At 60.5% G+C, this 57671-nt stretch carries 53 protein-coding genes, 2 tRNA genes and 1 riboswitch; of the genes, 20 read left to right on the top strand and 35 right to left on the bottom strand.

Annotated elements, in window-relative coordinates; genetic code table 11:
* Positions 1-65: 65 nt before the first annotated feature.
* Positions 66-155, bottom strand: a tRNA-Ser gene (locus V5B39_RS04720).
* A gap of 328 nt (positions 156-483) precedes the next feature.
* On the opposite strand from V5B39_RS04720, the gene V5B39_RS04715 reads away from it, so the two are divergent.
* Positions 484-909, top strand: a complete 426-nt coding sequence (locus tag V5B39_RS04715) for an FxLYD domain-containing protein (protein ID WP_332341770.1) — start codon at positions 484-486, stop codon at positions 907-909.
* A gap of 50 nt (positions 910-959) precedes the next feature.
* Here V5B39_RS04715 and V5B39_RS04710 read toward each other — a convergent pair whose 3' ends face one another.
* From V5B39_RS04710 to V5B39_RS04675, 8 genes are all read right to left on the bottom strand, one after another.
* Positions 960-1763, bottom strand: a complete 804-nt coding sequence (locus V5B39_RS04710) for an energy transducer TonB (protein ID WP_332341769.1) — start codon at positions 1761-1763, stop codon at positions 960-962.
* A gap of 27 nt (positions 1764-1790) precedes the next feature.
* The gene (locus V5B39_RS04705; protein ID WP_332341768.1) at positions 1791-8450 is read right to left on the bottom strand and encodes a PilC/PilY family type IV pilus protein; all 6660 of its coding nucleotides are present in this window, start codon (positions 8448-8450) and stop codon (positions 1791-1793) included.
* A 190-nt stretch (positions 8451-8640) separates the two neighbouring features.
* Positions 8641-9168: a pilus assembly PilX family protein gene (locus V5B39_RS04700; protein WP_332341767.1), complete on the bottom strand. Its 528-nt coding sequence runs from the start codon at positions 9166-9168 to the stop codon at positions 8641-8643.
* Positions 9169-9224: 56 nt separating this feature from the next.
* The gene (locus tag V5B39_RS04695; protein WP_332341766.1) at positions 9225-10337 is read right to left on the bottom strand and encodes a PilW family protein; all 1113 of its coding nucleotides are present in this window, start codon (positions 10335-10337) and stop codon (positions 9225-9227) included.
* Entirely contained in the window at positions 10327-10845 is a 519-nt protein-coding gene (locus V5B39_RS04690; RefSeq protein WP_332341765.1) for a hypothetical protein, read from the bottom strand. Before V5B39_RS04690 ends, V5B39_RS04695 begins: the two co-directional genes overlap by 11 nt.
* Positions 10836-11315, bottom strand: a complete 480-nt coding sequence (locus tag V5B39_RS04685) for a prepilin-type N-terminal cleavage/methylation domain-containing protein (RefSeq protein WP_332341764.1) — start codon at positions 11313-11315, stop codon at positions 10836-10838. The genes V5B39_RS04690 and V5B39_RS04685 overlap by 10 nt, the downstream gene beginning before the upstream one ends.
* A gap of 3 nt (positions 11316-11318) precedes the next feature.
* Positions 11319-11747, bottom strand: coding sequence for a type IV pilin protein (locus V5B39_RS04680; RefSeq protein WP_332341763.1), 429 nt, complete (start codon positions 11745-11747; stop codon positions 11319-11321).
* A complete protein-coding gene (locus V5B39_RS04675) occupies positions 11744-12022 on the bottom strand; it encodes a hypothetical protein (RefSeq protein WP_332341762.1) in 279 nt (92 codons plus the stop codon). Before V5B39_RS04675 ends, V5B39_RS04680 begins: the two co-directional genes overlap by 4 nt.
* Before the next feature lie 175 nt (positions 12023-12197).
* Positions 12198-12289, bottom strand: a riboswitch (cyclic di-GMP riboswitch).
* 280 nt (positions 12290-12569) lie between these two features.
* Between V5B39_RS04675 and V5B39_RS04670 the strand changes: the two genes are divergently transcribed.
* From V5B39_RS04670 to V5B39_RS04655, 4 genes are all read left to right on the top strand, one after another.
* Complete coding sequence (locus tag V5B39_RS04670) at positions 12570-13967, top strand: toll/interleukin-1 receptor domain-containing protein (protein WP_332341761.1); 1398 nt, start codon at positions 12570-12572, stop codon at positions 13965-13967.
* Positions 13960-15996 (top strand): hypothetical protein, encoded by a 2037-nt coding sequence (locus V5B39_RS04665; protein WP_332341760.1) that lies wholly within the window; start codon positions 13960-13962, stop codon positions 15994-15996. The genes V5B39_RS04670 and V5B39_RS04665 overlap by 8 nt, the downstream gene beginning before the upstream one ends.
* A gap of 130 nt (positions 15997-16126) precedes the next feature.
* Entirely contained in the window at positions 16127-17698 is a 1572-nt protein-coding gene (locus V5B39_RS04660) for a diguanylate cyclase (protein ID WP_332341759.1), read from the top strand.
* A gap of 25 nt (positions 17699-17723) precedes the next feature.
* Positions 17724-19052, top strand: a complete 1329-nt coding sequence (locus tag V5B39_RS04655) for a reprolysin-like metallopeptidase (protein WP_332341758.1) — start codon at positions 17724-17726, stop codon at positions 19050-19052.
* 16 nt (positions 19053-19068) lie between these two features.
* Here V5B39_RS04655 and V5B39_RS04650 read toward each other — a convergent pair whose 3' ends face one another.
* Genes V5B39_RS04650 through V5B39_RS04640 form a run of 3 tightly spaced genes read right to left on the bottom strand, consistent with a single transcriptional unit; the run spans position 19069 to position 22319 of the window.
* On the bottom strand, positions 19069-20520 hold the full coding sequence (locus tag V5B39_RS04650; RefSeq protein ID WP_332341757.1) for a bifunctional 2-methylcitrate dehydratase/aconitate hydratase: 1452 nt from the start codon (positions 20518-20520) through the stop codon (positions 19069-19071).
* Positions 20521-20562: 42 nt separating this feature from the next.
* Positions 20563-21711, bottom strand: a complete 1149-nt coding sequence (gene prpC / locus V5B39_RS04645; RefSeq protein ID WP_332341756.1) for a bifunctional 2-methylcitrate synthase/citrate synthase — start codon at positions 21709-21711, stop codon at positions 20563-20565.
* Positions 21712-21767: 56 nt separating this feature from the next.
* Entirely contained in the window at positions 21768-22319 is a 552-nt protein-coding gene (locus tag V5B39_RS04640; protein WP_332341755.1) for a septal ring lytic transglycosylase RlpA family protein, read from the bottom strand.
* Between the two features lie 199 nt (positions 22320-22518).
* On the opposite strand from V5B39_RS04640, the gene V5B39_RS04635 reads away from it, so the two are divergent.
* Positions 22519-23070, top strand: coding sequence for a YqaA family protein (locus V5B39_RS04635; RefSeq protein WP_332341754.1), 552 nt, complete (start codon positions 22519-22521; stop codon positions 23068-23070).
* 17 nt (positions 23071-23087) lie between these two features.
* Here V5B39_RS04635 and lipA read toward each other — a convergent pair whose 3' ends face one another.
* The 4 genes from lipA to V5B39_RS04615 form a co-directional block, all read right to left on the bottom strand.
* Positions 23088-24080, bottom strand: coding sequence for a lipoyl synthase (gene lipA, locus V5B39_RS04630; protein ID WP_332341753.1), 993 nt, complete (start codon positions 24078-24080; stop codon positions 23088-23090).
* On the bottom strand, positions 24077-24697 hold the full coding sequence (gene lipB / locus V5B39_RS04625) for a lipoyl(octanoyl) transferase LipB (RefSeq protein WP_332341815.1): 621 nt from the start codon (positions 24695-24697) through the stop codon (positions 24077-24079). The genes lipA and lipB overlap by 4 nt, the downstream gene beginning before the upstream one ends.
* Positions 24698-24756: 59 nt before the next feature.
* A complete protein-coding gene (locus tag V5B39_RS04620; RefSeq protein WP_332341752.1) occupies positions 24757-25026 on the bottom strand; it encodes an HP0495 family protein in 270 nt (89 codons plus the stop codon).
* 68 nt (positions 25027-25094) lie between these two features.
* Complete coding sequence (locus V5B39_RS04615; protein WP_332341751.1) at positions 25095-26228, bottom strand: D-alanyl-D-alanine carboxypeptidase family protein; 1134 nt, start codon at positions 26226-26228, stop codon at positions 25095-25097.
* A gap of 197 nt (positions 26229-26425) precedes the next feature.
* On the opposite strand from V5B39_RS04615, the gene V5B39_RS04610 reads away from it, so the two are divergent.
* Complete coding sequence (locus V5B39_RS04610; protein ID WP_332341750.1) at positions 26426-27340, top strand: GAF domain-containing protein; 915 nt, start codon at positions 26426-26428, stop codon at positions 27338-27340.
* On the opposite strand, the gene V5B39_RS04605 is transcribed toward V5B39_RS04610, so the two are convergent.
* The 6 genes from V5B39_RS04605 to V5B39_RS04580 all read right to left on the bottom strand — a co-directional run bounded on the left by V5B39_RS04605 (position 27341) and on the right by V5B39_RS04580 (position 34057).
* Complete coding sequence (locus V5B39_RS04605; RefSeq protein WP_332341749.1) at positions 27341-28411, bottom strand: septal ring lytic transglycosylase RlpA family protein; 1071 nt, start codon at positions 28409-28411, stop codon at positions 27341-27343.
* Positions 28408-29514: a rod shape-determining protein RodA gene (gene rodA, locus V5B39_RS04600; RefSeq protein ID WP_332341748.1), complete on the bottom strand. Its 1107-nt coding sequence runs from the start codon at positions 29512-29514 to the stop codon at positions 28408-28410. The genes V5B39_RS04605 and rodA overlap by 4 nt, the downstream gene beginning before the upstream one ends.
* Positions 29515-29517: 3 nt before the next feature.
* Positions 29518-31392, bottom strand: coding sequence for a penicillin-binding protein 2 (gene mrdA / locus V5B39_RS04595; protein WP_332341747.1), 1875 nt, complete (start codon positions 31390-31392; stop codon positions 29518-29520).
* Between the two features lie 104 nt (positions 31393-31496).
* A complete protein-coding gene (mreD, locus tag V5B39_RS04590; protein ID WP_332341746.1) occupies positions 31497-32021 on the bottom strand; it encodes a rod shape-determining protein MreD in 525 nt (174 codons plus the stop codon).
* Positions 32022-32026: 5 nt separating this feature from the next.
* A complete protein-coding gene (gene mreC, locus V5B39_RS04585; protein ID WP_332341745.1) occupies positions 32027-32959 on the bottom strand; it encodes a rod shape-determining protein MreC in 933 nt (310 codons plus the stop codon).
* Positions 32960-33013: 54 nt separating this feature from the next.
* Complete coding sequence (locus tag V5B39_RS04580; RefSeq protein WP_332341744.1) at positions 33014-34057, bottom strand: rod shape-determining protein; 1044 nt, start codon at positions 34055-34057, stop codon at positions 33014-33016.
* A 102-nt stretch (positions 34058-34159) separates the two neighbouring features.
* On the opposite strand from V5B39_RS04580, the gene gatC reads away from it, so the two are divergent.
* The 3 genes from gatC (at position 34160) to gatB (ending at position 37468) form a co-directional block, all read left to right on the top strand.
* Positions 34160-34456 carry an Asp-tRNA(Asn)/Glu-tRNA(Gln) amidotransferase subunit GatC gene (gene gatC / locus V5B39_RS04575; protein ID WP_332341743.1) on the top strand — a complete coding sequence of 99 codons (297 nt, stop codon included), beginning with the start codon at positions 34160-34162 and terminating at the stop codon, positions 34454-34456.
* Positions 34453-35922 carry an Asp-tRNA(Asn)/Glu-tRNA(Gln) amidotransferase subunit GatA gene (gene gatA, locus V5B39_RS04570; protein ID WP_332341742.1) on the top strand — a complete coding sequence of 490 codons (1470 nt, stop codon included), beginning with the start codon at positions 34453-34455 and terminating at the stop codon, positions 35920-35922. Before gatC ends, gatA begins: the two co-directional genes overlap by 4 nt.
* Before the next feature lie 94 nt (positions 35923-36016).
* Positions 36017-37468, top strand: a complete 1452-nt coding sequence (gene gatB, locus V5B39_RS04565) for an Asp-tRNA(Asn)/Glu-tRNA(Gln) amidotransferase subunit GatB (protein ID WP_332341741.1) — start codon at positions 36017-36019, stop codon at positions 37466-37468.
* A gap of 138 nt (positions 37469-37606) precedes the next feature.
* On the opposite strand, the gene V5B39_RS04560 is transcribed toward gatB, so the two are convergent.
* The gene (locus V5B39_RS04560) at positions 37607-38230 is read right to left on the bottom strand and encodes a hypothetical protein (protein ID WP_332341740.1); all 624 of its coding nucleotides are present in this window, start codon (positions 38228-38230) and stop codon (positions 37607-37609) included.
* Positions 38214-38861, bottom strand: a complete 648-nt coding sequence (pyrE, locus tag V5B39_RS04555) for an orotate phosphoribosyltransferase (protein WP_332341739.1) — start codon at positions 38859-38861, stop codon at positions 38214-38216. Before pyrE ends, V5B39_RS04560 begins: the two co-directional genes overlap by 17 nt.
* Positions 38862-38903: 42 nt before the next feature.
* On the opposite strand from pyrE, the gene V5B39_RS04550 reads away from it, so the two are divergent.
* The 4 genes from V5B39_RS04550 to V5B39_RS04535 all read left to right on the top strand — a co-directional run bounded on the left by V5B39_RS04550 (position 38904) and on the right by V5B39_RS04535 (position 40897).
* Positions 38904-39686 (top strand): exodeoxyribonuclease III, encoded by a 783-nt coding sequence (locus V5B39_RS04550; protein ID WP_332341738.1) that lies wholly within the window; start codon positions 38904-38906, stop codon positions 39684-39686.
* Positions 39687-39856: 170 nt separating this feature from the next.
* Positions 39857-40177 (top strand): DUF883 family protein, encoded by a 321-nt coding sequence (locus V5B39_RS04545; RefSeq protein WP_034945290.1) that lies wholly within the window; start codon positions 39857-39859, stop codon positions 40175-40177.
* Positions 40178-40200: 23 nt separating this feature from the next.
* Entirely contained in the window at positions 40201-40611 is a 411-nt protein-coding gene (locus V5B39_RS04540) for a phage holin family protein (protein ID WP_332341737.1), read from the top strand.
* Complete coding sequence (locus V5B39_RS04535) at positions 40592-40897, top strand: YqjK family protein (RefSeq protein WP_332341736.1); 306 nt, start codon at positions 40592-40594, stop codon at positions 40895-40897. Before V5B39_RS04540 ends, V5B39_RS04535 begins: the two co-directional genes overlap by 20 nt.
* An 88-nt stretch (positions 40898-40985) precedes the next feature.
* On the opposite strand, the gene V5B39_RS04530 is transcribed toward V5B39_RS04535, so the two are convergent.
* The 7 genes from V5B39_RS04530 to V5B39_RS04500 form a co-directional block, all read right to left on the bottom strand.
* On the bottom strand, positions 40986-41717 hold the full coding sequence (locus tag V5B39_RS04530) for a uracil-DNA glycosylase family protein (protein ID WP_332341735.1): 732 nt from the start codon (positions 41715-41717) through the stop codon (positions 40986-40988).
* Positions 41684-42943, bottom strand: a complete 1260-nt coding sequence (locus tag V5B39_RS04525) for an AmpG family muropeptide MFS transporter (protein ID WP_332341734.1) — start codon at positions 42941-42943, stop codon at positions 41684-41686. The genes V5B39_RS04530 and V5B39_RS04525 overlap by 34 nt, the downstream gene beginning before the upstream one ends.
* The gene (gene metW / locus V5B39_RS04520) at positions 42943-43566 is read right to left on the bottom strand and encodes a methionine biosynthesis protein MetW (protein ID WP_332341733.1); all 624 of its coding nucleotides are present in this window, start codon (positions 43564-43566) and stop codon (positions 42943-42945) included. The genes V5B39_RS04525 and metW overlap by 1 nt, the downstream gene beginning before the upstream one ends.
* The gene (gene metX / locus V5B39_RS04515) at positions 43563-44690 is read right to left on the bottom strand and encodes a homoserine O-succinyltransferase MetX (RefSeq protein WP_332341732.1); all 1128 of its coding nucleotides are present in this window, start codon (positions 44688-44690) and stop codon (positions 43563-43565) included. The genes metW and metX overlap by 4 nt, the downstream gene beginning before the upstream one ends.
* Positions 44691-44845: 155 nt before the next feature.
* Complete coding sequence (gene ptsP, locus V5B39_RS04510; protein WP_332341731.1) at positions 44846-46594, bottom strand: phosphoenolpyruvate--protein phosphotransferase; 1749 nt, start codon at positions 46592-46594, stop codon at positions 44846-44848.
* Positions 46595-46601: 7 nt separating this feature from the next.
* Positions 46602-46871 (bottom strand): HPr family phosphocarrier protein, encoded by a 270-nt coding sequence (locus tag V5B39_RS04505; RefSeq protein WP_332341730.1) that lies wholly within the window; start codon positions 46869-46871, stop codon positions 46602-46604.
* A gap of 17 nt (positions 46872-46888) precedes the next feature.
* Positions 46889-47281 carry a PTS sugar transporter subunit IIA gene (locus V5B39_RS04500; protein WP_034921075.1) on the bottom strand — a complete coding sequence of 131 codons (393 nt, stop codon included), beginning with the start codon at positions 47279-47281 and terminating at the stop codon, positions 46889-46891.
* A gap of 126 nt (positions 47282-47407) precedes the next feature.
* Here V5B39_RS04500 and V5B39_RS04495 point away from each other — a divergent pair, with 126 nt between their 5' ends.
* From V5B39_RS04495 to V5B39_RS04485, 3 genes are read left to right on the top strand one after another with little or no spacing between them, the layout of a single operon-like run.
* On the top strand, positions 47408-47929 hold the full coding sequence (locus V5B39_RS04495; protein WP_434735650.1) for a shikimate kinase: 522 nt from the start codon (positions 47408-47410) through the stop codon (positions 47927-47929).
* Positions 47926-49008, top strand: a complete 1083-nt coding sequence (gene aroB, locus V5B39_RS04490) for a 3-dehydroquinate synthase (protein ID WP_332341729.1) — start codon at positions 47926-47928, stop codon at positions 49006-49008. Before V5B39_RS04495 ends, aroB begins: the two co-directional genes overlap by 4 nt.
* Positions 49001-50125, top strand: a complete 1125-nt coding sequence (locus V5B39_RS04485; RefSeq protein ID WP_332341728.1) for a deoxyguanosinetriphosphate triphosphohydrolase — start codon at positions 49001-49003, stop codon at positions 50123-50125. Before aroB ends, V5B39_RS04485 begins: the two co-directional genes overlap by 8 nt.
* A 42-nt stretch (positions 50126-50167) precedes the next feature.
* Here the strand turns inward: V5B39_RS04485 and V5B39_RS04480 are convergent, their stop codons facing one another.
* The 3 genes from V5B39_RS04480 to V5B39_RS04470 all read right to left on the bottom strand — a co-directional run bounded on the left by V5B39_RS04480 (position 50168) and on the right by V5B39_RS04470 (position 53808).
* The gene (locus V5B39_RS04480) at positions 50168-50629 is read right to left on the bottom strand and encodes a CBS domain-containing protein (protein ID WP_332341727.1); all 462 of its coding nucleotides are present in this window, start codon (positions 50627-50629) and stop codon (positions 50168-50170) included.
* A 152-nt stretch (positions 50630-50781) separates the two neighbouring features.
* Complete coding sequence (gene pntB / locus V5B39_RS04475; RefSeq protein WP_332341726.1) at positions 50782-52200, bottom strand: Re/Si-specific NAD(P)(+) transhydrogenase subunit beta; 1419 nt, start codon at positions 52198-52200, stop codon at positions 50782-50784.
* A 12-nt stretch (positions 52201-52212) separates the two neighbouring features.
* Positions 52213-53808 (bottom strand): Re/Si-specific NAD(P)(+) transhydrogenase subunit alpha, encoded by a 1596-nt coding sequence (locus V5B39_RS04470; RefSeq protein ID WP_332341725.1) that lies wholly within the window; start codon positions 53806-53808, stop codon positions 52213-52215.
* A gap of 307 nt (positions 53809-54115) precedes the next feature.
* Between V5B39_RS04470 and V5B39_RS04465 the strand changes: the two genes are divergently transcribed.
* Together V5B39_RS04465 and V5B39_RS04460 are read left to right on the top strand one after the other, a co-directional pair.
* Entirely contained in the window at positions 54116-55396 is a 1281-nt protein-coding gene (locus V5B39_RS04465) for an aspartate kinase (RefSeq protein WP_332341724.1), read from the top strand.
* Positions 55396-55489 (top strand) — tRNA-Ser (locus V5B39_RS04460). The genes V5B39_RS04465 and V5B39_RS04460 overlap by 1 nt, the downstream gene beginning before the upstream one ends.
* Before the next feature lie 44 nt (positions 55490-55533).
* Here the strand turns inward: V5B39_RS04460 and V5B39_RS04455 are convergent.
* Positions 55534-55797, bottom strand: coding sequence for a hypothetical protein (locus tag V5B39_RS04455; RefSeq protein ID WP_332341723.1), 264 nt, complete (start codon positions 55795-55797; stop codon positions 55534-55536).
* Positions 55798-56049: 252 nt separating this feature from the next.
* Between V5B39_RS04455 and V5B39_RS04450 the strand changes: the two genes are divergently transcribed.
* On the top strand, positions 56050-57671 hold a 1622-nt coding region (locus tag V5B39_RS04450; protein WP_332341722.1), incomplete at its 3' end, for a DUF499 domain-containing protein.

Below are 57671 nucleotides of genomic sequence, written 5' to 3'. Positions count from 1 at the left end.
CATGATGGGATTCCTATTTGCATAAACCTGGAACCCTTGCTACGACTGGCGTTTATGGCTATTCATGGCGGAGAGGGCGGGATTCGAACCCGCGGTAGGCTCACACCTACGCCTGATTTCGAGTCAGGTACATTCGGCCACTCTGCCACCTCTCCTTCGGGCGCGAATATTAGCACAAGATGACCCGATGCTAGCAGCTTGTCGGACTTTAACCCTCATCCCCTATCCATCAAGGGTTTCGCATGGCTGGCCGGATGTCTCATCGCCTTGGGCAAGCTGGTGGGTGGGCGTCAGTGGCAGAAAAGAAGTCCGCCTCGCAACCGCAATAGCGCCGTGAATTCGTCAACGCTCTCTCAAGGGCCGGAGTGCTGGGCGGCGCCACGCGCTGGGCTATCGAGCCGATGTTCTCCGACGAATGGACGATTTAAAATGGCCGCATCCCACGCATCCGCGTCGGGGCATTCTGAATGAACGGGAAAACAAATGAAACTGGCAACGGCTTCGCAATGTCGATTACTGATCACTGCCGTCATCGTCATCACACTGACGGCCGCCTGCAACCAGACTCCGCCTGAGCAGCCCGCTGCGAAGGGCGAGGCGCACGCGCCACCAGCGGCCACGCCCGAGGGCAACAAGGTTGCGCTCAGCGGACTTTCGCTCGTTGACGCCAAGATTGCCCGCAACAGCGCGGGAACGCTGGTGGTCCAGGGACGGGTCAATAATGCATCGAAGCAGGCCATTGGCCACGCCGAAGCCGAACTCAGGCTCCTCGACAAGAACGGCGTGGCCATCGGCACCGTCACCCCGGCCGTCAACAACCTGCAGGCAGGTTTTGCATGGAATTTCGAAACCGCAATTGAACAGCAAAATGCGGTCAGCGCGGAGCTGGTCGGTTTTACTGGCAAGTGACAGCGCAGGGCGCAGGCTTCAAAGCCTGTGGATGAGGCGCAAAGACCCCTCTAATACCCTCTTCCGGAAACGCCGGCGCCCCGGTTGAAGGGAACGAACTGTACCTCCACCGCCATCTGGCTCTTGACCGCACGACCATGGTGCATGCCTGGCGAGAAGCGCGCTGACGCGAATGCCGTCAGTGCCGCCTCCTCGAAAAAACCGCTCGGCAATGCACGGACGACGAAAAGTTCATCCACATCGCCGCTGGCGCTGATGAAGAGTCGCAAGACGACCGTCCCCTGTTGATTCCCGGCCGACTCCGGATACTCCGGTTGAATGTCTGACAAGGGCACCGGCGGCACATCCAGCAGGCTGGCCAGCCCATAGCTTGCGTGCCGGGCAAGGCGAGCAGCATCCTCGTCGGCGCGGGCCTGCTCGGCGCTCGCGGCGTGCCGCGCGGCAGTCGGAACCGCTTCCGCACGTGCCGAAGACTCCGGTGATCCCGATGAGTTCGCCGCACCATGGCGATCAGGAGGACGCGTCTCCTTCGGGACCTCCTGCATGATGGTCGGGGCGATACTGGCTGGTGATTCCTGGATCTGCGCTAAAGGTTCAGGAACCTCGGAGGTATGCGGCTCCGCAGGCTCTGAAACACTGGCCCGACGGAACTCCGCAAGACTCGCCATCAGCAAGATCGGTGCCGAACGAGCGGCAGAAGGAGGAAACAGGCTTACCCCGTCCGAGCGTCCGGCGCCGCTGGTGAACAGCATCAACAGGATGTGCAGGCCGAACGAGCAAGCCAGCGCTGCCCACAGATAACGGTTCTCTGGTGCCCGAATTTCCGAACGCCAGCACTCAAGCAATCCATTCATCGAGATCCTGACCATCAAACGCGAGCCTCAATTGATCACCTCACGCCAGCTCACGCGTTTACCTGCCGGAGGCGGCGTCAGCACCGGCAGCTCCACAACCTCGGGGGGCTTGTCACCGGAACCGATCACGTCAACCACGATCCGCCCATCGGTCAGACGCACGAAGTTGAGACCCACCGCCAGGGTTTCGTTCAAACGTCTTGAGGCGGCCAGATTGGGTGAGGTGGGAACCGCCAGACCAGTACGGAAATCCAGGAAATTCAACCAACTATGGCCACCGATACTGCATGCAGAGTTGCTCGGCACGTTGCTGGCGAAGGTCAGCGTACCCAGTTGCAGTTTTGGATCGATATTGACCCGCTCGCCGGATTCGGGCAAATCGACCACCCAGCCATTGGTGCCTGCGCAGGCTGCGTCAGACCCGCTACAGGCAATGGTCCGGTAAAGCTCGCCTGCAGGTTGCGTCATCTGCAAGGGATTCAAGACGCTGCGCAGGTCGGCATAGGCCGGCGATCCGGTCAGCGGGTCCTTGAAACCATACGTCGACTGGGTACTGGTATCGGGCAGGTCGCCAAGCCCGAGCAAACGCCCGGTGCCAATGAAAACCCACGGCTTTCCTTCGATTTCCGCCAGTTCGGGACGTGTCGTGATCGGCTGCGGATTACCCGCCGAGTCCTTCGCCGTTCCCAGCAGCGTCGCTTCCAGACCATCGGGATCGAGATTGTCATTGACATCGAAGCGCCAGACGTTGCCCAGCAGATCCACCCCGTACACCCGCAGCGAAGTGTTGTTGAGCAGCACGTTATCCACGAAGTTATTGATCTGGTTGAGTCCGCTGGGCGTCTCTGCGTCGCCGACACCGGTGGCGATCTTGGCAATCAGCTTGCCGGTATCGGCATTGAGCACGTACAGATAGCCGTTGCCATCGCCTGCCTTGGCCGGGCTGTTGACATTGTTCACACCGGAGGTCACGAAGACCACCCAGGTGCCATTCTGGAGCTTGGAGATGATCGGGCGGCCAAAGGTATAGCCGAGATGGCAGTCGGACCCGACCCCGGAGGTCACACCATCCCAACACGCGTCGCTCCAGCCGAATTCCCACAAGGCCTTCGGAGCCGCCGGATCGGTCACGTCCAGCGCATAATAACCCTTGCCGCCCTTGTTGAGTCCGCCGACCAGAATCGTTTTCCAGGTGGAACTGGCATAGATGTCACCCACTGTCGGCGAACCATCGACGTAGAACTGGTGCGTATTGGCATAGTTGTTGTCGGCCAGCTTGAAGAGATTGGGCAGAACCAGTCTCGGAATGAATGCCCAGGACTCTGCCCCGTTTGCCGCGACAAAAGCATGCAGCATGCCATCGTTGGCGCCTGCGTAGATCATCGGCGTACGCCCGGCATGGTCGCTCTTGAACGTGGCATAACCGCTATCCGCGTAGGAGGCGAAGGGCCCCTTGACGAAAGCCGGCTGGGAGTTCACGAAATCCCCCAGAACATGCGTGCGGGCACGGTAAAGCTTGGTCAGATCATTGGTCGTAAACAGTGCCGTTCCCTCGTGCGTGTGCTGACCGCGCAGATAGTTCACCAGATTCGCGCCGGCGGCGGCCGTCCGCTGGTCGACCGTGGCACCGCTGCCATCCGACATGCTCGGATACTGACTGAACTGTGCCACGCTGTCCGCCCCGAAATAGGCTTGCTCCGCCGCCACCAGTCCGGTCGTGGGGTCACCGGTCGGCAGGCCGGCAACATCACAGGTCCGCGTGTCCCAGGTGAAGGGAGTGAGATTGTTGCTTGCACCGGCGCGGAAGAGATAGATGGTCCGCCGGTCGCAAGCCGATCCGATCGTGGCATCCAGCAAGGGCTGCGATCGCCACTGCGTGGTCGTGCTCATGACGCCGGTTGCCGGGTTGATTTCATAGGCGGCCAGATCGCCCACCCACTCCTGCGAAACGTAGCTGGTGCGGTAGGCGGCATTGTCTCCGGCCACTGGCGACAGGGTCGAGGTCGCTGCCGCCGAGCCAGCGCCCAGCCGCGACTGAATGCCTGCCAGCGCCTGCTGGAGCCCACTGACCACCGAATTCGGGTCGTCGGCGCTGAAATAAAGCCCGCGGCCATTGACTGCGGTGTGCCAGAAATCGTCGATCGACCGCGGGTCACTGTAACGCGTGGCATCGGAGTAATCGAGGGTCGGATCGGGCCACACCGGCCAGGACTTCGGCGTGCAGTTCGGGAAGCTCGGATCGGTTACCGGACAGGTATTGTTGCAACCGCCGCTCAGCGGATTGCAACGAATCCGCGCAAAATCCCCGACCGTGTCGATTTTGTAGGTTGAACTGTAATTGAGGGTGCCGGACACACCGAGCGCCAGGGTGAAGGTGGTCATGTGCTGGTGAGTGGCACGATCCGCTTCGGCACCGATGGTTGCCGCAACCCGCACGTCGTTGGTCAACTCCGGACGCAAGTCGGTGACATAGTAGTACTGGGCCACGTCAGCCAGCGAATTGCTGCTGCCCCCGGTAATGGTCGAATCCACGACACACGGCCATTCACTGCAGGAAGCCGGTAGTGGCGCTTCATCGCTGCTCGAACGTGCGGGATCCGGAACGGGCCCCAAGGGAGCGGCCAGTGTCGAAGCATCGGGATGACAGACACCGTCGACATCGACGTAATCCGGATCGTCGGTGGTCGTCGATCGGCTGATTTCGAAACCGCTGATGCCGCCGTTCAGGAAGATCGAGGTCACGCCGGTCTGAATGCGCTTCTGCAGCTTGTGGCCATTCAGATAGTCGCAAGTGGTGGTTTGGTAATCCGGTGCAGTGGGTGAGACCGGCGTACAGGACGCCACTTCGGTCGGGCCGGTTTCGACCAGCGCACAGGTGGTTGTCACCCAGTCATTGTCCGAACTTGCCGGTGCCGGCGTGCACGAGGCCACCGGAGTGGGTCCGCTGGTCGCGGTGGTGCAGGTCGTCGCCGTATAGCCGTTGCCGGCAGACGCCGTCGCCGGCGTACAGGTGGCCACGGCGCTTGGCCCGGTGGTCGTGGTCGTGCAGGTGGTGGTGGTATACCCATTGCCTGCGCTGGGCGAGATCGGCGTACAGGTGGCCACCGGGGTGGGCCCGGTGTTCGCGGTCGAACAGGTCGTGGCCGTGTAGCTGTTGCCGGAAGATGCGGCCACCGGCGTACAGGTGGCCACCGGGGCGGGCCCGGTCGCCACGGTCGAGCAGGTCGTGGCCGTATAACTGTTGCCGGAAGAAGCCGCTGCCGGCGTACAGGAAGCCACAGGGCTTGGCCCGGTGGTCACGGTGTTGCAGGTCGTGGCCGTATAGCTGTTGCCGGAAGACGCGGTTGCCGGCGTACACGACGACACGCCAGTCGGCCCGGTGGTCACGGTATTGCAGGTCGTGGCCGTGTAGCTGTTGCCGGAAGACGCGGCCACCGGCGTACACGACGCCACGCCGGTCGGCCCGCTGGTCGCGGTGGCGCATGTGGTGGCCGTATAGCTGTTGCCGGAAGACGCGGACACCGGCGTACAGGAGGCCACCGGGGTGGGCCCGGTCGCTACGGTCGAGCAGGTTGTGGTCGTATAGCTGTTGCTGGAAGAAGCGGTCGCGGCCGTACACGACGCCACCGCAGTCGGCCCGGTGGTCACGGTGTTGCAGGTCGTGGTCGTATAGCTGTTGCCGGCAGATGCGGTCGCCGGCGTACACGACGCCACGCCGGTCGGTCCGGTGGTCAGGGTGTTGCAGGTCGTGGCGGTATAGCTGTTGCCGGCAGACGCCGCCACCGGCGTGCAGGTCGCCACGCCGGTCGGCCCGGTAGTCGCGGTCGAACAGGTCGTCGCCGTATAGCTGTTGCCGGAAGACGCGGACACCGGCGTACACGTCGCCACCGGAGTAGGCCCGGTGGTCACGGTCGAACAGGTCCTTGTCGTATAGCTATTGCTGGAAGAAGCGGTCGCAGGCGTACACGACGCCACCGCAGTCGGCCCGGTGGTCACGGTGTTGCAGGTCGTGGTCGTATAGCTGTTGCCGGCAGCGGCCGTCGCGGGTGTACAGGATGCCACGCCGGTGGGTCCGGTGGTCACGGTGTTGCAGGTCGTCGCCGTGTAGCTGTTTCCGGCAGACGCCGCCACCGGCGTACACGACGCCACGCCGGTGGGTCCGGTGGTCACGGTGGCGCAGGTCGTGGCCGTATAGCTGTTACCGGAAGACGCCGCTACCGGCGTACAAGTGGCTACCGCAGTGGGCCCGGTGGTGGCCGTGGAACAGGTTGTGGCCGTATAGCTATTGCCGGAAGAAGCGCTCGCGGGCGTACACGACGCGACGGCAGTGGGCCCGGTGGTCACGGTGTTGCAGGTCGTCGCCGTATAGCTGTTGCCGGAAGAAGCGGCCGCAGGCGTACACGACGCCACGCCGGTGGGTCCGGTGGTCACGGTGTTGCAGGTCGTCGCCGTGTAGCTGTTGCCGGCAGACGCGGCCACCGGCGTACACGACGCCACGCCGGTGGGTCCGGTAGTCACGGTGTTGCAGGTCGTGGCCGTATAGCTGTTGCCGGAAGAAGCGGCCACTGGCGTACACGAGGCCACGCCGGTAGGCCCGGTGGTCGCGGACGAACAGGTCACCGTCGTATAGCCGTTGCCAGCCGCACCGGTCACCGGCGTACAGGTGGACACCGGCGTGGGTCCGGTGGTCACGGTGTTGCAGGTGGTGGTCGTATAGCTGTTGCCGGCATCGGCAGCCGCTGGCGTGCAGCTGGCCACGGGCGTTGGCCCGGTGGTCACGGTGTTGCAGGTGGTGGTGGTGTAACCATTGCCCGCGGAAGCACTGGCAGGCGTACACGAAGCCGCGGCGGTCGGCCCGGTGGTCGAAGAGGAGCAGGTCGTTGCCGTATAAAGGTTGCCTGCTGCAGCCGCCACGGGCGTGCACGAAGCCACCAGGGTCGGGCCGGTGGTTACCGTCGTGCAGGAAATGTTGCCGCCCGGCGTGCAGCTTGCCACGGGCGTGGTCAGTTCAGTGGTAGCGTCATATTGGAGGATCTGGCTGGTCGACTGATAGGCCTTGAGTGTGCTGACCGTGATCTGCGAGGTGCTCCGTGTGGGCTGGGAAGTGCTTTGCAGGTTCTGCAGCGTACTTTGCGTGAGCTGTGACGTGCTTTGCGTGGCCTGCGAGGTGCTCTTCGTGACCTGAGAAGTGCTTCTCAGGTTCTGCAGCGTACTTTGCGTGTTCTGTGAGGTGCTTTGCGTAAGCTGCGAGGTACTCCGGGTAAGTTGCGAGGTGCTCCTGAATTTTTGCACTGTACTTTTCAGATTCTGCGAGGTGCTTTGCGTGAGCTGTGAGGTACTCCGGGTGAGTTGCGAGGTGCTCTTCAGTTTCTGAGACGTGCTTTGCAGGTTCTGCAGCGTACTTTGCGTGATCTGCGAGGTGCTTTTCGTCAGTTGCGAGGTGCTCTTCAGATTCTGCAGCGTGCTTTGCAGGTTCTGCGCGGTACTCTGCAGGTTCTGCGTGGTGCTCTGCAAATTCTGCGAAGTGCTCTGCAGGGTCTGCGAGGTGGTTTGGTTGGCGTAGGGGCTGACGCAGATGACCGAACGATACTGGGTGGTCTTGTCGGTAATCACGCGCAAGGTGTCGGCCCCCCCGTCCCACATCGGGCGCTGCGTCCAGTGGGTATTGTCGACCACGATGTCGAGCGTGCCATCCTGCTGGCCGACCTGCGTCGCCCCGTCGATCATCACCGGACCAGCGGTTTCGGCCGCCACGTTCCAGTAACCGTCGGTGGTCATGATGGTGAAATTCTGCTGGCACGAAAACTGGATCGGGTCACCGCTCATGCCACTGTTGATGCCGTCCTGCTTGCCGGCAAAGTGTCGACCGACCCGCGCCAGTCCCTCACGCGAAGGAGAAGATCCGCCCGGCACCTGGCTGAACAGCGTGTTGAACCAGTTGCTTCGCTGCGTCGCATTGAAATCGGCGATCGGCAGGTAGTTGGCGCTGCCGCTCAGATCGGGATTGACGGTGATGAAACCGACACGACTGCTGTCCGTCAAGGGCATGAAGGCGAGGCTGACGGCGCTTTTGATCAGACTGATCCGGGTCCGGTAGAAAGTGTACCAGTTGGCAAAATTCTGCCGTTCATCGACCCCGCCGGGTCCCGAGGTCGATGACACCAGGACCCGAGTCCACGTGCCACCGTCGCCGGCGGGAACCGTCGCCCCGACATCCGCATCGGTACAGGGAGTATTCAGATAGTTCTTCGTACCGGCAACCGAATGCAGATAGTAATAGGCGGCTTGTTCGGGGTCCGAGACCGTCTGATACTGCCGGGTCGAGGTGTCATAAGCCTGGAAACTGGCGGATAGATTCCTGGTGCTCGCATCGGTCGAAAAATAATTGTAGGGTGCGGCGGTGAAACTGGGCGTCGGCAAGGCACTCCCCGAGCTATCCTTGGGAATCTCGTAAACCCGGTTCGGGTTGTAATAGAGCACGTTGCACTGATAACTCTTGTAACCGATGGGCATCAAGCCGCTATTGGTTCCCTCGATCTGATCCGGCATGTGCGAGAAACGCATCGAGTTGGAAGTGTCCATGAGCAGCATGATGTTCGGCTTGAGCTGCGAGGAGGTGGAATTGTAGAACGGGGCGTCGGACACATCGGTCAATGCGGCATCAGCCACGCCCAACGCAACCATCATGGACAGTCCCGCAAGAACACGGCATACGCCTGGCAAGAGACCAACCACTCTCAATTTCCTGAAATCGCCCATGACAGTTCTCCTTGGCAGCAACGACCATTGCCACTACTGAACCCGAATCGAATCCCGGCGGGACCCGACCTGATGCTTGTTAAACTCGCGGCAACCCCTGACAGGGCCACCTGCACTCCTAATACATGATCACCTGGACATAGCTGACCGTATTTCGCGGTCCCCTGACCCGTGAAGTGATCCGGTAATAGGGTTGAACCGAATCGATCAGCGAACTGGCATCGCCCCCCTTCGAACAACTTGCACAGGGTGTATTCACCGTCGCACACTTCTGGAGGACGGCGTTCGGGGCCAGACCAGCCGTCTCGCAGAGACGATGAACGACGTATCGCACTTCATTTCCCAAACCGTCATCGGCGGTGAGCAATTTCGAATTCGTCCAGTCATAGGTCATCGGCGAAAAGTCGATCGCCCATGACGAGTAATAGCCGGCGGCGGTGTCGTCGGTCTTGAGAACCTCGGATGTGCGCAGGGGATTGGTCAGCCAGGCAATCGCATTTTCCACACCGACATCCGCCACCGAAGTGGCCGTCTGCTTGAAAGCCAGATTGCCGGCAATCCCGAGACCGGTCCCGGTCCCGCGCATCATGGTCAGACCGGCCATGGTCATGGCGACCAGCATGACCAGTGCAATCAGAACTACCATGCCTTGCTGATGGCCCGGCGAACCTGCATGGAGGGCAGCCGGCCTTGCCAGCGTGCTCATGGCGAGAGACCCCAGACCATGTTGCGCAGGGAAATCACCCCACCATAGACGCGGTAGCGATAATTCCGCCAGTCGTTGTCATTGTCGGGATTATCGTCATCGGTACCGTCGACATTTTTCATGGTGAAGGGGATCGCGGCATTGCTGCTGTCCAGCCAGGACAAGACCGGCGCCGTGGCGGTGACATAAACGGGGCCGGCGCGCGAGGGCTCATACTGCTGGCTGCGTGTCAGGATCGATACACGCACCGCCAGCAGACGGGTCCAGTCGGCCGGATCGGCATCCTGCCAGGTATCGACCTTGTAGTCGCCATCGCTGTCGATGCCATACTGTGCCTGCAGATCGATCACCCCGTCGGCGACCGAGATGGTGGTATTGCGATACAAGCCATCGGTCAGCACCAGGGTCCCATTGGACACCTGCCAGAGGTTGAGCTGGGGTTCCTTGCCCATGTTGAAAAGGAGGCCGGAACTGAAGGCCGCTCCCGGACCGGGTTTAAAGCGCAACAGCCCGTTGTGGTCGAGCGTCAGCAAATCGGCATTGGTATCGCTGGAGACTTCGATCAACGCACAATTCGACGCACCGTCAGAAACGACCACCACATCACCCACCTTGAAACCATTTCGCGACTCGGTTTTCTTGCTGGTGCTGGTGGATGCCTTGAAGGGTTGCTCGGCGGTGAAGAAGGTGGAATTGCCATAAAGCACCTGCAAGCCGTCGGGCGCACCACTGGCCCCCTGAATGATCCTCACGGGCACCAGAGGAAACGTGAATGCAGTCCGTGCCGTCGTCGTGGCCGTTGCGTTAACGACTGTGGAAACGTTACAACCCATCACCGGACTCTTGGCCATGCCAAAACCCATGCCTCCCTGCTTGACATCGCGCTCGAGGCGGAAAAAGCCCACCGCCCCGGCAATCTGTGCATCGCTCCCGGCAGCGGTCGTCCGCTTCGTCTTGTCCCACGTCGACAGGACGTGGAACATGGCGATGATGCCGATCAATCCGATCGCCACGCCGACCAGCAACTCGGTCAGCGTGAAGCCCCTGCCAAAACGCATCGGCGCACTCTTGTGCGCCAGGATGCGTCGCAGCGGGAAATCAGTTGACATAGCTCACCAGGGTGTAGTGGCGCACCTTGTTATCCGAAGGCGTCTGCCAGCAAATCGTGATGCTGACCTGGTTGTTGTTCGCAGGAACCACCTTGATTTGCTGTCTTCCCGCGGTCGAGCCGGGCAACGGGGAAGGCTTGCCAGTAGGCAGCAAGGTGGCGACCCAGTCGACAACCGCCGGCATGGTCGAAGCCGACCCGGTGAATACGCAGTTGTCCCCAGTGCTGAAGTGCTGGTAATTGTTGAGGGAGCTGGTGCTCACCACGGACATGACGACTCCATTGATGGTTTCCTGGGTCCGGTCGACTCCGGTCCAGATCTGGCTCAAGATTCGCTCGGCCAGATTCATCGCCTCGGTGCGATACTGTGCATCGGCCTGCACGTTGACTGCCGTGGCTCCCAGCGCCACCATCGACAGGATGCCCAGAGAAAAGATCAGAATGCCGATCAGTGCCTCCAGCAACACGCTGCCGGATTGAGAACGTTCAAGAGTCTTCATTATGGACATGCCCTCGTATCACCCGCCGCTTTTTGAGCGGTGGTCAGGCCGGGGTCGCACAGGCGAGCCCCGCCACCCGTGGTTATAAAAACATTCAGGCAGCGTATCGGGCCACCATCCGCATGGCAGGCCCCGGCAACCGGATTGGTGAAGGTGTACACCGCGGTAGACGCCAGGGTGGTTCCACCGAACGGAGTGAACACGAGATCATGCCCACCGCTACTGTCGTTCACGCTGCTGGTGATCACCACCGAAGCTGGCGTCTCCGAGGGAAAGAACGGCGGGGAATTGCTGTTCAGGCGAATGGCTTCGCTGCGAGCCCTCTGCAGGTCGGCAAGGACCTTTTCCGCGGCCGTCCGCAGACGGACATTTCCCGTATAGGTACCGAGGGCCGGAACGCCAAACGCCAGCAGAACGCTCAGGATGGTAATGACCACCAGAACTTCGACCATGGTGAATCCACGCGGATGGCCCAACATCGCTCAACACCCCCCGGCTTTATTCAGCGCGAAGCAGGTATTCGGACTCGGGAGAGTCCAGCCACTTGGCAGGGCAACCGTGCTTTTGCCAGCCGCTGTAATCCGGTATTGAAAGCCCGCCATGCTGCTCTTCCCGGTGGCATCCACCTGATAAGCCGCCGCGCCAAGACCGGAGCATGTAAACGTGAAATTGCTGGTATTGGTCGGCAGAGGTGCCACCGTACCGGCCGCACAGGCCCCGACATAGGTACGCTCATCGAGGAAATGCTGTTGCATCCTGACCTCCATACTGGCGAGCGCACCAACCGCCTCGGTGATCCGCCCCTTGGTCAGATAGTCGATGTAATTTGGAACGGCGATCGCCGCCAGAATACTGATGATCGCGATGACGCTGATCACCTCGATCAGGGTGAATCCGGAATTCGCTTTCATGTGGTTGGCCAGAGCTGCTTAAATGGTAAGCATGACGGCAAGCTGCCGAAGGGTATGCTTGAATCAACGGCATGCAAGCCGCCGAACTTGAGGGTAAACACCTTGGAAATTGTGGCGTGTGTGGCGCAGACGGCCAGTCCACTGACTTCGCCCAGTCGCCCCAGCAACCAGGCCACGCGTGTCCGTGCTTCAACAGGCCTACGGAAACGATCAGGCTTGGCGACCGACCGGTCGCCACCGAGAAAGCTGCTTACCTTGTCGAATTGAAATGCCATCGTCGGTTTTCCTTGTCGCTGGCGCCAAAAAGACGCACGGCCTGGCCGCAAAAACTGCGGGCTGGTGCAAGGTCAACCGTTGGGCAGAGATGAAACTTTCTGGAGATCCGACGGGCTGGAGGTGGATCGACTGCGACCAAGACTGGGGAATTTGTCCGGACGCTGTCTCCGTTAGCCTGGCGGCCCCGCCATCCTGGGAAACATGCCGTTTCCGTTAGATCGGTGACTTTGCGTCCCCGCCTTTCGACGGGTTTGCCCTTTTCAGTGAGACTATGGAATCCAGCATACACTTCAAATTTCAATAATTCAAGCCTGTTTGCCGCCTGAATGTGATATTTCATGATCCTGACCGTGCGGGTGATCCTTCTTTGGATCGATGACCAGGGTCCGGGAAGTGTCAACCCACAGGCTCATGATTCGATTGACTGCGGCTGTCGTGACGCGCGATACTTTCCGACATAGCGTTGATTTTCTACCCTTTTCACGTATCAGAAAGCCAGCATGCGGGCCATCGCTGTCATCCCTTGGCTATCGGGTCATCCCTGACGTGGATCGTCTGCTCGCGGGCCGACAGAGCCTTGCTGAAGCGCTGCGCGCACACTGCGTCGTGCCGGTGCTCGGACCCGAGATGGTGACAGTGGAGAACGTCACTACCGATGGCGAATGCACCCACTTACCGTTTTACCGCGTCGTCGTGGACCAATTGCTCGCCACTTACGGCAGCATACTGCCGGCAGCAACCGGGAGCAGTGGCTGGCTGTTGCATCGCGGCGTGGCCCAGGTGCTCGCAGATCACAGCGACGTGAGTACAGAGCGCGTGCGGCGCTCGGTTTCGGCTATCGTCAAGGACGCAGCGTCGGGCATCACGGCGTCTCCGCTGCTCGATCGGCTTGCCCGCCTGCACGTATTCGACCTCTACATCTGCTTGACGCCCGATGACCTGCTCGTAGACGCACTGCAGCGCCTGCTCGGTGCCGATGCAGTCAAGGTGGGGGCCTACTCGCCCAACGCCGACAGTTCGCAACCCGTAGACGTCTCACCGGCGTGCGCCGGTACGACCAGAGTGTTCTTTCCACTGGGGCGTAGCGCTACCGGCACGCGACTGGCCATCCACGAGGAAGATGCCCTCGAGTACTTCTACAAGTTTCAAGAGGAAGGCACGCGGCGCGCGCCCAACCTGCTGACCGAAATGCGCAGCCGCGACCTGCTGTTTCTTGGTTGCAACCTGCCGGACTGGTTGGGACGCGGCTTTCTGCGTCTGGCCAACGAGGCACGCTTGTCCTCGCAGGACAAAAAAATGGAGTTCTTCGCCGCCGACGCTCAGGACCCTGGGCTGAATTCGTTCCTCGCGCGTTTCAACCCCAACGCGACAGTGTTTCCATGGTCACCATCGGAATTCGTTGCCGAGCTTGAGGCGCTGCTCGGGCCTGCACCAAGGCATGCCGTGCCGGTGGTGGCAAAGCCTGGCGCGGCGGCTGGGGCCAGTCCTTCGGTATTTGTCAGCTATGCCAGCGAGGATCGCGCAGCGGCGCGGCGTGTCGCCGATGCGCTGGTCGAACTCAAGTTCGGCGACGTCTGGTTCGACCAGCGCAAGCTGATCGCCGGCGACGACTGGTCCGACCGTATCGACGACGCTATCGAGCATTGTGACTTCTTCGTGCCGGTGCTGTCGAAACAGGCTGACCGCCGTCGCGAAGGAGTATTCTGGGAGGAATGGCGTAAGGCCGTCATGCGGGCGATGCGGGTCAACGACGCATTCGTGCTGCCCATTGGCATCGACGCCACGGCCCCGGATCGCAGCGGCTACGAACGCATCTTCAACGGCTTCACGAGTGATTTCCGGCGCATCCAGCTCATGCACGCCCCGCAGGGCCAGCTGTCCGATGAAGACATCAGGAAGCTGCAGGAGCTTGTCGGGCGCTTCCACAAGGCCGGCAATGGCTGAGCGCGGGCATCTCGATGCGCAGAACCCCTGGCCCTGGCTAGACCCGTTCACCGAGAGCGCGAGCAGCTTCTTCAATGGCCGGGATGACGATGTGCAGGCACTGCAGCGCAGCCTGCTGACAACGCCCGTGTGTGTGTTTTTCGGCAAGTCCGGTCTTGGCAAGACCTCGCTGCTACTGGCCGGGCTGTTCCCGCTACTGCGCGAGCGTTGCCTGTTGCCCGTGCCGCTGCGACGCGTCGAACACGGTGCGGGCACGCCGGCCTTGTCATCGCAGCTACTGCGCTCACTCAACGATGCCGTCGTCCAGGCTCGGCTTCGCTCAAACACCGTCGACAACAGCGACACGGCCGCAGGCGATGACGTGGCCGCACTGTGGGAGCGTCTGCATGACCGCCGACAACACCTGTTCGACACCACTGGCCGGCGCTGGACGATCGTCTTTGTGCTCGACCAGTTCGAGGAAATCTTCACCCTTCAGCCTGATGAACATCTGCGCCGGCAGACCTTCGAACAACTCGGCGATCTGCTGGAGAATCGCGTGCCACCGCAGGTGACCGCACGTCTGGACCAGCACGACGAATTGCTCGACCACCTCGACTTGGATGGCCAGCCTTACCGCTTCCTGATCGCTCTGCGCGAGGACTTTCTGCCCGAACTCGAAACCTGGACCGACCTTATCCCACGCCTGGGACCGAATCGCTACCGACTGTTGCCGATGTCACGGGAGCAGGCGCTCGATGCGGTGCAGAAGACCGGCGGCAAACTCGTCGACGCCCCCTCGGCACAGCGCATCGTCGAGTTCCTGGGCTGCCAGATGGCCCAATCCAGTGCCATGCGGGTGGCGCGCGAATCGCGTCGAATCGAACCGGCGCTGCTGAGCCTGGTGTGCGCGAGTCTCAACGCCGACCGCCTGGCGAAACGGCCGCCAGGCCTGCAGCTCGATGTCAGCGACCTCGAGGCACGGGGCGCGCAGATCCTCGACCGCTTCTACAACCAGGCCTTTGCCGACCTGCCCGATGCGCAGCGAATTTCGGCAGCAAGCTGGATCGAGGCCAACCTGATCACCATCGACGGTACGCGCAGACCCTATCCTTTGGCCGCAGTCGACGCAACACTACTGCCCGCGTTGCGCGAATTGGTCAACCGACGGCTGTTGCGTATCGAAATCACCGAGCAAGGAGACCAGGTCGAGCTGGTCCATGACCGGCTGGCCACCGTCGCGCTGTCCCGCGCGCAACTGGCGCAGCAGCAAGCCGAAGCCACGGGCCACCTGCAACGTGAGAAGGAAGCCGCCGAACTCGAACTGTTCAAGCAGCGCGCTGCTGCCGCCAGGCTGGCCGAAGAGCGCGCGGACTTGGAGCGTGCTCGCGCCGAAGATGCGTTGGCCGCATCGCGCCGTACGCGGCGGTTGTTGATCGGGCTGATGGTGCTCCTGGTCATCGCCATGGGCTTGTTGTGGTGGGCTCTGACAGCAAACGAAGAAGCCAGGCAAGCCTTGTCGGTGGCGAAGTGGGAAACCCGCAATGCGTCGGCAGCAGACTCTGAACGCGCCAGTGCCCTGGAAGCCGCCACAAAAGCGCTGGCGGCAGCCCAGTTGCTCGAAGGCAACAAGCCCGACCGTGCCGCCGAGGCAAGCGCCCTGCTTTCCGATGCCAATCGCTCGTACCAGAGCGTTGTGCAGGCGACGACGGCACTCCAGTCGTGTCCGGCCGGTCGGCGCCTGTACCCCCAGGTCGGTTCGCCAGCGGGCAGCGCGCTGGTGCAGCGGCTGGCGCCGGCGTTGCGCGCAGCGGGCTTCATCGTCCCGCAGACTGAAGTGATGGTGCCCGAAAGGATGCCATCCGCCAACGAGATTCGCTATTTTCATAAAGCCGAGGAGGGCGGTGCAGAAGCGGCAGCGGCCGCCCTGGCCCATGCCGGTCTGCCTGACGTGCCGGTGAAATACATGCACGGCTTTGAGGGTTCGTCAGCGATACGACCTTGCCACTATGAACTCTGGCTGGCCGTCAGCGCTGGCGACAAACCCTGAGCCAGACCTCTGTGGTTCATCCAGAGGGTTTGCCATCACCGATGCCTGGCCCAGACCGATATCGAACAATGGCTTCGATGCGGCGAGGGTAGCGCATTATCGGCAACCGGTTTTCGATTAGAGTAGGCGCATGCCGAAGAACAGAATAATCCCCGCATTGAATGCTGTCTTGACAGCCGGCCAGCTTCGCAAACGCTACATCACGGCGCTATCGCTGATCGCCTTGCTAACCATCCTGTCACAGATCGTGGTACAGCACCTGATTGCCGATCAGACATCTGACTCGCGCGTCGTCAACATTGCCGGCCGACAGCGCATGCTGAGCCAAAAAATCACCAAGAACGCGTTCTACGTGGCCAATGCCCAGGCAACCGAGTCAGCGACAAGCTACCGCCAGCAACTTGCAGAGACGTTGGAACTCTGGAAGCGCTCACACCAAGGACTGCTGCACGGCGACACCGAACTTGGGCTACCGGGAAAAAACAGTGTAGAGGTCATCGCCCTTTACAACCGCATCGACCCACACCATCAGGCGATCATTGCCGCGACAAGAAACCTGTTGGCAACCTCTGCGCAGGCTCAGCCCGTCGACCAGGATATCCAGAGCATTCGCGAACACGAGTCCAGTTTTCTGCAAGGTATGGATGAAATCGTATTCCGCTACGATCAGGAGGCCAAGCGCAAGCTAGATGTGGCACGCTGGGTTGAACTGGCTTTGATGGTACTCACCCTGCTGGTACTGGCGCTCGAAGCCCTGTTTATTTTTTCGCCGGTGACTCGTCGCATCCGTCAAGACATGCTGGCACTTGAACAGAAGGAAGAGGACATGCGTCACCTCTTCTCCGTCAGTCCAACCGCACTGCTGCTGGTCGATAACAAGAATCTGACCATTCTGGATGCCAACCAGAAAACCGCTGAACTGACCGGAGTCACCGTTCGGCAACTTGCCGGAAGTCATTTGCAAACCTATCTCGATGACACCTTTGATGCGAACCGACTGTTTCTTGAAAAAATCATCAACAACGAGTCTCTCAATGACTACGAGATCATTCTCCTGACGGTACAGAACACCGTGACCAATGCCCTGGTTTCCGTTCGCCAAATCCGCTTTGCCGGGCGAGAGGTGCTGGTCCTTGGCATGACCAACATCAGCGATCTCAAGAAAGCACATGCGGCGCTTGAGCATTTCGCCACCTTTGACGAAATGACCGGGTTGCTCAATCGACGCGCCGGATTGATGATTCTGCAAAATTCGATGGCCCGCTGCAAACGCGATCGTCGATCACTCACCCTCTGTTTTGCTGACCTTGATGGTCTGAAGACGACCAACGATCGATTTGGCCACTCCGAAGGCGACTGGTTGTTACGCAAGACGGCTGAAGTCCTGTCAACATCGATTCGTGCCGGCGATGTTGCGATGCGGCTCGGGGGCGACGAGTTTCTGCTGATCTTCCACGACTGTGAGAAAGAAGCCGTCTCCCGCCTGCTTGCACGCATCGAGGATCGGATCGTCGCAATTGGCATTCAGGAACACAAGCCCTTCGCCATGGGCATCAGTTTGGGTGTGACCGACTTCAATCCGGAACATCACTCGACGCTGGAGGAATTCATCGCCGACGCTGATGAACACATGTACAAGATGAAGCAGCAACGAAAACGGTTCGTAGTGCCTAACGATGCTGGCGATTTGAGCCCCCCTTGATCATGAAAGGACTGCAGAACATCACATGACCACCGTCACCGACATTAATACGCAGGCCGCGTCCGGCCTGATCCATATCGATGCCCTCCTGGATAGCGGCCCCGGCTGGAACTGGGTGGCTCCCGCTCGCAACACGCTCTTCTATACCTTCGCACTGAACGACGGCAACAGCCGCGACATCGGCAGTACGATCAGTGCTGCACCAGTGGCTTTCAATGCCACGCAACAGGCGGCCGCGGTGCAGGCCCTCAACCGGCTGACACAGATCACCGGCATCACCTTCGTGGCCACCGCCGACGGCGCTGTGGCCGATCTTTATTTCGCTGCCGCCGACATCATCACCAGCAGCAGCACCGCGGGCATCTGCTCAACGCGCCGCCACTACTCGTTCGACGGCGACAACACGATCATTACGTACACGGCGGACGCCTACATCTACCTTGACAACGCCGACTTCGCAGCCAGCAACCACGCCCCCGCTGCCGGCTCGGCCGGCTACGAGGTGCTCCTGCACGAGTTGGGCCATGCGCTGGGGTTGAAGCACCCCTTTTCGGGCAGTGTGCGGCTGAGCGAGGCCGACGACCACACGGCGAACACACTGATGTCCTATAACCATGCCGGCGGGCCCTATAGCGACTATTCGCCCTACGATATTGCAGCGCTGAGGTTTCTCTATGGGGGTGACGGCCTGGGCAAGGCACTCGGCCAGGGTAGCCGCGGGCAGTATCTGATGGGCACTCGCGGCACCGATACCCTGACCGGCAGCAACGGTAACGACGTGCTCGAAGGCCTGGCCGGCGACGATCAGTTGAGCGGTGGCATCGGTCAGGACACCGCCCATTACAACGGCCCTGCCGACCACTATGCGCTAGCCATGACGAACGGTCACTGGTCGGTAAGCGACACTGCCGGCCAAGATGGCCACGATTTCCTGTACGGCATCGAACGCCTGCATTTTGCCGACCACAAGCTGGCGATCGACATCGACGGCCATGCCGGCACCACCGCCAAAGTCTTGGGGGCCGTATTCGGCGCAGCCGCAGTCGACAATCCTGCCTATGTCGGCATCGGGCTTGGTCTGCTCGATGGCGGCATGTCCTACCAAAGCCTGATGCAACTTGCGCTGGATGCCCGGCTCGGCGCCGGCGCCAGCCACCAGGCGGTGGTGACTTTGCTATACACCAACGTGATCGGCAGCGCGCCCTCGCCCGACACGCTGGCCTTCTTCACCAGCCTGCTCGAAAGCGGCGCGTATACGCCGGCCAGCCTGGGCGTGCTGGCTGCTGAAACTGCTCAGAACGCGGCCAATATCGACCTTGTGGGTCTCTCCGAAGTCGGCATCGGTTTTGTCTGATGTGATAGAGAACCGATCAGTGCACATATTGGGCATACAGGTCGAGGTAATCGTGCACTGCCAGCGTGCCCAGTTGGTACACATCGCGCGAAGACTCTTCGATGCGGTCTTGCTGTGCCGGGGAAAACCGGCGTGCCAGATGAGTCCGGAATTTCTCGACCAGTACCGGAATCCCTTCGGCGCGGCGTCGACAGTGTCCCAACGGATATTCGGAAACCAGTTCTGCGGTTCGGCTGCCGTCGGCGAACACGACTTGCACGGCATTGGCGATCGAGCGCTTGGACGGGTCCAGATAGTCCGCCGAAAACCTGGGTTCTTCGCGGACCTCGATCTTCGCACGCAACGCGTCGATACGCGGGTCGGCGGCAGCCGCATCCTCGTAGTCTTCGCTAGTCAGCCGTCCCTTGATCAGCGCGACAGCAACCATGTATTGCAGGCAGTGGTCGCGGTCGGCGGGATTGAAGAGCGGCCCCTGCTTGTCGATGATGCGCAGCGCCGATTCATGGGTGCGAATCAGTACCCTGGCAATCCTGTCAATCCGTCCACGCACCTGCGAATGCAGTTCCACCGCACACTCGACCGCCGTCTGAGCGTGGAACTCGGCTGGAAAACTGATCTTGAACAACACATTCTCGATCACATAGCTGCCATACCGACGCGACAGGCGGAACGGCTGTCCCTTGAACAGAACCTCATAAAAGCCCCAGGTCGGGGCAGTCAACACCGACGGATAACCCATTTCACCCTTGCACGACATGAGCGCCAGCAATACACCGCGCGCGGTGGCATCGCCCGCTGCCCAGGATTTTCGCGAACCGGTGTTTGGCGCGTGCCGATAAGTGCGCAGCGGCTGACCATCGACAAAGGCCTGCGAAACGGCATTGATGACCTGCTCTCGCCCACCGCCCATCAGCCAGGTGCATACCGCAGCAGTCGCCACCTTGACCAGCAGGACGTGGTCCAGCCCGACGCGATTGAAGCTGTTTTCGAGGGATAGCACCCCCTGGATCTCATAGGCTTTGATCATCGCTTCCAAGACCTGGCGCATCAGTAGCGGCGCCTGCCCGCTGGCGATGCGGGTCCGCGACAGCCAGTCGGCAGTCGCGAGAATGCCCCCGAGATTATCCGAGGGATGCCCCCATTCGGCGGCCAGCCAGGTGTCGTTGAAGTCCAGCCAGCGAATCAGCGTACCGATGTTGAAGGCCGCCTGCACTGGGTCGAGTTGAAATACGGTACCGGGAACACGGGCACCGTCAGGGACGACGGAGCCTGGAACGATCGGCCCGAGCAGTTTGCTGCAGGCCGGGTAGGCAAGCGCTTCAAGACCGCAACCGAGCGCGTCGATCAGGCAATAGCGCGCCGTTTCAAAAGCCGCTCTCGACTCGATCTTGAAGTCGAGAACGTAGTCGGCAATATCGACCAGTACCTGGTCCGGTGCGGGAGGTGTGGCGGGAATGCGTGTGCTCATGTCTGTTTTCTCTTGCTGCGGAGCAACTGCCCCGCGGAATGCTCAGCATCGTTCTGACAGAGTGACAAACTTCTGCTCCTCCGGTCCAACGTAGTTGGCCCAGGGGCGGATGATTCTTCCATCGATGCGTTGCTCGATGACGTGCGCTGCCCAGCCGCTGGTACGGGCAATGACAAACAGCGGGGTAAACATCGGTGTTGGAACGGCCAGCATGTGATACACCACGGCCGAAAACCAATCGACATTGGGAAAAATGCGCTTTTGCTCCCACATCACGGCCTCGATTCGACTGGCGATGTCGAACAGCACCCGGTTGTCTCCCGCAGTACACAATTGCTGGGCAACGGCGCGGATGACCTTGTGGCGCGGATCGGAGATGGTATACAGGGGGTGACCGAAACCGATGACGATTTCCTTGTTCTCGAGGCGGCGGTTGATGTCCTGCTCGGCGTGCTCGGCGTCGTTATAGCGGCTCTGGATCTCGAAAGCAACCTCGTTTGCACCGCCGTGCAGACGGCCACTCAGCGCGCCGATCGCACCACTGATCGCTGCATACAGGTCGGCACCGGTGCCAGTGATCGTCCGGGCAGTAAAGGTCGAAGCATTGAACTCGTGTTCGGCATAAAGCACCAGGGACTTGTCGAGACTGCTCGCCTGCAGCGCCGTCGGGGCCTTGCCCCGCAAGAGGTGGAGAAAGTGCGCGGCGATCGAGTCATCATCAGTCTCGGTCTCGATGCGCCGGCCGTTATGCGACCAGTGATACCAGTAGAGCAGCATCGATCCGAAGCTGGCAATCAGCCGGTCGGCGATCTCACGCGCCGCACCGGGGTTATGATCCTGCGCTTCCGGCAGAATCGTGCCGAGCGCTGAACATCCGCTACGCAAGACGTCCATCGGATGCGCCGAGGCCGGCAGGCTCTCCAGCATTGGTCGCAGCATCACTGGCAATCCACGCAGCGTCTTGAGCTTCTTCTTGTACTGGTTGAGCTGGGTCGGACTCGGCAAGCGTCCGTAGAGCAGCAGATAGGCCACTTCCTCGAAAGTGGCATGCTCGGCCAGGGCAATCACATCATAACCACGGTAATACAGATCATTGCCGATGCGCCCTACCGCACAGATCGCCGTGTCGCCGGCAACCACACCGGACAACGCGACTGACTTCTTGACCCTGGACAGTTCCCCCTCTTTCATCTCGTATCCCCTCCCCTTGTTGACGAGTCATTCGGCTTGTGGCTATGCACGCACGCTCACTTCTTTGCCATCCCTGTACCTGGCTCGTCGCTGACATGCAGGTGTGGCGGAGGCATGAAGGCGAGCGAACAGGCGTTCTCGTGGCCTTTCAGGTATTTCGGCAACGCCACGACTTCCACTTCGGTCACACCGGCCTCGATCATGCCGAGACGTACCGCCGCCTCACGTGAGAGATCGATCAGCCGGCTGCGATGTCCCATCCGATCATTGATCCTGACCACCACGCAACGCGCTGACAAGACACGGCGAACAGCCACCAGCGCGCCCATGGGAAAGCGATTGCTTGCTGCGGAAATGGTCCGGTGATCAAAATGCTCGCCAGAGGCCGTCTTGCGCCCGCTAAAAGCGGTCCCGTAAAAGCTGGCTCGTCCGCTCAGGATCGGTGACGTATCAGGCCATTCACCCGGCGAACCCAGGACTGGAAAGGAATCTCCGAAAGCAAATCCAGAAAGAAGCGAAGCCAGCACGACAAAAACAAGTTTCAAAGGATCTGACTCCTCAAGGTGGCCGCAAGAGCCAAAACGATGGTAGGCCAGACCGGTCAACAAGCCTCATCACCGCCTGCTTGCTGATCAAGAGAACGCTTACAATTCCGACTCTTCCTGCAAGGTGTCGCATGGTGACTCCCCGGTGGCAATTGGCAAAGCTCCAGCTTTGCCTGCGTAAGCATATCCTGCGCGTTGGCACGCGCACAAGTCGCCCGTCGATCGAGCTGGCGCCCGCGCGACTGCCGCGCACCGCCGGCGCATGCAAAATCGATCGGCCGGGCTGCTCGACCGCATGAATACGCACACTGTTCCTGACTGGTTGCGACGGTTGCTGATGCGCAGCGTGGCACATCGTTACTATTCGCTGGTGGTGACGGCGATCGCCTTCTCATCGACGATGACCTTCACCTTTCCTTTCGTCGCCGTGTTGATCCCGGCGGTACTGCTCTCACCCAGGCGCTGGCGCACGCTCGGCCTGCTCTGCGGCATCGCGAGTGGCTGTGGCGCCGCCGCACTGGTCGAGATCTTCCGGTACCTCGGGTCGGAATTCATCGTCTCGCACTACCCGGAACTGCTGCACTCGCAGGCCTGGCAAACGGCCAGCGAATGGCTGCAGCGCTGGGGTCTGATTGCCATGCTGATCATTGCCGGGTCGCCGATCCCACAGACCCCCGCACTGCTCTTCTGCGCGCTGGCCGAGGTGTCGACGCTGGGCATCCTGATCGCAGTCGGCATCGGCAAGACGGTCAAATATCTGTTTCTGGCCTGGGCCACGGCCCGCTATCCGGCGCGCTTCATCCGCTACGGCTGAGCAGCAGACACCCCGGATCAGGCCATACCGGCGCTGTGCGCCTGCACATCCGCCCAGTAGCTGGAGCGCACCATTGGGCCGCAGGCAGCACCGGTGAAGCCCATCGCCAACGCCTCCCGCTCGTACATCCTGAAGGTCTCGGGATGAACGTAGCGCAGCACCGGCAAGTGATGGCCGGAAGGTGCCAGGTACTGGCCGATCGTCAGCATATCGACGTGGTTGGCACGCAGGTCTCGCAACACCTCGAGGATCTCGTCGTCGGTCTCGCCAAGGCCGACCATCAGTCCCGATTTGGTCGGCACCTGCGGATAGCGCTCCTTGAAGCCTTTGACAAAAGCCAGTGAATGCGCGTAATCGGCGCCAGGCCGGGCCTGGCGATACAGGCGCGGCACCGTTTCCAGGTTGTGGTTGAGAATGTCGGGCAACGCCTGCCCGAACACCTCGATGGCAAGCTCCATACGGCCCCGGAAATCGGGAACCAGCGTCTCGATGGTTGTGCCGGGCGATCTGCGCCGCACTTCGGCAATGACCTCGACAAAATGCTGCGCGCCGCCATCACGCAGGTCATCGCGGTCGACGCTGGTGATCACCACGTAGCGAAGTTTGAGCCGGGCAACGCTGTCGGCGAGATTGGCCGGTTCATTGACGTCGGGTGCCAGCGGCTTGCCGTGGCCGACGTCGCAAAACGGGCAGCGGCGCGTACAGATGTCACCGAGGATCATGAAGGTCGCCGTACCGCGGCCGAAACATTCGCCAATGTTGGGACAAGCGGCTTCTTCACAGACGGTATGCAGTTTCTGTTCGCGCAACATTTTCTTGATTTCACCGAAACGACCCGCATCGTTACCCGCCTTGACTCGAATCCAGTCAGGCTTGCGCTGTGGCGTCTGCGAAACGATCTTGATGGGAATGCGAGCCGTTTTCAGTTCACCCCTTTCCTTGACGCCGGCGATCCTGGCACCTGCTCTTGTTGCCCCCTGCCCTGCCTGCCCATCATCCTGACTGCTCATTGCCTGCACTCCAGTTGTCCCGCGAGATGTCCGGCCAGCGCCGTGGCCACTTGTGCGGGAGTCAGCGCGATGCCGAGATCGCGTGTCTGCGTCACCGGCAGGCCAGGGTAGCCGCAGGGGTTGATTGCCGCAAACGGCGACAGGTCCATCGCAACGTTCAAGCTGACGCCGTGGTAACAGTACCCCTTGCGGACGCGCAGACCGAGCGCCGCCACCTTGGCCACGCCCACATAGACCCCCGGCGCACCGCCATGCCGCTCGGCAACGACGCCATACTCGGCAAGCAGATCGATCACCGCCTGCTCGATCGCCGCTACCAGCTCACGCACTTTCAGCCTCCTTCGGTTCAGATCCAGCAACAGGTAGATCACCACCTGACCTGGACCGTGGTAGGTAATCTGGCCACCCCGGTCGGTCTTCAGCAGCGGGATGCCCAGGTCAGCCAGCAGATGCTCCGGTTTACCCGCCTGACCCAGGGTAAACACCGGTGAATGCTCGCAACACCACAGTTCGTCGACCGTCTGTTCGCTACGTGCAGCCGTAAAGCGGACCATCTGCTGCCAGGTCTGCTGGTAATCGGTGTAGCCAAGATGACGAACCCGCAGCGAGCTGGCGATCGACACCGGATCGCTGTCGAAGCCATCCGAATCGACAGGGCCGCACTGACCGGCCGGCTTCACAGAACGATCTTGACCAGCGGATGGCTGCTCAGTTCCTGATAGAGCGTGTCGAGCTGCGCTCTGCTGGTGGCATGGATGGTGCAGGTCAGGCTCAGATAGTTGCCGGCCGATGAAGAACGCACCTCCATCGTCGCGACATCGAAATCCGGCGCCTGCCGCAGCACGACTTCGAGGACCGCCTGCACCAGGGCATCGCTGGCCGCCCCCATGATCTTCAGCGGGAAAGCACAAGGAAACTCGAACAGGCTGTCAGTATCGTCAGACATCGGTGCTCCGGCTCGTTTTGGTTGATGTGAAAGTCGCGTCAGCGACTCACGAATCTCGCCTGCGGATGTCAGTTAAACCAGAGACGGACGCTGTCGATCATGCGGCCAAGCATGCCTGCTGCCGGAACCTCCTCAAGCGCCAGCACCGGGTAATCCCCGTAAGCTTTGTCATCGATGCTGACCTTCAGGGTACCCAGAACCTGCCCGGAGGCGACCGGCGCCATCAGCCGCTGCTGCGTAACGAGTTCGGTCCTGATTTTGGGGCCGAAACCCTTGGGCACGGCCATGACAAGGTCTTTGGGAAAGCCAATTCTGACCGTATTCTCCTTGCCCTTCCAGACCTTCAGCGTGCTCACCGGTTCGTTCTTCGCATACAGTTGAACGGCATCGTAGAACTGGAAGCCGAAGTTGAGCAGCTTCAGCGATTCCTGCGCGCGCGCGCTATCCGATGCCGCACCGAGCACCACCGAAACCAGGCGACGTGATCCCCGTTTTGCCGACGAGACCAGGCAATAGCCTGCCGCCTCGGTGTGACCGGTCTTGAGGCCATCGACGGTCGGGTCGATATACAGCAGGCGATTGCGATTCGGCTGCCGGATGTTGTTGTAGCGAAACTCCTTCATCGAGTAGTACCTGGCGTACTCTTCGGGGAAATCACGAATCAGGGCGTCAGCCAGAATCGCCAGATCGCGTGCCGTCGTGTAGTGCTGCGGATCGGGGAGGCCGCTAGAATTGCGAAAACTCGACCCTTTCATGCCCAGCCTCTGCGCCTCACGATTCATCATCTGCGCGAAGTTCCCTTCGTCGCCGGCAATGGCTTCGGCCAGTGCGACACAGGCATCGTTGCCCGACTGGACGATCATGCCCTTCAACAGATCCTCAACCTTGACCTCTGTGCCGACCTGGATGAACATTCGCGAACCGCCTGTTTTCCAGGCTTTCTGGGAAACCGGTACGGCCTGATCAAGCTTGATCGTCCCCTGCCTGATCGCCGCAAAACTCAGATAGGCGGTCATCAGCTTGGTCAGTGATGCTGGCTCGAGGCGCTGATCAGCTGCCTGTCCGGTCAGTTCCTGTCCAGACGCCGATTCGACCAGCAGCCATGACTTGGCTGCCAGAACCGGCGGCGTCGGCAATTGCTGGGCACTGGCCAGAAGGGGAAGACAAAACAGAACGAAGAGCAGGGATCGGAGCGTGAGCATGGTTGGGTTTCTTGGCAAAGCGGCGATTATAGCAAGCCATTCCGGCCATATCCGTATGCGTTTTGCGACCCGGTTAGCCAGGAGATTCCTCACTTCCGTGATTTACTTTACATCCTGGCAGGCCGACCTGAACGTACAGTAGAGGCACTTTTCCGGATGTAAATACCCGTGCAAGCGGGCGCTGCTGGACTCCATTGTTGCCACTCTTCCGACCCCTTTCGAGCTCCCTTGACCTGCAAGGCGCGTTTGCGCAACTCTCAAGACGAGGATTTGCCGGACATCACCTCGACGAAACCCTGCGCCAGCTCACCGCCACCACCAGCCGGATACTGAATATCGAGCGCGTCAGTCTATGGGGCTTGAATGCGCAAGGAGAAAACCTCGAATGCATCAATCTCTATGAGCTGTCCCGCGACCGGCATAGCAGCGGCTTGACACTGCGCGCGGCTCGCTACCCGGAATATTTCCGGGCCCTTGAGAAGGGCGAACCGATTGTTGCCGATGACGCGATGAAACATCCGTCCACTCAGGAATTCAGCCACGACTATCTGCTGTTGAACGGCATCAGTGCCGTCATCAACTCGCCGATTCATGCCGATGGCGAATTGCAGGGCGTGCTCTGCATCGAGCGTGTTGGACCGCACTCAGCCTGGACTTCGGTGCAACGACTGTTTGCTCATGCGGTCGCCAGTCTGGTCAGCCAGGCCTTGCTGCAAAACCAACTGCTTTCGATCAAGGAAGAACTGCGCGACGCCAACCACCTGCGACGCGCCCTGTTCGAGAGTGCGCGTGACGCCATCCTGATCTCCGATGCCCATACCGGGAATATTCTCGAAGCCAACCCTCAGGCGGAAAAACTCTTCGGTCGACCATTGCAACAGCTTCTCGGCGTTCAACCCAATGAAGTCGCCCATCACTACGGCGACAGCCTGAACATTCGAGATCTGTGCAAGCGGCTGGCCAGGACCACTGGCGTCGAGTCGGTACGCAGTGAAATGCTCGCTCGCGACGGCAAGCGCATTCCGCTCGAAATCAGGAGCCAGGTGGTGCAGCTCGAGCAAGGCAAGAAAGTCGTGCAGGGAGTATTCCGCCCGCTTGACGACGACGGCTGATCAGCGCGCCACCAGGGTAGGCTTGTACCCAAGCGCCAGACGAATCCTTTCGGCCACTTTTTCGGCATCGACGCGGCTAGGATACGGACCCAGATGAACGCGGTGCATACCGCCACCGGCGTTGACCTGGATCTCTTCGTTGAGCCAGTCCAGTTCACGCAACAGGTGTGAGCGCAGGCTTTCGGCATTTTCGGCGCTGACGAAAGCCCCCAACTGCAGGAAGACGCCGCGCAGGCCTACGGACGCGGTAGCCACCACCGGCGTCGCATTCACCAGCGGGGATGGCGTGACCGCCTTGTCGGACCCCAGTCTGGCCGCCAGCAGTTCAATCTCGTCTCGTTCCACCGGGTTGACCATCGCTCGCGCTGGGCGTGGCGTCGGCATCACCTGCGCGTAGCTCATCGTCGTCGCGCCGACGGGCAGAATCGACTCGACTTCAACCTGGGTACTGCCGTTATCCACGTAACCCAATCGATAAGCGGCTGCATACGAGAGGTCGATGATCCGATCGGCATGGAAGGGGCCGCGATCGGTCACTCTCACGACCACTGATTTGCCATTGCTGACGTTGGTCACACGGGCATACGAGGGAATCGCCAGGGTCGGGTGTGCGGCCGTCATCGAGAACATGTCGTAGGGTTCACCGATCGACGTCGGTTGCCCATGAAACTTCTTGCCGTACCAGCTCGCCACACCACGCTCCTGATGGGGTCTGAGACTGGCGTGCGGCTCGTAGGCCCTGCCGAGAACGACATACGGCCGGTTCGCAAAGCGATGCAGCGGTTCAAGGCGCGGCTGTGCGTCGGGAATCTCGTCGAGATTGTCGGGGAACTCGTCGCCCGGGCCATCGTCCTTGTAATAGGCACCCCCCCGCTTCTGCAGGACGTTCGTCTTCCTGACCATCTTCGCCGGTGCCTTGGCCGGCTCGGTCGTACGCGATCCCGACTCGGCCGGACGCGATGGCTGACCACCACAGGCTGCGAGGAGCCATGGCAACAGGCACAGTGCCGCGGTGTACGGCAGCCGTCTGGCCAGTGCCAGCCCAGCCAGTCCACACTCCGCGCGCCTCATTTTCGAACCAGCATCCGGTGCGTCTGGATGCTCATCAGGATGCCGATCCCAACCGACAGGGTCACCAGCGCCGTTCCTCCATAACTCATGAACGGCAGCGGCACCCCGACCACCGGCAGAATGCCGCTGACCATGCCCATGTTGACGAACACGTAGGTGAACAGGCTCAGCGTCACCGAGCCGGCCATGACACGCGCGAACAGTGTCGAGGCATTGGCGGCGATCATCAGGCCACGGACAATCAACAGAAAGTAGAGCAGCACCAGAATGCTGTTGCCGAGCAAACCGCGCTCCTCGGAGAAAACGGCGAAGATGAAGTCGGTATGGCGCTCGGGGATGAATTCAAGGTGGGTCTGCGTACCTTCCAGCCAGCCTTTGCCGAATGTGCCGCCTGAGCCGATGGCAATGGTCGACTGGATGATGTGATAGCCCGCCCCAAGCGGATCGCTGGCCGGATCGATCAAGGTCAGGATGCGTTTGCGCTGGTAGTCATGCAGCATCGTCCATACGAAAGGTGCTGCCGCCGCAGCCGCAGCGAACAGGCCAAAGATCACCTGCCAGGGCAGACCCGCCAGAAAGATGACGTAAAAGCCGGCAGCCCCGACGAGAATCGCCGTTCCGAGGTCAGGCTGCTTGGCAATCAACGCGAAAGGGACGAGCAGCAGCAGACAGGCAAAGAAATAATGGCGGAATCGGAGCATCGCTTCGTGCTTGTGAAAGTACCAGGCGAGCATCAGCGGCACGGCAATCTTCAGCACCTCGGAGGGCTGGATGCGGGTAAACCCGAGCGACAACCAGCGTCTTGCCCCATTCACCTTGACCCCGAAGAAAAATACGCAAATCAACAGGATCACGCCGAGCACGTAGAGCGGCACACCGAAACCCATCAGTTTCTGCGGCGGCAACTGCGCCACCAGCCACATCGCACAAAAGCCCACCGCCATGTTCACGGCCTGCGCCAGCAGGCGATTGCTGGCGTCGTAGGTGGCACTGTAGACGGTGGCCAGACCAGTCGCCATGATCGATGCGGTAAGCAGCAGCAAGGGCCCGTCGAGGTGTTCGACCAGGCGCACCCAGATCCGGTGCAGCAACGGCGGCAACATCAGCTAGTCCTCCTCGACATCGTCTTCCCGCGCTGCCCCCTTGGGCAGCTTGCCAAGCAGATAGTAATCGAAAACCATGCGTGCGATCGGTGCCGCCGACTGGGCACCGAAGCCCCCGTTTTCCACCAGCACGGCCAACGCGATCTTCGGCTGGTCTGCCGGCGCAAACGCAATGAACAGCGCATGGTCACGCAACTCCTTCTTGACACTCGAGGCCCGGTACTCCGCGCCCTTGAGGCTGAAAACCTGCGCCGTGCCGGTCTTGCCTGCCGAGACATAGCTGGCACCGGCAAAAGCGCGCGCGGCAGTGCCCGCGGTGTTGACGCCGATCATGGCCTTCTTGATGGTCTCGACATTCTGTCGCTTCCACGGCAGGATGCGCAGCGGCTCCGGCTCGATCATCGTCTGCTCGCCACTTCGGCTATCGGTGATGTACTTGACGAGGTGCGGCCGGAACATGACCCCATTGTTGGCAATGGTGGCGGTCGCCTGCGCCAGCTGGATCGGGGTGTAGGCATTGTAACCCTGACCGATGCCGATCGAGATCGTTTCACCGGCAAACCACTTCTGCTGCTCGGGTCGCTTGAAACGACGCTTCTTCCACTCCGGCGACGGCAGCACACCTTCCGATTCCCCCTCGATATCCACCTCGGTGCGTTGACCGAAACCCAGTTGCCCCATGAAGCGAGCGATGCTGTCGATGCCCATGTCGTTGGCAAGCATGTAGTAGTAGGTATCACAGGAATGGACGATCGACTTGTACATATCGACGCTGCCGTGCCCCCCCTTCTTGTCATCGCGAAACTGGTGCCCGCCAAAATTGAAGAAGCCGGGGTCCGAAATCGTCTGTCCGGGCGTGCGCTTGCCGGTTTCCAGCGCTGCCAGGGCCATGAACGGCTTGAAGGTCGAACCCGGCGGATAGGCGCCGTTCAGTGCGCGGTTGAGCATCGGTTTGTCTGGCGAGTTGTTGAGCAGATCCCAGTCGTCGCTGCGGATGCCATCGACAAAGAGATTGGGGTCGAAGGAAGGAGTGGACACCAGCGCCAGAATGCCTCCGCTCGCGGGCTCGATCGCCACCAGCGCGCCGCGGCGGTCGCCAAAGGCCTTTTCGGCCATTTCCTGCAGCTTGATGTCGAGCGTCAGAGTCAGGTTGTTGCCCTGTACCGGTGCTGTCCGCGACAGACTGCGAATGGCCCGTCCGCCCGCATCGATTTCGACCTGTTCATAGCCGGTTTGACCATGCAACTGATATTCGTACTTCTGTTCCAGTCCGGTCTTGCCAATGTGGTCGGTGCCTTTATAGTTTGCCGCCTGTTCGTTTTCCTCGATGATCTCCAGGTCGCGCTTGTTGATTCGATTGATATAGCCGATGGCGTGCGCGGCGATCGGACCCAGCGGATATTGGCGGAACAGACGCGCCTTGACCTCGACACCGGGAAAGAGATAACGGTTGGCTGCAAAGCGAGCGACTTCCTCCTCACTCAGGCGCGTGCGAATCGGCAGGCTTTCGAAATTCTTGCTCTCCTCGAGCAACCTGCGAAAACGCTTGCGATCCTTGGGCAGAACCTCGATCACCTTGCCCAGACCTTCGATCGTCGCTTCGAGGTCCGCGACCTTCGAGGGCGTAATCTCCAGCGTGAAAGCCGAGTAATTATGGGCCAGGACCGTACCATTGCGATCGACGATGACACCCCGGTTGGGAACGATCGGCACCAGGGAAATCCGATTGTCCTCGGCGCGGGTGGTGTAGTAGGCGTGCTGCAGCACCTGCAGATGGACGAAGCGCACGATCAGGACAACGAAAGCCGCGAACACCGCAACCCCGGCCAGGGCGATCCGGAAGCGGAAGCGAGACAGTTCGCGATCGGTGGCATTCAACGGTAACTGACCAGCCAGCAAGGTGAAACCCTCAGCGATGACGTCGGATCAATGACCACTGTCCCGCATATCGGCGAACACGGCGCCGACAGCACCTCACGGACTCAGAGCGGCCGGTTGGCATCACGGTCCACGGGCTGATGCTGCGGCAGCAGCAGGACGAAGGTTAGCAAGGGCCACAGCAGCGTCCCGAAAACGGGTCCGAGGAAATAGCTGATGCCCGGCGAATCGGCGCCGGTGAGCAGGCGTACGCTGAACTGCACCAGCTGAACCAGCAGGAGCAGCGGCAGGACCTGCAAGGCTTGCAGCCCGAGTGGAAACCACAGGATCCGGCGCGACAGCGAGGACCCGCCGTAAGCTGCCAGGACATAGGCCAGCGCGTGTTGTCCGAGCAGGCTGGCATCGGCAACGTCCATGGCCACACCGAAAACGAAAGCCAAGCCCATGCCGACTCGGCGTGGCTCGCGAATGCTCCAGAAAACGATCAACAAAGCCAGCCAGTCGGGCACACCGTGCCAGACGGTGGTCGGCAGGAAATTCAGCAGCAGCGCCACCAGCAAGCTGAAGCCGATGAACCACGGGCGTACCGGCAAGAGAATTCGCGATGAGGAATAGCTGCTGGTCTGCATCGGGTTCAGTCCTTTTTCAGACGTTTCTTCTTGGCCGGTCCGGATCGCACCGATGACCTGGCTTCCCGACCGGCAGCCTCCCTGACCAGTTGCTCTGGCAAGACCACCGCCGGACGCGGGTCGAGAATCATCACTTCGCTGAAGTTCTCGACGCCGGCCAAGGGCATGCAAAAGATCCTGGCAAATGAGTACGAGGTATCCCGTTCGATGTGCACCACCCTGGCGACCGGGAAGCCCGGCAGAAAGATGCCATCCAGTCCCGAGGTCACGAGCACGTCGCCATCCTTGACGTCGGCGTTGGCCGGCAGAAAACGCAGTTCGAGCTGGCCATTGCCCAGACCAAAAACCACCGAGCGCAAGCCGGTGCGAACGATCTGTACAGGCACCGCCTGCTCCTTGTCGGTAATCAGCGTGACTTCAGCGACGAAGGGAAACACTCGGGTCACCTGACCGACGATGCCTGCATCATCGATCACCGGCTGCCCGGCAACCACCTTGTCCTGCTGCCCCTTGTCGATGACGATACGCCGCGAATAGGGGTCGCGTGCCGAATAGAGGATCTGTGCCAGTTGACCGCTCGCCTGCTGCCGCTCCTTGACACCGAGCAGATTGCGCAGACGCTGGTTCTCGACTTCCAGGTGCTGGGTGCGCAGCAGCGTCGCCACGTTGTCAAGGCGGGCGCGTTTCAACTGGGCATTTTCATCCTGCAAACGTGACACGCTGACAAAATAATTCCCGGCGTTATCGAGAAACTGCGCTGGCAGCTGAGCCAGATGTTGCACCGGATGAGTGAACATGGACAGCGCCTGCCGCAACACTTCCAGCGTTTGCAGGCGCGCGTCGACCACCAGGAGTGCAACCGACAGCGCAACGTAGAACGACAGCAGCGCCAAAGGTGCCGGCCCGCGCTTGAAAAACGGTGGCGGCTGGTGGTCCATCAATCAGGCCTGGAGTTGACAAGGTGCGGCAATCACACCACGCACCACAGCGCATCAGTCGGAAGCGAAAATGCTCCCGAGATTATCCATCTTTTCAAGCGCCATGCCACAGCCTCGGGCAACGCAGGTCAAGGGCTCCTCGGCAACGATCACCGGCAGACCGGTCTCTTCCATCAGCAGACGATCGATGTCGCGCAACAGTGCGCCCCCCCCGGTCAGCACCATCCCCTTGTCGGCAATGTCGGCGCCAAGCTCGGGAGGGGTCTTTTCAAGTGCCGACTTGACCGCCGAAACGACGCTGTTCAACGGCTCGGTCAGTGCTTCGAGAATTTCGTTCGAGGAAATGGTGAACTTGCGCGGAATGCCTTCGGCCTTGTTGATTCCCGAAACCTCCATCTCGCGCACCTCGGCGCCGGGAAACGCCGAACCGATATTCTTCTTGATGTTTTCCGCGGTGTTCTCGCCGATCAGCATGCCGTAGTTGCGGCTGATGTAGTTCATGATCGCCTCGTCGAGCTTGTCGCCACCGACGCGTACCGAACCCGCATAGACCATGCCACCGAGCGAAATGACGCCGACTTCGGTAGTCCCGCCGCCAATGTCGACGACCATCGAACCCGTCGGCTCGGACACCGGCAGACCCGCGCCGATCGCCGCCGCCATCGGCTCCTCGATCAGAAATACCTGACTCGCACCGGCACCGATCGCCGATTCGCGAATCGCACGGCGCTCGACCTGTGTCGAACCCGAAGGCACACAGATGATGATCCGCGGTGACGGCGATAATAGCCGCGAGTCGTGAACCTTCTTGATGAACTGCTTGAGCATCTGCTCGGTGACCGTGAAATCGGCGATCACGCCATCCTTCATCGGTCGGATCACCGTGATCGCCCCAGGCGCCTTGCCAAGCATTTCCTTGGCTGACTTGCCGACCGCCTGAATCGTTTTCTTGGAACTCGGCCCACCCTGCGTACGAATGGCGACCACCGATGGTTCGTCGAGGACAATTCCTTTCGATCGCACATAGATCAGCGTATTGGCCGTGCCTAGATCGATCGCCAGATCGTTGGAAAAATAACTGCGCAGAAAACTGATCATGCTTGATAAATCCGTGATGGCCCACAGCAAGGGCTGCGGTTGGAAAAACTTTTATGATACCTTATATGGCCTACTCATTTAACAACTTGGTAATTTCCGCCCATGTCGCTTACGCTAGAACAGGTCCGGCGCGTCGCCCACCTCGCCCGAATCGAAATCAGTGATGTCGAAGCACATCGCACACTCGGCCATCTGAACGAGATTTTTGGCTTGATCGAAGAGATGCAGGCCGTTGATACGCAAGGCATCGGGCCCATGGCGCATGCCCAGGAGGTGGCGCAGCGTCTACGCGCCGATCGGGTCACCGAGTCGGATCAGCTTGCCCAGCGCACTGCTTTCCAGGCCATCGCACCAGAAACCGAGGGCGGACTCTACCTGGTGCCAAAGGTCATCGAATGATTGAGTACAGCCTCCAGGCGATGGCGACCGCCTTGGCAAACAAGGAAATTTCAAGCGTCGAGCTGACGCAACTGTACCTTGACCGGATCGCTCGCCACAATCCACCACTCAATGCTTACATTACCGTCGATCCGGCCCGCAGTCTTGCCCAGGCGCGCGCCGCCGACGAGCGCCTGGCCAGGGGCACAGAAGGACCATTGACCGGCATCCCGATCGCGCATAAGGACATCTTCTGCGCCAAGGGCTGGCTGACCACCTGTGGGTCGAAGATGCTGAGCAATTTCGTCAGCCCCTACGATGCCGCAGTGATTGCCCGCTTTCAGGCCGCCGGTGCCGTAATGCTCGGCAAGACCAACATGGACGAATTCGCGATGGGTTCGTCGAACGAAACGTCCTTCTACGGGCCGGTACACAACCCCTGGGACGACAGCCGCGTTCCCGGTGGCTCTTCCGGCGGATCGGCCGCTGCGGTCGCCGCACGCCTGGCACCCGCAGCCACCGGCACCGACACCGGCGGATCGATTCGCCAGCCGGCGGCACTATGCAACCTGACCGGGATGAAACCCACTTATGGCGTCATCTCGCGCTACGGCATGGTCGCCTTTGCGTCCTCACTCGACCAGGCCGGACCGCTTGGCCGCTCGGCTGCCGACTGTGCCCTCCTGCTCAACGCCATGGCCGGCTTCGACGAACGCGATTCGACGAGTCTCGACCGCCCAATTGAAGATTACGGCCGTGAAATCAATGCCGCAAGGACTGCAAAACCACTGGCCGGATTGAAGATCGGCTTGCCGGAAGAGTTTTTTGGCGATGGCTGCAGTCCCGAAGTGATGCAACTGGTCGAAGCGGCCATCGGTGAATACCGCCAACTTGGCGCCGAGACCGTTGCCATCAGCCTGCCGAGCATGGGCCTTGCAGTGGCCGCCTACTACGTGATCGCCCCGGCAGAAGCGAGTTCGAACCTGGCGCGCTTTGACGGCGTTCGCTACGGTTATCGGGCACCGGCGTACCAGGATCTCAACGACATGTACTGCAAGAGTCGCGCGCAGGGCTTCGGTGACGAGGTCAAGCGGCGCATACTGATCGGTACCTATGTCCTGTCGCACGGCTACTACGATGCGTATTACCTGCAGGCGCAACGCATCCGTCGCCTGATTGCCAACGATTTTGCCAGCGCCTTCCAGAAATGCGACGTGATCATCGGGCCGACCAGTCCGAGTACCGCTTTCAAGCTCGGCGAAAAAGCGGCCGATCCGGTGCAGATGTACCTGTCGGACATCTATACGATTGCCGTCAACCTCGCCGGCCTGCCCGGAATTTCAATCCCCTGTGGTTTTGCCGGCGGCTTGCCGGTCGGTCTGCAACTCATCGGGAACTATTTCGCCGAAGCCCGGCTGCTCAACATCGCCCACCGCTATCAGCAGGCAAACGCCTGGCACTTGCGGCGGCCAGACGGATTTGACTGAGGCACGGCAGTCTGCACACGCCGTCGGCGTGCCCTTTTCCGGCCAGTACCGGCAGGTACTTCGCCAACGCTTCTTGAAGAAAGAGTCAGCAGTGATGAAACAGTGGGAAGTCGTCATTGGTATCGAAACGCACGCGCAGTTGTCTACCCAGGCCAAGATTTTCTCGGGCAGTTCGACTGCCTTTGGTGCCGCCCCCAACATCCAGGCGAACGCGGTCGACATCGCCCTGCCTGGCGTCCTGCCGGTGCTGAACAGGGGCGCCGTAGTCTGCGCAATTCGCTTTGGCCTCGCGGTCGGTGCCGAAATTGCCCGGCACTCGGTCTTTGCACGCAAGAACTACTTCTATCCGGATCTCCCCAAGGGTTATCAGATCAGCCAATACGAGTCGCCGGTGGTGCTGGGCGGCAAGCTGGCGATTCAGGTCGGCGAAAGCGAAAAGACGGTTTCCCTGACCCGCGCCCACCTCGAGGAGGATGCCGGCAAGTCCCTGCATGAAGGATTGGGGCCGCATTTCCGGGAGCACTCGGGAATCGATCTCAACCGTGCCGGAACACCCTTGCTGGAAATCGTCACCGAACCCGACATGCGTTCTTCCGCCGAAGCGGTCGCCTATGCCCGAGCCTTGCACGCGCTCGTGCGCTGGATCGGCATCTGTGATGGCAACATGCAGGAGGGCTCCTTCCGTTGTGATGCCAACGTCTCGGTACGCCCCGTCGGCCAGCCGCATTTCGGTACTCGCCGGGAAATCAAGAATCTGAACTCCTTCCGCTTCATGCAGCAAGCCATCGATTACGAGGTGCAGTGGCAGATCGCCACCCTTGAAGATGGCGGCAGAATCGAGCAGGCAACGGTCCTGTTCGATCCGGTCAGCGGTGAAACACGCGCCATGCGTTCGAAGGAAGATGCCCACGATTACCGATACTTCCCCGATCCGGATTTGCTGCCGCTGGTTATCGATCGCCCATGGGTCGAGCAGATTCGTGCACAACTGCCCGAGTTGCCAACCGCCAAACGCGAGCGCCTGATGGCCGACCACGGGCTTTCCGCCTATGACGCCAGGGTTCTGACCAGTTCGCTTGAACTGGTCGGCTACTACGAAGCCACCGTAGCCATGGCCGGCAAGGCAAACGCCAAAAGCTGCGCCAACTGGGTCATGGTCGACCTGGCCGCCCGCCTCAACAAGGAAGACCGCGAAATCGGCGAATCGCCGGTCTCGGCAGAACAACTCGGCGGCCTGATCGCCCGCATTGGCGACGGCACGATCTCGACCAATATCGCCAGAAAGGTTTTCGATTCCCTGTGGAACGGCGAGGGCAGTTCGGCAGACGAGATCATTGCCCGGCAGGGCCTGCAGCAGATCAGTGACAGCGGCTCTCTGGAAAGGTTGCTCGACGACCTGCTTGCCGCCAACCCGGCGATGGTTGCCGAATTCAGGGCCGGCAAGGAAAAGGCCTTCAACGCACTGGTCGGTCAGGTCATGAAAGCGACGCGCGGCCAGGCCAACCCACAGCGCGTCAGCGACCTGCTGCGCAGGAAACTCGGCTAATGGTCATGACTTTTCCAGGCACCCCGATCATGAAAGTCATGACCGTTTCCTTCTCTCCCAACCCCTCCCCCGCGAGGAGGGGTTGGGAGGTTCGTGAGTCGCATACGCGACTTTCACATTAACGGTCAAGCACACCACTCAGGGCCGCACCGGTGGCCGCTTCGAAAGTTCGACAAAGCGGCGCAGATCCTCGTCGTACTTCTGCCGAATCGTTTCCTGGTCTTTTTTCTTGGACTCGATGACCGACTCCTGTGCCCTGATCTCCTGATCAGCATCACGCAGGCCCTTGGCCACGTCTGCCGGCAACTGCCGGTTTCTGTAGAACTCGGCTTCATCCTCGAACTTCTTGCGCAACCTGCGGATCTCCGTGATCCTGTCCTGCGCCGCCTGAATCGCTGCATTCAGGTCTCGCTCGGCGCGGCTACGCATGACTTCGATATCTTTTTCACTGCCATAGGTATTGAGCAGGGCCTGATCCTTGCGCCGCTGCTCCTTGAGCGCCCGTTCCTGCTCGCTACGCCGTTTTTCCTCGGCGGCACGCTGGGCTCGCTGCTCGGCAGTCAGCGGCGCCTCGACAGTCCGTGCCCGACCGGAAGTACCCAGCTCGCGATAGGCACGCGTATAACAGGCCGGCGGCAAAACGTCGCCACACACCGGCCTACCCTGTTCATCCGTGCAACAGAAGATCGAAGCGGCGGCAAAGCTCGCATCCCCGCCGGTCAACGCCAGCAGCAGGAGAGCATAGCTAACTGCCGCGTGCAAGGCCGTATGCCTGTCTGTAATGCGCCATCGCAACCTCGTGCTGTCTGAAATCCGGATGCTCCCGAAGAAAGCTCATCAGATCGTCGAGGTTGGCGACGGCCAGCACCGGAATACCATAATCCTGTTCGACTTCCTGCACCGCCGACCTTTCACCGCTGCCGCGCTCCATGCGATCCAGCGCGATGACCACGCCACAGGGTGAAGCACCGGCAGCACGGATCAGCGCCACCGATTCGCGAATCGAGGTGCCGGCGCTGATCACGTCGTCGATGATCAGCACGCGACCAGCCAATGGCGCACCAACGATGCTACCGCCTTCGCCGTGATCCTTGGCCTCCTTGCGATTGAACGAGAACGGCAGGTTGCGCCCTGTCCGTGCCAGGGCAACGGCGATCGCAGCCACCAGCGGGATGCCCTTGTACGCCGGCCCGAACAGGCCATCGACGACGATCCCACCGGCGATGATCGCCTGCGCGTAGAATTCCGCCAGACGACCCAGTGCCACGCCGTTGTTGAACAGGCCGGCGTTGAAAAAGTAGGGTGAAAGCCGTCCCGCCTTGGTCGTGAAACTGCCAAAACGCAGCACCTCCTGAGCGACGGCAAACTCGATGAATTCCTGACGAAAGTCCATAAACCAATCTCGGATGAAAGCCGCTTCGGGCATCGACCCTCTATGTTACGCATCATTACGTTGAACCTCAACGGTATTCGTTCGGCATGGCGCAAGGGATTTCTCCCCTGGGCCAGGGCCCACAATCCGGATATCATCTGCCTCCAGGAGATCAAGGCACATGCGGCGGATCTCTGCGAAACCATGCAAGCCCCCGAGGGCTTCCATGCCTACTATCGCTGCGCCGAGAAAAAGGGCTACAGCGGCGTCGGTCTATGGTCCCGCCACAGACCGGAGCGGCTATTCGACGAACTGGGAAGCGACGAATTTGACCGCGAAGGGCGCTATTTGCGTGCTGATTTCGGGAATCTCTCGATCATCTCGCTTTATCAGCCCTCGGGTTCCAGTTCCGAGCAACGGCAGGCAGCGAAATTCCGATTCATGGCCCTGATCTATCCGCATCTCGTCGAACTTGCATCGAGCGGGCGCGACATCATCATCGGAGGCGACTGGAATATCGCCCATCAGGAAATTGACCTCCGTAACTGGCGAGGCAACCGCAGAAACTCCGGATTTCTGCCCGAGGAGCGTGCCTGGGTAAGCCGATTGCTCGACGAAGGCGGCTGGTGCGACGTATACCGCAGTCTGTACCCCGACAGCACGGGCGAGTCGTACACCTGGTGGTCGAACCGTGGTCAGGCCTGGGCAAAGAACGTCGGTTGGCGGCTCGACTATCAACTGGCGACGGCCGCGATCACCGGCAAGGCCCGCAGCGCATCGGTCTACAAGGAGCAACGGTTCAGCGACCATGCACCCTTGACCATCGATTATGACTATTCACTGTAGACCGATCGACGAGAGCGAGCTGGCGCCTGCCCGGAACGGAGGTCCTGGTGCAGCGCAACAGCTTTTATGGATTGCTCTCCGCGAGTGATTTCTATAATCTGGGAACTTCGTTGAGGTTTGCCCCTGCACCCTCGCCATTCCTGCCATCACTTTCCCCTGTGAGGTTCATCATGTCCGAAGTTACCGAACTTTCCGCCGCCAGCAAACAAAAACTCGTCTCCGACATGAAGGTCGTCGTTGCCGACGCAGAAGAAATCCTGCGTGCCACCGCTGGCGTTGCCGGCGACAAAATGGGCGATCTGCGCGAACGCATCGGCGAGCGGCTGCGCGACGCCAAGCTCCGCCTGGCAGATGCCGAAGCGGCTCTGGTCGACCGCACCAAGGCCGCGGCGCGCGCCACTGACGACTTCGTGCACGAAAATCCCTGGCGTGCTGTCGGCGTTGCTGCAGCCGTTGGTCTGCTGCTCGGAGTGATCATCGGTCGTCGCTAATCAACCGCAACCGTCTGACAGTCATGAGCGAGACACCAGGCAGCGCAAGCGGCGGCCTGCTGGCGGCCACCAGGAACGGTGCCGCCACCCTGCTGGCCATCGGACGCACGCGCCTCGAACTCCTGGGCAACGACCTCAAGGAAGAAAAGCTGCGTGCCGTCCGTGTCCTGCTCCTGTCGCAAGTTGTGGCGTTTTCCCTGATGGTCGGCACGATCCTGGCAATCACCTTGCTGGTCGTCGTGTTCTGGGAAAACCGGGTGCTCCTGTTGAGCGCCTTCACTGTCATTTCCCTGGCCAGCGGAGGGTTTGCCTACGCGGCCCTGCGACGTTCGCTGCGCACCCGCCATCAACCCTTCGCGGCCAGCGTTGCCGAACTCGCAGAGGATCTTCGCCAGATGAAAGGCTCTGCCAGCCATGAACCAAGAGCTGATTGACCTGGCCATTGAGCGCGGCAGACTGATCGAACGTATCAGCAGCCAGCGCCAACTCCTTGGCCAGCAACTGCAACCGCTGGGCACAGGTCTGGCCAGAGCCGACCGAACCATTGCCGGCATTCGCCAGAGCAGTGATTACATCAAACAACACCCGGAAATGGTCGCCGTCGGCGTCGCTGTGCTGGTCGTGCTGCAACCGCGTCGCGTCTGGCGATGGAGCCAGCGAGTTTTTTTCGTTTGGCGCACCTGGCGCATGCTGCGCAAACAGATCGGGATCTCGGCCTGAGCATCCCTTGCCACGCCAATCGAATCAGGGAATCGCATCCCTTCCCTTGTCTGCCCTCCCCTCACCGGCTACCTGAAGAGTCTCCCGGTCACTCCCAGATACCCAGCTCGACCAATTGCCGGGTCGCCGCTGCCGCCCAACCCTGATTCGCCAGCGGGCTCGCGGGACTCGGATGCAGCACGCGAGCGGTCCTGACCTGCGTCCCGGTCAGCGCTGCGGCTGCCCGCGTCTCGGCAAAAGCACCGACGCCGATCACCCATTCGGGCCGCAAGACAGAAACCAGCGTTTTCAGGTGCGCATCGCAAGCCACCCGCAGCGCAACCGCTTCAGTTGCCGGCAGCCTGTCGGGAGTCAGATTGCGAGCCTGATCGAAAAAGGCCAGCGGGCAATAGTTGGCGACGAAGTGCTCGGCAAAAAAAGCGTCGGCAGAACCGAAGCGCTCGCGGAATAATCCCCACAGACGCCGCCCGCTGACCTCGGAGCGTGCGCAGGCAAAACCTTCGATCGGTCGCCGGGGGTTCTCGACCGCCGGTTTCAGCACTGCGGCCTCGATCCCCAACCAGTCGCGCACTGCTGCGACTTCCCCGAAAGGCACGCCGCATTGGACCATCCCGAAGGGACCCGGATTCATTCCCAGAAAGACCACCCGCCGGGTACTTGCGCCATAGCGACGCAGGTACAACTCGTGCGCTGACCAAGCGTAAATCAACGGATTGTAGACGTGGCTGACCGGCGGCGAGAAGGTCAGCGTCGAAAGACTGTCGGACAACTGCCGGGCGGCAGCGATCAGTGTCGCGGCGATGGGTGAAGTTCGTTCCATGGTGCAACCTTCAGCAGCAACAACATGCCCGGCGCGGCAAGCAGAAAACACAGGATGAAGAAGCTGACCCAGCCCAGCGACTCGACCAGTGCGCCCGCCGTGGCGTTGATGAAGGTTCGGGGAACGGCGGCCAGGCTGGTAAACAGCGCAAACTGGGTCGCCGTGAAGGCCGGATGGGTGGCACGCGCGATAAAGGCGACGAAAGCGGCAGTACCCAGGCCAACGCCCAGGCACTCGGCGGCAATCACGGCGGCCAGCGCGGCCCGGTCAAGCGCGCCGACAGGTGCCTGTACGCCACGCCAGGCCAGCCAGGCGAAGCCGAGGATGGTCACCATCTGAACCAGGCCAAACAGCCATAGCGCGCGGTTGATCCCCAGACGAACCATCCACAAACCACCCAGCAGACCGCCGAATACCGCCGGCCAGAGTCCGGCATGCTTGGCAATCACGCCGACATCGGTCTTGCTGAAGCCCAGATCCAGATAAAACGGCGTTGCCAGGGCGGTCGCCAGCGAATCGCCAAGCTTGTACAGAAAAATGAAGCCGAGCACCAGCAACGCACCCCGCCAGCCCTGACGACCGATGAACTCATGAAACGGTTCGACCACCGCCTGGCGCAAGGTTTTCGGCGCCCCGAGCACGGCCGGTTCGCTGACCAGCAAGACCATCAACATCCCCGGCAACAGGAAGGCTGCGGTGATCCAGAAGACCTGCCCCCAGGGCAACAGGTCGGCGAGGATCAGCGACAGCGATCCCGGCACCAGCCCGGCGATCCGGTAGGCATTGACATGCACCGAATTACCCAGACCGAGTTCCTGATCGCTGAGGATTTCACGCCGAAACGCATCGAGCGCGACATCCTGCGTCGCCGACAGGAAAGCCAGTATCACCGATAGCCAGATCACCGGCGTCAGATTGCTCGACGGCGAGAATCCTCCGAGCAGACCAATCGACAGGAGCAGGCCGAGCTGCGAGAACAGCATCCAGCCGCGCCGGCGACCCAAAGGCAGGCGATAACGATCCAGCAGCGGCGCCCAGATGAATTTCCAGGTGTAAGGAAACTGGATCAACGCGAACAGACCGATGGTTCTGAGATCCACGCCCTCGCTGCGCAACCACGCCGGCAGCAGATTGAGCAGCAGGTACAGCGGCAAACCCGAGCTGAAACCGGTAAACACGCAGATCAGCATCCGCCTGGTCAGCAGCAGGCGTAGCCAGGCAGGCATCAGGGTCTGCGTCCGAGGCGATAGAAGGCGAGACTGCCGTTGAGATTGGGATCTTCGCGGACCTCACATCCGGCTTCGTCAAAGGCCAGACGTTCGCGAATCTCGATGTCGAGCCGGCGACACAAATTTTCGAAGTCAACAATCGTGAAAAAACGCACGTTCGGGGTATCGAACCAGTCATAGGGCAGGTCTTCGGAGACCGGCATATGTCCCTCGCTGATCGCAACCCGGTTGGCACGGTAAGCGAAATTGGGGAAGCTGACCACTGCTTCTGCCGCAACGCGCAGCATCTCGGTGAGGATGCGCTCGGTGGCGCGCATCGTCTGCAGCGCCTGTGAGATGATCACGTGCTCGAAAGATTCGTCCTCAAAGCCGGACAGTCCGCACTCGATGTCCATCTGGATCACGTCAACCCCGTTGCGGATACAGCCCAGGATACTGTCGTGGTCGATTTCGACACCGTAGCCACTGACCTCCCGAGTTTCGTTCAGATAGCGCAGCAGTCTGCCGTCACCGCAACCCAGGTCGAGAACGCGCTCGCCAGGCGGAATCCAGTGGGCGATCACCGCAAAGTCGAAGCGCTCCCGCTGCTCGGCCCTGACTCTCCGCTCATGCTCGGTCATACCGCAATGTTCTCCAGATAGGCACGCAGCAGCGCGTGATAGTGGGGGTCGTCGAGCAGAAACGAGTCGTGCCCGGCACCGCAGTCGATCTCCGCGTAAACGACGCGCCGGCGATTGTGCAACAGCGCAAAGACGATCTCACGCGAACGCGCTGGTGCGAAACGCCAGTCGGTCGAAAAACTGGCGACAAAGAAGCTGGCCTTGGCGCATGCCAGCGCAGCGGCCAGATTGCCGTCGTAGTCATAGGCGGGATCGAAGTAGTCGAGCGCCTTGGTCATCATCAGATAGGTGTTGGCGTCGAAGAAACCGGCAAACTTGTTGCCCTGATAGCGCAGATAGGACTCGATCTCGAAATCGACCTCGTAACTGAACTTGTGCTCGCCATGGCGCAACTGACGACCGAATTTCTCGGCCATCTGCGTATCCGACAGATAGGTGATGTGAGCGACCATTCTCGCCAGCCGCAAGCCCCTGGTCGGAACGACCCCATGATCCGCGTAGTAACCTCCATGAAAATCCGGATCGGAGAGGATGGCCTGCCGCGCCACCTCGTTAAAGGCGATGTTCTGCGCCGACAGTTTGGGTGCCGAAGCAATCACCATGGCATGACGGATACGGTCGGGAAATTGCAGCGACCATTCGAGCGCCTGCATGCCGCCGAGGCTGCCGCCAATCACCGCAGCCCAGGTGTGCACGCCGAGATGATCGGCCAGGCGAGCCTGCGCTGCGACCCAGTCCTCGACCGTCACCAGCGGAAAATCGGCGCCGTAGCGCTTGCCACTTTCCGGATTGATCGACAGGGGTCCGGTTGACCCGTAGCAGCCACCGAGGTTGTTGACCCCGATCACGAAGAATTTTCTGGTGTCGAGCGGTTTACCTGGACCGACGAGGTTATCCCACCAGCCGACGTTCTCCGGATCGTCCGCATAGTGGCCGGCGACATGGTGGCTACCGGAAAGGGCATGGCAGACCAGCACGGCGTTGGTGTGATCGGCGTTGAGCGTGCCATAGGTTTCGAAAACCAGTTCGAAACCCGGCAACTCGGCACCGCTCTGCAGCCGCAGCGGCTCGTTGAATTGCGCTCGCCGAGGCGCAACGACTCCGACTGAATTCTCAGGTGACATCGTGATCGTTTAATGTGCAAGCCGCGTCAGCGACTCACGAATCTCCCCTCCCCACTTGTGGGGGAGGGGTCGGGGGAGAGGGAAACGGTCATGGCTTTGATGATCGGGGGTGCTTGGAAAAGTCATGACCGTTCGGTGGCAGGAAAAAAATGAATTCATACGCAACTGTTGAGCTTCTCCAGTTGCTCGCGAATCTTCGCCGGTTCCTCATGGCGCAACAGGCGGCGAACGATCGGCGCCAGCTCGGCGCAATTACTCTGCATGATCTTCTGCTTGACCGAGAGGATCTGTGCCGGATGCATCGAGAACTGGCGCAGCCCCATCCCCAGCAGCAGCCGCGTCAGGGTCGGGTCACCGGCGAGTTCGCCGCAGATCGAAACCGGGATATACATCTTTTCGGCACTCGCCATAGTATGCGCCAACAGCATCAATACGGCCGGATGCAGGGGATCATAGAGCGGTGCGACCTCTTCATCGCTGCGATCGATGGCCAGCGTGTACTGGATCAGGTCGTTGGTGCCGATCGACAGAAAATGCATGCGCCGCAGAAACAGGCCGACGGCCAGTGCGGCGGCCGGGATCTCGATCATCGCGCCGACCTGAATCGTCTCATCGAAGGGAATGCGTTCGCCGCGCAGACTCGACTTGGCCCGCTCGACCGCTGCCAGTGTCTGATCGATTTCGTGCGCCTGCGAAAGCATCGGGATCAGGAGCTTGATCTTGCCGTACTTCGAAGCGCGCAGGATGGCCCGTAACTGTGTCTGGAACATCTTTGGCTCGGCGAGCGACAGGCGAATCGCGCGTAGCCCGAGCGCCGGATTGCTTTGCAGTCGCTCGCCCTGCACCTTTTCCGGATGGAGATCCTTGTCGGAGCCGAGATCGAAGGTGCGGATGGTGACCGGCCGGCCACCCATGCCCTTGACGACCGTACGATAGGCTTCGAACTGTTCGTCCTCGGTCGGCATGTCGCCGCGATTGAGAAAGATGAACTCGGTGCGAAACAGGCCAATCCCTTCGGCACCGCCGTCGAGCGCTGCGGCTACGTCACCTGGCAACTCGATGTTGGCCTGCAGATCGATGTCGACGCCGTCGAGGGTCACCGACTTCGCCGTCTTGAGCCGTCTTAGCTTGATCCGTTCAAGCTCGATCTGGCTCTTTCTGAGCCGGTATTCTTCGAGAATGCGCGGATCGGGGTTGACGATCAGGACGCCACGCGTGCCATCGACAATCAGCACTTCGTTATCGTGAATCAGTTGCCGGGCGTTGTGCAGGCCAAGCACCGCCGGAATGCGCAGGCTGCGCGCGAGAATGGCAGTATGCGAAGTCGAACCACCGACATCGGTGACAAAGGCAGCGAAATGATGTTCCTTGTAGGCAATCACGTCGGCCGGCGAAAGATCATGCGCGACCACGATCAGATTCTCTTCCCTGATGCCCTTGCCGGTTCTCAAGGACACCCGGCCCGGCTGGCCGACCAGCTCCTTGATCACCCGCTCGACGACCTGGCGCACGTCATAGCTGCGCTCGCGCAGGTACGGATCGTCAAAACTCTCGAACTGGGCGACCAGGATCTCCATCTGCTGCACCAGCGCCCATTCGGCATTGCAGCGGCGCTCGCGAATCAACTGCTTGGGAACTTCCGCCAGCTCGGGATCGGAAAGGATCATCGAATGCAGGTCGATGAAAGCGCCGAACTCGGCCGAAGTATGCTGCAAACGCCCCTTCAGGGTCGCGAACTCCTCGCGCACGCGCAACAGCGCAGCCTCGAAGCGGGCCACCTCCTTGTCCACCAGGCGCGGCGAGATGAACAGATGCGAGACCTCGAGTGTCGCATGCGACATCAGATGTGCCTGCCCGATCGCGATGCCTCCGGAAACCGCCAGACCATGCAGGGTAAAACTCATGATGCGCTCACTCCACCTCGCCAAACCTTCCCGCGATCAATCCGAGGATCGCCTCGTTTGCCGCTTCTTCGTCCACGCCATTGGTCTCGACGACCACCGTTGAACCCATGCCGGCGGCCAGCATCATCACGCCCATGATGCTCTTGGCGTTGATCCGACGCGCTCCTTTCTCCATCCAGACGTCGCTGTCGAAGCGGCTGGCAAGTTGCGTCAGCTTGGCCGAAGCACGGGCATGCAGGCCCAGCTTGTTGATGATTGCAGTTTCAGCACGTACCATCGAAAACTCCTGTCATTCTAGGCAGGCGGCGGCAGCTTCAGTACGCCATCATGGGCCCCACTGATCGCCTTCTGCAACATGGTTTCCATCCCTTTCTCGCGATAGGTCAGCGCGCGCAGCAGCATCGGCAGACTGAGGCCGGCCACGCCCTCGACATGACCCGGCTCCAGCAGCTTGAGCGCCAGGTTACCGGGTGTCGCACCGAAAACATCGGTCATCACCAGAACGCCTTCGCCACGGTCGACTTCCTTCAGCAACAGGCGCGCCAGCGGCAGGATGTCGAGCGGATCGTCCTGGGCTGCCACGCCAAGCTGTGCGATCAGTGGCGGACGTTTGTTGAGCACGTGGCAAATGTTCTGGATCAGGCTTTCACCAAACGAGCCATGCGTTATCAGGAGAATTCCGATCATCGCGCCCACCCCTTACGACAATTCGTCATTTTAAGCGATTCCGCGCTGCTCGGCAGCATTGACGAACACCTCGCTGCAGCTCCTGCTGCTCCCATGGCCGCCCTGAGCATGCGATAGAATAGGCGTGTGAACAACGACAAACGCAATGTCTATCTGGTTGGCCTGATGGGGGCCGGAAAAACGACCATCGGCAAGGCTCTGGCCAGGCGTCTGGCTTATCATTTTGTGGATACAGACCACGAGGTCGAAGCACGCACCGGCGTCGGTCTGCCGACGATCTTCGAGATTGAAGGCGAGGACGGCTTTCGCAAACGCGAGGCACAGGTCATTGCCGAACTGGCTGACCTGGATGCGCAGGTTGTGGCGACCGGGGGCGGTGCCGTGTTGCGGCCCGAGAACCGGCAGAACCTGCGAGCGAGTGGTCTGGTGATCTATCTCGATGTGCCGCTGCCAACGCTCCACGAACGGACGCGACATGACAAGAAGCGACCGCTGTTACAGGTGAGTGACCCACGCCAGAAACTCCGGGAACTGCATGCACAGCGCGACCCGCTGTACCGCGAAGTCGCTGATCTGGTCGTCAGTGGCAGCCGAATCACGGTCCAGTCCGTTCTGAATTTGCTGATCAAGAAAGTGGGAGAGCCATGAAAACGTTGACGGTCGCACTCGGGGAGCGTTCCTACCCGATTCATGTGGGGCGAGGTCTGATCGAACACGCCGAGTTGCTGGTCCTGAGGCAGCCGAAAGTGGCGATCGTCAGTAACGTGACCGTCGCACCGCTGTACCTGCAACGCCTGGCAGACCCTTTGCGCCGGGCAGGCGTTGAAGTCGTCGAGATGGTGCTGCCCGATGGCGAACGGTTCAAGGACTGGCCAACCCTCAACTCGATTTTTGACCGATTGCTGGAGCGACGCTGCGAACGGTCAACGACCCTGATCGCTCTTGGTGGGGGAGTTGTGGGTGACATCACGGGATTCGCGGCGGCCTGTTTTCAGCGTGGCATGCCTTTCATCCAGGTACCGACGACCCTGCTGGCCCAGGTCGATTCGTCGGTGGGTGGGAAGACCGCAATCAATCACCCTCTCGGCAAGAACATGATCGGGGCTTTCCATCAGCCGCAGCTCGTGCTGACCGATACCGATACCCTGAATACGCTGCCGGACAGAGAACTCCGGGCTGGCCTGGCAGAAGTGATCAAGTACGGATTGATCAGGGATTTGCCCTTTCTTGAGTGGCTTGAAGTTAACCTGGAGTCCCTGCTGTCTCGTGAACCGGCTGCCCTGGCCGAGGCGATTTGCCGTTCGTGCCGGAACAAGGCCGAAGTGGTGGTCGCTGACGAACGTGAGGCGGGCGAGCGGGCTCTGCTTAACCTCGGCCATACCTTTGGGCATGCGATTGAAACCGGTGTCGGCTATGGCGAATGGCTGCACGGTGAGGCCATTGCGGTGGGCTCGATGATGGCGGCCGAACTGTCGTTGCTGCTCGGCTGGATCGACCGGCATGACCTTCTGCGTGTCGAGCGGCTTTTTCAGCGCGCGGGCTTGCCCGTGTGCGGGCCAGCCTTGAATGTCGAACGCTATCTGGAACTGATGCAGCACGACAAGAAGGTCCAGGATGGCAAGCTCCGTCTGGTTCTTCTGCAGAAGCTCGGGCAGGCGGTGCTCAGCGACGCAGCACCGCTTGCCGAAATCCGCAGAGCCATTGGCGCGCGCTCCATGCATGCCTGAGCTTGCTCCGTACGCAGTCACCGCGCTCAACTCACGCGGTCGCCGTTATGCCGACAGCGAACCCGCCCATCGCAGCGAGTTCCAGCGCGATCGTGACCGGATCATCCATTCCACGGCCTTTCGACGCCTCGAATACAAGACACAGGTATTCGTCAATCACGAAGGCGACCTCTTTCGTACCCGCCTGACACACAGCCTTGAAGTCGCCCAGATCGCGCGTGGCATCGCGCGTTCGCTACAGCTCAACGAGGATCTGGCCGAAGCCATTTCACTCGCTCACGATCTCGGTCATACGCCTTTTGGCCATGCCGGGCAGGATGCGCTCAACGATTGCATGCGTGCGCATGGAGGCTTTGAACACAATCTGCAGAGTCTGCGAACGGTTGACCTGCTGGAGGAGCGCTACGCCGCTTTTGATGGCCTCAACCTCTGTTTCGAGACCCGCGAAGGCATCGTCAAACATTGTTCCGTGGACAACGCTCGCCAGCTTGGCAAACTTGGCGAGCGGTTCCTCAGACATACACAACCGTCGCTCGAAGCACAGATCTGCAACCTGGCGGATGAAATCGCTTATAACAATCATGATGTGGACGACGGATTGCGCGCCGGGCTGATCACGCTCGAACAACTTCAGGAGGTCAGCCTGTTTTCCCGGCACATTGCCGACGTCCGGAAAATTCATCCCGAACTGGGCGGGCGCCGGCTGATCCACGAAACCATCCGGCGCATGATCAATACCCTGGTTTGCGACCTGATCGAAACCACCGAAAACCACATTGCGCGGCAAAGGCCGCGGGATCTGTCCGAGGTGCACCTGGCGCCGCCACTGGTGGCGTTCTCCGACGATTTATACGCGGCGCAGCGCCAACTGAAGCGCTTCCTGCATGTCCACCTCTATCAGCACTATCAGGTTCTGCGGATGGCCAGCAGGGCGAAACGTATCGTCAGCGATCTATTTTCCGCCTTTGTCAGCAATCCGCGCTTGCTGCCCCCGCAATATCAGGTGCTTGCCGATGGCGATCAAGTCCGCAGGGTGGCCGACTATGTCGCTGGGATGACCGATCGCTATGCCGTCAAGGAACATCGCCGCTTGTTTGCAGTGGGTGTGGAGGGCTGAGAACCCAACCCCTGTGGGGTTTGCGGGTCGGCGAGCAGCGCACTAAGGCGATGGCCAATCCTTGATGTACGCCTTGAGCAGCTTGTTTTCCAGGTTGCGCTCTTCGAGCACGGCCTTGGCGACGTCGTGAAAGGAGACGATCCCGACAATGGTATCTTCTTCCATGACCGGCACATAGCGGGTGTGTGTGTCCACCATGATTCGACGCAATTCGTCGACGTCCATGTCCGGATCAGCGGTTGGGGGGTTGCGGTCCATCGCCTCGATGACCAGAATTTCGGCAATCGGCGGCGTTGGCCCGACCCGGCGCTCGGTCTGGCGTTTGGCGAGGATTGCCATGACTTCACGAAAAGTCAGCATTCCTGCCAGCTTGCCTCCCTCCATGACGATCACCGAGCCGATGTCATTCTCGGCCATCATGATGACCGCTTCCGAAAGAGGCGAGTCGGGATGTACGGCAAACAGCGCTGAATCTTTGACCTGCAGAACTTCTTTGACCTCCATGTCACCCCCTAGAGATAGGATAGCTGGCGGATGCGCCTGCACTCATCGGCGTGATTTTACCAGATGTCGATCCACATCCGAAAAATTCACCCTTCGAAAAGCGCAACGCCCGCGCATGCGGGCGTTGCCGGGCGAACGAGAAAGGACTCCGATCAGATCTTCAGGGCAACCAGCACCTCATCGAGCATCTTCTTGGCATCGCCAAAGAGCATGCGGTTGTTTTCCTTGTAGAAGAGTGGGTTGTCCACGCCGGCATAGCCGGAGGCCATGCTGCGTTTCATCACGATCGAGGTTTTTGCCTTCCAGACTTCCAGGACGGGCATGCCGGCGATCGGGCTGTTTGGATCATCCTGTGCCGCCGGATTGACGATGTCGTTAGCGCCAATGATCATCGCGACATCGGTCTTCGGAAAATCGTCATTGAGCTCATCCATTTCCTGCACGATATCGTAAGGGACCTTGGCTTCGGCCAGAAGAACGTTCATGTGGCCGGGCATGCGGCCCGCCACTGGGTGAATGCCGAAGCGAACGTTCACCCCCTTCTCGCGGAGCAACTTGGTGATCTCGTAGACCGTGTGCTGTGCCTGCGCCACCGCCATGCCATAGCCGGGAACGATGATCACGTTCTTGGCTTCGCGCAGCATTTCGGCGGTTTCGGGAGCGACGATCGGGACCACTTCGCCGGCTGGTTGGGCGCCGCCAGCGGCCGCTGCAGGCGTTCCTCCGGTCGTCCCGAAGCCGCCGGCGATGACGCTGATGAAGTGGCGATTCATCGCCGCACACATGATGTACGACAGGATCGCACCGCTCGATCCGACCAGCGCGCCGGTGACGATCAACAGGTCGTTCGAGAGCATGAAACCGGTCGCCGCCGCAGCCCAGCCAGAGTAGCTGTTGAGCATCGAGACCACCACCGGCATGTCGGCTCCTCCGATCGCCATCACCATGTGGATGCCGAAGAGCAGCGCGATGACCGTCATCACGATCAGCGGCGTCATGCCTTCACTGACCGAATGAGCATGCAGGAATTCGCGTCCGAAGTAGATGACGACCAGCAGTCCGGCGAGATTGATCCAGTGGCGAGCCGGCAGCAGCAGCGGATTGCCCGAAATCTTGCCGGAAAGTTTGCCGAAGGCGATGACCGACCCCGAGAAGGTCACTGCACCAATCAGAATGCCAAGGTAGATTTCAACCTCGTGAATCGATTTCTCCGCGCCGCTCATATGCGCCGACGCGCCAGGATCGATGTAGTTCGCAAAACCGACCAGCATCGCCGCAAGGCCGACCATGCTGTGCATCAGCGCGACCAGTTCAGGCATCTGGGTCATCTGCACGGTACGGGCCGCATAGATGCCGATGCTCGCACCGACCACCATCGCGGCGATGATCCACGCGTACCCGCTTCCCCCGACGTGCGGGCCGAAGACCGTCGCCAGAACGGCGATGGACATGCCGATGATTCCGTACAGGTTGCCGCGTCGCGAGGTCTCCGGATTGCTGAGCCCACCGAGGCAGAGGATGAAGAGGATGGTTGCTCCGAGGTAGGAGACAGTTGCCAGGCTTTCAGACATGTTCATCAACTCCTATTTGCGGAACATCGCCAGCATGCGCTGGGTTACGGCGAAGCCGCCGAACATGTTGATCGTCGCCAGGACGATGGCACCGACGGCCAGCCAGCGGATCCAGTCGGCCGGGCGGTCGATCCCACCCGCCAGCGGAGGTGCAATCTGCACCAGCGCACCGATGGCGATGATGCTGCTGATGGCATTGGTGACACTCATCAGCGGCGTGTGCAAGGCGGGTGTGACGTTCCAGACCACCATATAGCCGACGAAACAGGCCAGCACGAAAACCGTGAAGTGACCGAGGAAAGCCGCAGGCGCTCCCGCGCCGATGAACCAGAAGATCACTGCGGCGGCGGCAAAGAGCATGGCCACGGCGGTGCCGGAAGTCGGGGCGCTACCCTTGCCGTGACCATGCGATTTTTTCGCGGCCACCACCGGCTGGGCCACCGCCGGTGGCGCAACTGGCGCTGCTGCCGACGGCTTGGGTGCCGGAGGCGGCCAAGTGATGTTGCCTTCCTTGATGACAGTCAGGCCGCGGATGGCTTCGTCCTCCATATTGACGTCGATGATGCCGTCCTTGGTCTTGCACAGTTCCTCAGCGAGGCGGAACAGATTGGTGCTGTACAGCGTCGACGACTGCCGCGCCAAGCGGCTGACCAGATCGGTGTAGCCGATGATGGTGACGTCGTGCTTCACGACTGCCTGGCCAGGCTCGGTCAGTTCGCAGTTGCCGCCCTGTTCGGCGGCCATGTCGACGATTACGCTGCCCGCTTTCATTGAGCGCACCATCTCGGCGGTGATCAGCCTGGGCGCCGGTTTGCCAGGAATCAGCGCGGTGGTGATAATGATGTCCACCTCACGGGCTTGCCTGGCGTACATGTCGCGCTGGGCTTTCTGGAAGCCCTCGCTCATCACCTTCGCGTAACCGCCGCCACCGGAACCTTCTTCCTCGTAATCAACCTTGACGAATTCACCGCCCAGCGACGCGACCTGATCGGCCACTTCGGCACGCGTGTCGTTGGCGCGAACGATGGCGCCGAGGTTGGCGGCAGTGCCAATCGCCGCCAGGCCGGCGACGCCAGCACCGGCAATGAAGACCTTGGCCGGCGGAACCTTGCCAGCCGCCGTGATCTGGCCGTTGAAGAAGCGACCGAAGGCGTTGGCAGCCTCGATGACAGCGCGGTAGCCAGCCACGCCAGCCTGGGAGGTCAACGCGTCCATCTTCTGGGCGCGAGAGAGCGTGCGCGGCAGCGAGTCGATGGCCAGCACCGTCGCCTTGCGCGCAGCGAGTTGCTGCAGAAGCTCGGGGTTCTGGGCCGGCCAGATGAAGCTGACCAGCGTGCTCCCCTCGCGCATCAGGCCGACTTCTGCTGCTGACGGCCCACGTACCTTGAAGATGATGTCCGACGACGACCAGAGGTTGACCGCCCCTTCAGCGATCGCAGCGCCGGCAGCCTTGTACGCATCGTCCGAGATGTTCGCGGCGTCGCCGGCGCCGGATTCGACCAGCACGGCGAAACCCAGCTTGATCAGTTTTTCAACGACTTCGGGTACGGTCGCAACCCGTTTTTCTCCTGCAGCAGTCTCTCTGGGAACTCCGATTGTTAGCGGCATTCATTCCTCCATCACGTGTAGTACCAGTATTCAAAATAACCGGTTCGCAGGGCGCGAAACCAGCCTCCCCCAAAAACCTCCAGTCACGGTCTTCAAATTGCTCGGAAAAGTCCCTGCCGGCAATCGCTGCCGGGTGATCTTCCCCTGCTTGTGGTGCTGCTGGCCAAAAAACGGCCAGTCTGAGCTTAGCACAAGTCCGGATCGGACTTTAGCATGACCAAAAAGAAGCGCGAAGCGCTTGCCTTTTGCGGGAAGGTCATGCCTTGCATTAGAATGCCGGCTTTTGCGTTTTTCAACTGGATTGGGGATGGCACTGATCGTTCAGAAGTTTGGTGGCACGTCGGTTGCATCGACGGATCGCATCAAGAATGTCGCCAAGCGAGTTGCTCGCTGGCGAGCGCAAGGACACGACATTATCCTGGTTCCTTCGGCCATGGCCGGAGAGACCAACCGGCTGATCGGCCTGGCCAGGGAGATCTCGCCTACACCGGACCCGCGCGAACTCGACGTGATCGCCTCGACTGGCGAACAGGTGACCATCGGCTTGCTGGCCATGGCCATGCACGCCGAGGGGCTCAAGGCAAAGAGCTTTACCGGTTTCCAGGTCGGGGTGCTGACCGATAGCACCTTTACCAAGGCGCGGATTCTGAAAATCGACCAGCACCGGATTCGCAAGGCGCTGGCTGATGGACACGTCGTCGTCGTGGCAGGCTTTCAGGGTGCCGATGAATTTGGCAACATCACCACCCTGGGTCGGGGAGGATCGGACACTTCTGCCGTGGCGTTGGCAGCAGCGATGAAGGCCGACGAATGCCAAATCTACACTGATGTTGACGGCGTCTACACGACTGACCCGCGCGTCGTTCCGGAAGCACGCAAACTCGACAGCATCACTTTTGAAGAGATGCTGGAGATGGCCAGTCTCGGGTCCAAGGTGCTCCAGATCCGCTCGGTCGAGTTTGCCGGCAAGTACAAAGTCAAACTCCGTGTGCTTTCCAGCTTCGAGGAGGAAGGTGAAGGTACGTTGATCACTGTTGAGGAAAAAGGGAATATGGAACAACCGATTATCTCCGGGATCGCTTTCAATCGCGACGAAGCCAAACTCACCGTACTGGGCGTTCCGGATCGTCCAGGCATTGCTTACCAGATCCTCGGGCCGATTGCCGATGCGAACATCGACGTCGACATGATCATCCAGAATATCGGCCGTGACGATACCACCGACTTTTCTTTCACCGTCAATCGCACTGACTACAGCAAGGCGTTTTCCATCCTGGAAACCGTCAAGGAAAAAATTGGCGCACGCGACATCAGCGGGGACACCACCACCTGCAAGGTGTCCGCTGTTGGAGTTGGCATGCGCTCCCATCCAGGCGTGGCAAGCAAGATGTTCGGCGCACTGGCCAAGGAAAACATCAACCTGCAGATGATTTCGACATCCGAGATCAAGATCTCGGTGGTCATCGAAGAAAGATACCTCGAGCTTGCAGTGCGCGTCCTGCACAAGGCCTTTGGCCTGGAAAAACCTCCAAAATCGAAGTTGGGTTTGACCGGTCGTGGTGAAACCGATATCATTACACCTTCCTAGGAGACGTGGCCGAGAGGTCGAAGGCACTCCCCTGCTAAGGGAGCATGCGGGCATAAACCTGCATCAAGGGTTCAAATCCCTTCGTCTCCGCCAGGACACCAGACCTAAACTGTCTGAACCAAAAACGAACACCCCGCTCAACGCCTTGTTTTGCGGGGTTTTTCGTTGAAACCTCCTGACTTCGCCAACCCCACAAATGTCATATCTGCGCTCTTAACGGCCATTTCTCTCGAAACCTCCTGACTTCGGGAATTTAGTACGGTTTTTTCAAGCCTTTGTTTTTGCTTGGGAATTACGGGGTTGTGGGCGGGTTTCGCGTTGGCGTATGCTTTGGTTTCGTGAGGGATGCCATCGCGAAATGCCTGGTTGGTGGTGGGGGCAGCGCTCGGCGCTGTGGTCATGGACTCAATGCCTCCACAAGGGTTCTCACAGGCCTCATCAGGAAATGGAGGATGCGAACGGCGTGGGCCTGAGACAGCGGGTACTGCTGCTCTCTCCGCTTCAATTCCTGCCTGGCCAAGGATCTCCCACGGAGAACTTGATCTCGACGTGCACCATGACAGCACATCACCGTCAAGAGTCTGTTAACCTTGTGTCCTATTCTGCTTGCCTTCCTCAACGAGCTTTCGTTCAATCGCATTCGACGACGATCCATGACACTCAAGACGCTTTGCACCCCCCGAGCCTCCGTCTTTGCTGCTGACCGCCGGGCCACGGTTCTCAGCCTCGATACGTTCCTCAAAGGTCAGGTTCACGGTTCCGAGTTTTTCGACGAGAACTACTTCACCAACGGCATGGTGACCCTGGTTGATCGTGCGTTTCGGCACCTCTCAGGCTCGGGAGCGGGTTCGTCAGTCTTTCTGCTGTCGCAGGCCATGGGGGGCGGCAAGACGCACAGCATGATCGGGCTTGGCTTGCTTGCGCGTGATCCGGAGTTGCGCCGCCGCGTCCTGGGGGACAAGGACCCGGCACCCAAATTGGGGCGCTGTCGTGTGGTGGGCTTCAATGGACGCAACACCGATGCTGCCGGGGGTATCTGGGGGTCCATTGCCGAACAACTGGGGAAGGCGGTGCAATTCACTCGCTATGTGTCGCCGCTGCTCAGCGCGCCTGGCCCGGAGGCCTGGAAACAGTTGCTTGGCGGGGACCCGTTGGTGCTTTTTCTGGATGAGTTGCCACCGTACCTAGAATACGCGGTGACGGTTCCGGTCGGCAATGGTGATCTGGCTGTGGTCACGACCACGGCGCTCGGCAATCTTTTTGTCGCTGTTGCCGAGATGGACAACGTTTGCCTCGTCCTGTCCGATCTTGCCGGCAGCAATTTCAGCCTCGGCCAGGCGAACCTGCAAGCTGCGTTCGACCGTGCCGTGAAAGGCATCACCTCAGAGTCTCGTCGAATTGCCGTCCCGATCACACCGGTGAATCCAAACGGAGATGAGCTTTATCACATCCTGCGCAAACGGCTGTTTCAGAACGTCGCACCGCAGGCAGAAAGCGAGCGGGTTGCCGCTGCCTACCGGGATGCGCTGCGCGAGGCGGTTCGCATGAACCTGACGTCCACCACGCCGGAATCACTCTATACGCGAGTGATCGATGCCTACCCCTTTCATCCCGATTTGCGTGAGCTTGTCGGCAAGTTCAAGGAAAACGAAGGCTTTCAGCAGACCCGTGGCGTCATCCGCCTGATGCAGATGGTGGTCTCCGACCTCTGGAAATCGGAAAAAGCTGCTGCGAAGGACCTGATCAGTCCGTACGACATTGATTTCAACGTCGACGAGATCGCTTCCGAGATTCGCACCATCAACCCCTCGTTGAGCGAAGCCATTGCGCATGACATCGCTCACGGGGGCGACTCCGAAGTTGAGCAGATCGACCTGGCCAATGGGAATGCCGACGCCTCCGAAGCCGCACGCGTCATTCTGGTTGCCTCGCTCTCCAGTACGCCGGGCGCCATTCATGGGCTGCGCGAGTATCAACTGGTTGATTGCCTGCAGCGGCCCGGTCGCGACCTCTCCACCTTCAAGGCCAACGTCCTCGACAAACTGGCGACGCGCGCCTGGTATCTCCACAATTCGGCGGACGGCCGCCTGTTCTTCAAGAACCAGCAGAATCTCGCCGCCAAGCTGCGTTCAACGGCGCTCTCATTGCACGCCGAAACCGTTGACCGGATGCTCCGCAAGCACCTGGAGGACTACTTTGCCGCTTCGCTCCGAGACTGCTACCAGGTCATCAAAGTCCTGCCCCCGCCCGACGAAGTTCAGGTCGAGCAGGAAAA

Origin of the sequence: Accumulibacter sp. (assembly GCF_036625275.1) — a bacterium.
Lineage (GTDB): Bacteria > Pseudomonadota > Gammaproteobacteria > Burkholderiales > Rhodocyclaceae > Accumulibacter.
The sequence above is the reverse complement of the archived record's forward strand: the minus strand, read 5'-3'. Positions and strand labels throughout refer to the sequence as shown.

Bases quoted from the DNA above. Each gene is read 5' to 3' on its own strand.
- V5B39_RS04635 (WP_332341754.1), top strand. From the start codon at position 22,519: ATGCAAAATCGATCGGCCGGGCTGCTCGACCGCATGAATACGCACACT.
- V5B39_RS04500 (WP_034921075.1), bottom strand. From the start codon at position 47,281: ATGATCGGAATTCTCCTGATAACGCATGGCTCGTTTGGTGAAAGCCTG.
- mreC (WP_332341745.1), bottom strand. From the start codon at position 32,959: ATGGACCACCAGCCGCCACCGTTTTTCAAGCGCGGGCCGGCACCTTTG.
- mreD (WP_332341746.1), bottom strand. From the start codon at position 32,021: ATGCAGACCAGCAGCTATTCCTCATCGCGAATTCTCTTGCCGGTACGC.
- V5B39_RS04545 (WP_034945290.1), top strand. From the start codon at position 39,857: ATGTCCGAAGTTACCGAACTTTCCGCCGCCAGCAAACAAAAACTCGTC.
- V5B39_RS04505 (WP_332341730.1), bottom strand. From the start codon at position 46,871: ATGGTACGTGCTGAAACTGCAATCATCAACAAGCTGGGCCTGCATGCC.
- V5B39_RS04485 (WP_332341728.1), top strand. From the start codon at position 49,001: ATGCCTGAGCTTGCTCCGTACGCAGTCACCGCGCTCAACTCACGCGGT.
- V5B39_RS04540 (WP_332341737.1), top strand. From the start codon at position 40,201: ATGAGCGAGACACCAGGCAGCGCAAGCGGCGGCCTGCTGGCGGCCACC.
- V5B39_RS04675 (WP_332341762.1), bottom strand. From the start codon at position 12,022: ATGGCATTTCAATTCGACAAGGTAAGCAGCTTTCTCGGTGGCGACCGG.
- ptsP (WP_332341731.1), bottom strand. From the start codon at position 46,594: ATGAGTTTTACCCTGCATGGTCTGGCGGTTTCCGGAGGCATCGCGATC.
- V5B39_RS04470 (WP_332341725.1), bottom strand. From the start codon at position 53,808: ATGCCGCTAACAATCGGAGTTCCCAGAGAGACTGCTGCAGGAGAAAAA.
- V5B39_RS04685 (WP_332341764.1), bottom strand. From the start codon at position 11,315: ATGTTGGGCCATCCGCGTGGATTCACCATGGTCGAAGTTCTGGTGGTC.
- V5B39_RS04680 (WP_332341763.1), bottom strand. From the start codon at position 11,747: ATGAAAGCGAATTCCGGATTCACCCTGATCGAGGTGATCAGCGTCATC.
- V5B39_RS04650 (WP_332341757.1), bottom strand. From the start codon at position 20,520: ATGAGCACACGCATTCCCGCCACACCTCCCGCACCGGACCAGGTACTG.
- V5B39_RS04455 (WP_332341723.1), bottom strand. From the start codon at position 55,797: ATGACCACAGCGCCGAGCGCTGCCCCCACCACCAACCAGGCATTTCGC.
- V5B39_RS04535 (WP_332341736.1), top strand. From the start codon at position 40,592: ATGAACCAAGAGCTGATTGACCTGGCCATTGAGCGCGGCAGACTGATC.
- lipA (WP_332341753.1), bottom strand. From the start codon at position 24,080: ATGAGCAGTCAGGATGATGGGCAGGCAGGGCAGGGGGCAACAAGAGCA.
- V5B39_RS04580 (WP_332341744.1), bottom strand. From the start codon at position 34,057: ATGATCAGTTTTCTGCGCAGTTATTTTTCCAACGATCTGGCGATCGAT.
- metW (WP_332341733.1), bottom strand. From the start codon at position 43,566: ATGACCGAGCATGAGCGGAGAGTCAGGGCCGAGCAGCGGGAGCGCTTC.
- V5B39_RS04660 (WP_332341759.1), top strand. From the start codon at position 16,127: ATGCCGAAGAACAGAATAATCCCCGCATTGAATGCTGTCTTGACAGCC.
- pyrE (WP_332341739.1), bottom strand. From the start codon at position 38,861: ATGGACTTTCGTCAGGAATTCATCGAGTTTGCCGTCGCTCAGGAGGTG.
- V5B39_RS04710 (WP_332341769.1), bottom strand. From the start codon at position 1,763: ATGAATGGATTGCTTGAGTGCTGGCGTTCGGAAATTCGGGCACCAGAG.
- V5B39_RS04705 (WP_332341768.1), bottom strand. From the start codon at position 8,450: ATGATGGTTGCGTTGGGCGTGGCTGATGCCGCATTGACCGATGTGTCC.
- pntB (WP_332341726.1), bottom strand. From the start codon at position 52,200: ATGTCTGAAAGCCTGGCAACTGTCTCCTACCTCGGAGCAACCATCCTC.
- V5B39_RS04550 (WP_332341738.1), top strand. From the start codon at position 38,904: ATGTTACGCATCATTACGTTGAACCTCAACGGTATTCGTTCGGCATGG.
- gatA (WP_332341742.1), top strand. From the start codon at position 34,453: ATGATTGAGTACAGCCTCCAGGCGATGGCGACCGCCTTGGCAAACAAG.
- V5B39_RS04605 (WP_332341749.1), bottom strand. From the start codon at position 28,411: ATGAGGCGCGCGGAGTGTGGACTGGCTGGGCTGGCACTGGCCAGACGG.
- metX (WP_332341732.1), bottom strand. From the start codon at position 44,690: ATGTCACCTGAGAATTCAGTCGGAGTCGTTGCGCCTCGGCGAGCGCAA.
- V5B39_RS04620 (WP_332341752.1), bottom strand. From the start codon at position 25,026: ATGTCTGACGATACTGACAGCCTGTTCGAGTTTCCTTGTGCTTTCCCG.
- V5B39_RS04525 (WP_332341734.1), bottom strand. From the start codon at position 42,943: ATGCCTGCCTGGCTACGCCTGCTGCTGACCAGGCGGATGCTGATCTGC.
- prpC (WP_332341756.1), bottom strand. From the start codon at position 21,711: ATGAAAGAGGGGGAACTGTCCAGGGTCAAGAAGTCAGTCGCGTTGTCC.
- gatC (WP_332341743.1), top strand. From the start codon at position 34,160: ATGTCGCTTACGCTAGAACAGGTCCGGCGCGTCGCCCACCTCGCCCGA.
- V5B39_RS04615 (WP_332341751.1), bottom strand. From the start codon at position 26,228: ATGCTCACGCTCCGATCCCTGCTCTTCGTTCTGTTTTGTCTTCCCCTT.
- V5B39_RS04465 (WP_332341724.1), top strand. From the start codon at position 54,116: ATGGCACTGATCGTTCAGAAGTTTGGTGGCACGTCGGTTGCATCGACG.
- V5B39_RS04695 (WP_332341766.1), bottom strand. From the start codon at position 10,337: ATGTCAACTGATTTCCCGCTGCGACGCATCCTGGCGCACAAGAGTGCG.
- aroB (WP_332341729.1), top strand. From the start codon at position 47,926: ATGAAAACGTTGACGGTCGCACTCGGGGAGCGTTCCTACCCGATTCAT.
- V5B39_RS04480 (WP_332341727.1), bottom strand. From the start codon at position 50,629: ATGGAGGTCAAAGAAGTTCTGCAGGTCAAAGATTCAGCGCTGTTTGCC.
- gatB (WP_332341741.1), top strand. From the start codon at position 36,017: ATGAAACAGTGGGAAGTCGTCATTGGTATCGAAACGCACGCGCAGTTG.
- rodA (WP_332341748.1), bottom strand. From the start codon at position 29,514: ATGTTGCCGCCGTTGCTGCACCGGATCTGGGTGCGCCTGGTCGAACAC.
- V5B39_RS04690 (WP_332341765.1), bottom strand. From the start codon at position 10,845: ATGTCCATAATGAAGACTCTTGAACGTTCTCAATCCGGCAGCGTGTTG.
- V5B39_RS04715 (WP_332341770.1), top strand. From the start codon at position 484: ATGAAACTGGCAACGGCTTCGCAATGTCGATTACTGATCACTGCCGTC.
- V5B39_RS04700 (WP_332341767.1), bottom strand. From the start codon at position 9,168: ATGGTAGTTCTGATTGCACTGGTCATGCTGGTCGCCATGACCATGGCC.
- V5B39_RS04665 (WP_332341760.1), top strand. From the start codon at position 13,960: ATGGCTGAGCGCGGGCATCTCGATGCGCAGAACCCCTGGCCCTGGCTA.
- V5B39_RS04530 (WP_332341735.1), bottom strand. From the start codon at position 41,717: ATGGAACGAACTTCACCCATCGCCGCGACACTGATCGCTGCCGCCCGG.
- V5B39_RS04655 (WP_332341758.1), top strand. From the start codon at position 17,724: ATGACCACCGTCACCGACATTAATACGCAGGCCGCGTCCGGCCTGATC.